The sequence below is a fragment of the Hyphobacterium sp. genome (assembly GCF_965229905.1).
Lineage (GTDB): Bacteria > Pseudomonadota > Alphaproteobacteria > Caulobacterales > Maricaulaceae > Hyphobacterium.
Genome location: NZ_OZ245930.1, coordinates 1,009,960 through 1,065,191 on the forward strand (window position 1 = coordinate 1,009,960; position 55,232 = coordinate 1,065,191).

Annotated in this window: 58 protein-coding genes and 1 other RNA gene (2 of these 59 only partly in view); 24 read left to right on the forward strand and 35 right to left on the reverse strand. The window is 63.1% G+C overall.

The genetic code is table 11. The features are described from left to right. From ACO08C_RS05120 to ACO08C_RS05140, 5 genes are all read right to left on the reverse strand, one after another. A protein-coding gene (locus tag ACO08C_RS05120; protein ID WP_421788059.1) for a serine hydrolase domain-containing protein crosses the window boundary here: on the reverse strand, nt 1-259 show its beginning. 1,265 nt of this gene lie to the left of the window's left edge; only the first 259 of its 1,524 coding nucleotides appear in the window; the start codon lies at nt 257-259; the stop codon falls past the left edge of the window. 81 nt (nt 260-340) lie between these two features. Then, the gene (locus ACO08C_RS05125) at nt 341-1,090 is read right to left on the reverse strand and encodes a helix-turn-helix domain-containing protein (protein ID WP_421788061.1); all 750 of its coding nucleotides are present in this window, start codon (nt 1,088-1,090) and stop codon (nt 341-343) included. Nucleotides 1,091-1,156: 66 nt separating this feature from the next. Then, a complete protein-coding gene (locus ACO08C_RS05130; RefSeq protein WP_421788063.1) occupies nt 1,157-2,560 on the reverse strand; it encodes a radical SAM protein in 1,404 nt (467 codons plus the stop codon). Between the two features lie 9 nt (nt 2,561-2,569). Continuing rightward, nucleotides 2,570-3,187, reverse strand: coding sequence for a hypothetical protein (locus ACO08C_RS05135; protein ID WP_421788065.1), 618 nt, complete (start codon nt 3,185-3,187; stop codon nt 2,570-2,572). A 69-nt stretch (nt 3,188-3,256) separates the two neighbouring features. Further along, nucleotides 3,257-4,546 (reverse strand): adenylosuccinate synthase, encoded by a 1,290-nt coding sequence (locus ACO08C_RS05140; RefSeq protein WP_421788067.1) that lies wholly within the window; start codon nt 4,544-4,546, stop codon nt 3,257-3,259. A 107-nt stretch (nt 4,547-4,653) separates the two neighbouring features. On the opposite strand from ACO08C_RS05140, the gene ACO08C_RS05145 reads away from it, so the two are divergent. Further along, nucleotides 4,654-5,199 (forward strand): hypothetical protein, encoded by a 546-nt coding sequence (locus ACO08C_RS05145; protein WP_421788069.1) that lies wholly within the window; start codon nt 4,654-4,656, stop codon nt 5,197-5,199. A 93-nt stretch (nt 5,200-5,292) separates the two neighbouring features. Here the strand turns inward: ACO08C_RS05145 and ACO08C_RS05150 are convergent, their stop codons facing one another. Further along, nucleotides 5,293-5,865 (reverse strand): hypothetical protein, encoded by a 573-nt coding sequence (locus ACO08C_RS05150; RefSeq protein ID WP_421788070.1) that lies wholly within the window; start codon nt 5,863-5,865, stop codon nt 5,293-5,295. Between the two features lie 72 nt (nt 5,866-5,937). Then, nucleotides 5,938-7,107 (reverse strand): phosphoserine transaminase, encoded by a 1,170-nt coding sequence (locus ACO08C_RS05155; RefSeq protein WP_421788072.1) that lies wholly within the window; start codon nt 7,105-7,107, stop codon nt 5,938-5,940. Between the two features lie 115 nt (nt 7,108-7,222). Here ACO08C_RS05155 and ACO08C_RS05160 point away from each other — a divergent pair, with 115 nt between their 5' ends. Together ACO08C_RS05160 and ACO08C_RS05165 are read left to right on the forward strand one after the other, a co-directional pair. Next, on the forward strand, nt 7,223-8,371 hold the full coding sequence (locus ACO08C_RS05160; protein WP_421788073.1) for an aminotransferase class V-fold PLP-dependent enzyme: 1,149 nt from the start codon (nt 7,223-7,225) through the stop codon (nt 8,369-8,371). After that, nucleotides 8,368-9,249 carry a DMT family transporter gene (locus ACO08C_RS05165; protein WP_421788075.1) on the forward strand — a complete coding sequence of 294 codons (882 nt, stop codon included), beginning with the start codon at nt 8,368-8,370 and terminating at the stop codon, nt 9,247-9,249. The genes ACO08C_RS05160 and ACO08C_RS05165 overlap by 4 nt, the downstream gene beginning before the upstream one ends. Here ACO08C_RS05165 and thiD read toward each other — a convergent pair. Next, a complete protein-coding gene (gene thiD, locus ACO08C_RS05170) occupies nt 9,246-10,046 on the reverse strand; it encodes a bifunctional hydroxymethylpyrimidine kinase/phosphomethylpyrimidine kinase (protein ID WP_421788077.1) in 801 nt (266 codons plus the stop codon). The two genes, ACO08C_RS05165 and thiD, sit on opposite strands and share 4 nt — an antisense overlap. A gap of 308 nt (nt 10,047-10,354) precedes the next feature. On the opposite strand from thiD, the gene ACO08C_RS05175 reads away from it, so the two are divergent. Next, nucleotides 10,355-12,118, forward strand: a complete 1,764-nt coding sequence (locus ACO08C_RS05175) for an ABC transporter ATP-binding protein (protein WP_421788079.1) — start codon at nt 10,355-10,357, stop codon at nt 12,116-12,118. Nucleotides 12,119-12,127: 9 nt separating this feature from the next. On the opposite strand, the gene ACO08C_RS05180 is transcribed toward ACO08C_RS05175, so the two are convergent. Next, nucleotides 12,128-13,348: a DUF2254 domain-containing protein gene (locus ACO08C_RS05180; protein ID WP_421788081.1), complete on the reverse strand. Its 1,221-nt coding sequence runs from the start codon at nt 13,346-13,348 to the stop codon at nt 12,128-12,130. 131 nt (nt 13,349-13,479) lie between these two features. Between ACO08C_RS05180 and ACO08C_RS05185 the strand changes: the two genes are divergently transcribed. The 7 genes from ACO08C_RS05185 to ACO08C_RS05215 all read left to right on the forward strand — a co-directional run bounded on the left by ACO08C_RS05185 (nt 13,480) and on the right by ACO08C_RS05215 (nt 20,393). Further along, on the forward strand, nt 13,480-15,417 hold the full coding sequence (locus ACO08C_RS05185) for a hypothetical protein (RefSeq protein ID WP_421788083.1): 1,938 nt from the start codon (nt 13,480-13,482) through the stop codon (nt 15,415-15,417). A gap of 126 nt (nt 15,418-15,543) precedes the next feature. Beyond that, nucleotides 15,544-16,059, forward strand: a complete 516-nt coding sequence (locus tag ACO08C_RS05190; RefSeq protein ID WP_421788085.1) for a hypothetical protein — start codon at nt 15,544-15,546, stop codon at nt 16,057-16,059. Next, entirely contained in the window at nt 16,056-16,808 is a 753-nt protein-coding gene (locus tag ACO08C_RS05195; protein ID WP_421788087.1) for a hypothetical protein, read from the forward strand. The genes ACO08C_RS05190 and ACO08C_RS05195 overlap by 4 nt, the downstream gene beginning before the upstream one ends. Beyond that, nucleotides 16,805-17,560 (forward strand): hypothetical protein, encoded by a 756-nt coding sequence (locus ACO08C_RS05200; RefSeq protein WP_421788089.1) that lies wholly within the window; start codon nt 16,805-16,807, stop codon nt 17,558-17,560. The genes ACO08C_RS05195 and ACO08C_RS05200 overlap by 4 nt, the downstream gene beginning before the upstream one ends. Next, nucleotides 17,557-17,730: a hypothetical protein gene (locus ACO08C_RS05205; RefSeq protein ID WP_421788091.1), complete on the forward strand. Its 174-nt coding sequence runs from the start codon at nt 17,557-17,559 to the stop codon at nt 17,728-17,730. Before ACO08C_RS05200 ends, ACO08C_RS05205 begins: the two co-directional genes overlap by 4 nt. 66 nt (nt 17,731-17,796) lie before the next feature. Beyond that, nucleotides 17,797-18,546, forward strand: coding sequence for a glycosyltransferase family 2 protein (locus ACO08C_RS05210; protein ID WP_421788093.1), 750 nt, complete (start codon nt 17,797-17,799; stop codon nt 18,544-18,546). Next, nucleotides 18,546-20,393, forward strand: coding sequence for an ArnT family glycosyltransferase (locus tag ACO08C_RS05215; protein ID WP_421788095.1), 1,848 nt, complete (start codon nt 18,546-18,548; stop codon nt 20,391-20,393). The genes ACO08C_RS05210 and ACO08C_RS05215 overlap by 1 nt, the downstream gene beginning before the upstream one ends. Here the strand turns inward: ACO08C_RS05215 and folP are convergent. Beyond that, a complete protein-coding gene (folP, locus tag ACO08C_RS05220) occupies nt 20,377-21,198 on the reverse strand; it encodes a dihydropteroate synthase (RefSeq protein WP_421788096.1) in 822 nt (273 codons plus the stop codon). The two genes, ACO08C_RS05215 and folP, sit on opposite strands and share 17 nt — an antisense overlap. A 49-nt stretch (nt 21,199-21,247) precedes the next feature. Here folP and ACO08C_RS05225 point away from each other — a divergent pair, with 49 nt between their 5' ends. Continuing rightward, the gene (locus ACO08C_RS05225) at nt 21,248-22,090 is read left to right on the forward strand and encodes a helix-turn-helix domain-containing protein (protein ID WP_421788098.1); all 843 of its coding nucleotides are present in this window, start codon (nt 21,248-21,250) and stop codon (nt 22,088-22,090) included. A gap of 31 nt (nt 22,091-22,121) precedes the next feature. Further along, nucleotides 22,122-23,219, forward strand: a complete 1,098-nt coding sequence (locus tag ACO08C_RS05230; RefSeq protein WP_421788100.1) for a hypothetical protein — start codon at nt 22,122-22,124, stop codon at nt 23,217-23,219. A gap of 59 nt (nt 23,220-23,278) precedes the next feature. On the opposite strand, the gene ftsH is transcribed toward ACO08C_RS05230, so the two are convergent. The 10 genes from ftsH to ybgC form a co-directional block, all read right to left on the reverse strand. Further along, nucleotides 23,279-25,207, reverse strand: coding sequence for an ATP-dependent zinc metalloprotease FtsH (ftsH, locus tag ACO08C_RS05235; RefSeq protein ID WP_421788102.1), 1,929 nt, complete (start codon nt 25,205-25,207; stop codon nt 23,279-23,281). A gap of 54 nt (nt 25,208-25,261) precedes the next feature. Next, a complete protein-coding gene (gene tilS, locus ACO08C_RS05240; protein ID WP_421788104.1) occupies nt 25,262-26,593 on the reverse strand; it encodes a tRNA lysidine(34) synthetase TilS in 1,332 nt (443 codons plus the stop codon). Further along, nucleotides 26,584-27,504 (reverse strand): tetratricopeptide repeat protein, encoded by a 921-nt coding sequence (locus ACO08C_RS05245; RefSeq protein ID WP_421788106.1) that lies wholly within the window; start codon nt 27,502-27,504, stop codon nt 26,584-26,586. The genes tilS and ACO08C_RS05245 overlap by 10 nt, the downstream gene beginning before the upstream one ends. Nucleotides 27,505-27,639: 135 nt before the next feature. Beyond that, nucleotides 27,640-28,161 carry a peptidoglycan-associated lipoprotein Pal gene (pal, locus tag ACO08C_RS05250; RefSeq protein WP_421788108.1) on the reverse strand — a complete coding sequence of 174 codons (522 nt, stop codon included), beginning with the start codon at nt 28,159-28,161 and terminating at the stop codon, nt 27,640-27,642. A 173-nt stretch (nt 28,162-28,334) separates the two neighbouring features. Beyond that, entirely contained in the window at nt 28,335-29,687 is a 1,353-nt protein-coding gene (tolB, locus tag ACO08C_RS05255; RefSeq protein ID WP_421788110.1) for a Tol-Pal system beta propeller repeat protein TolB, read from the reverse strand. A gap of 37 nt (nt 29,688-29,724) precedes the next feature. Continuing rightward, nucleotides 29,725-30,507: a hypothetical protein gene (locus ACO08C_RS05260; RefSeq protein WP_421788112.1), complete on the reverse strand. Its 783-nt coding sequence runs from the start codon at nt 30,505-30,507 to the stop codon at nt 29,725-29,727. A gap of 12 nt (nt 30,508-30,519) precedes the next feature. Next, the gene (locus ACO08C_RS05265) at nt 30,520-30,972 is read right to left on the reverse strand and encodes an ExbD/TolR family protein (protein ID WP_421788114.1); all 453 of its coding nucleotides are present in this window, start codon (nt 30,970-30,972) and stop codon (nt 30,520-30,522) included. Between the two features lie 2 nt (nt 30,973-30,974). Further along, nucleotides 30,975-31,703 (reverse strand): protein TolQ, encoded by a 729-nt coding sequence (gene tolQ / locus ACO08C_RS05270; protein ID WP_421788116.1) that lies wholly within the window; start codon nt 31,701-31,703, stop codon nt 30,975-30,977. Nucleotides 31,704-31,816: 113 nt separating this feature from the next. After that, on the reverse strand, nt 31,817-32,701 hold the full coding sequence (locus tag ACO08C_RS05275) for a mechanosensitive ion channel family protein (protein WP_421788118.1): 885 nt from the start codon (nt 32,699-32,701) through the stop codon (nt 31,817-31,819). Between the two features lie 60 nt (nt 32,702-32,761). Further along, a complete protein-coding gene (ybgC, locus tag ACO08C_RS05280) occupies nt 32,762-33,217 on the reverse strand; it encodes a tol-pal system-associated acyl-CoA thioesterase (RefSeq protein ID WP_421788120.1) in 456 nt (151 codons plus the stop codon). Between the two features lie 70 nt (nt 33,218-33,287). On the opposite strand from ybgC, the gene ACO08C_RS05285 reads away from it, so the two are divergent. Further along, complete coding sequence (locus ACO08C_RS05285; RefSeq protein WP_421788122.1) at nt 33,288-34,613, forward strand: sensor histidine kinase; 1,326 nt, start codon at nt 33,288-33,290, stop codon at nt 34,611-34,613. Here ACO08C_RS05285 and ruvB read toward each other — a convergent pair whose 3' ends face one another. Genes ruvB through ruvC form a run of 4 tightly spaced genes read right to left on the reverse strand, consistent with a single transcriptional unit; the run spans nt 34,614 to nt 37,558 of the window. Then, nucleotides 34,614-35,645 (reverse strand): Holliday junction branch migration DNA helicase RuvB, encoded by a 1,032-nt coding sequence (gene ruvB / locus ACO08C_RS05290; RefSeq protein WP_421788124.1) that lies wholly within the window; start codon nt 35,643-35,645, stop codon nt 34,614-34,616. Continuing rightward, a complete protein-coding gene (locus tag ACO08C_RS05295) occupies nt 35,638-36,426 on the reverse strand; it encodes a hypothetical protein (protein WP_421788125.1) in 789 nt (262 codons plus the stop codon). Before ACO08C_RS05295 ends, ruvB begins: the two co-directional genes overlap by 8 nt. Next, on the reverse strand, nt 36,423-37,061 hold the full coding sequence (gene ruvA / locus ACO08C_RS05300; RefSeq protein ID WP_421788127.1) for a Holliday junction branch migration protein RuvA: 639 nt from the start codon (nt 37,059-37,061) through the stop codon (nt 36,423-36,425). The genes ACO08C_RS05295 and ruvA overlap by 4 nt, the downstream gene beginning before the upstream one ends. Then, nucleotides 37,058-37,558 (reverse strand): crossover junction endodeoxyribonuclease RuvC, encoded by a 501-nt coding sequence (gene ruvC / locus ACO08C_RS05305; protein WP_421788129.1) that lies wholly within the window; start codon nt 37,556-37,558, stop codon nt 37,058-37,060. Before ruvC ends, ruvA begins: the two co-directional genes overlap by 4 nt. Before the next feature lie 350 nt (nt 37,559-37,908). Here ruvC and ACO08C_RS05310 point away from each other — a divergent pair, with 350 nt between their 5' ends. The 4 genes from ACO08C_RS05310 (at nt 37,909) to ACO08C_RS05325 (ending at nt 40,818) form a co-directional block, all read left to right on the forward strand. Continuing rightward, nucleotides 37,909-38,226 carry a hypothetical protein gene (locus ACO08C_RS05310; RefSeq protein WP_421788131.1) on the forward strand — a complete coding sequence of 106 codons (318 nt, stop codon included), beginning with the start codon at nt 37,909-37,911 and terminating at the stop codon, nt 38,224-38,226. A 253-nt stretch (nt 38,227-38,479) separates the two neighbouring features. After that, nucleotides 38,480-39,043 carry a hypothetical protein gene (locus ACO08C_RS05315; protein ID WP_421788133.1) on the forward strand — a complete coding sequence of 188 codons (564 nt, stop codon included), beginning with the start codon at nt 38,480-38,482 and terminating at the stop codon, nt 39,041-39,043. A gap of 30 nt (nt 39,044-39,073) precedes the next feature. Further along, complete coding sequence (locus ACO08C_RS05320) at nt 39,074-39,532, forward strand: hypothetical protein (RefSeq protein WP_421788135.1); 459 nt, start codon at nt 39,074-39,076, stop codon at nt 39,530-39,532. A gap of 98 nt (nt 39,533-39,630) precedes the next feature. Then, a complete protein-coding gene (locus tag ACO08C_RS05325; RefSeq protein ID WP_421788137.1) occupies nt 39,631-40,818 on the forward strand; it encodes a cupin domain-containing protein in 1,188 nt (395 codons plus the stop codon). Here the strand turns inward: ACO08C_RS05325 and tkt are convergent. Then, nucleotides 40,815-42,794, reverse strand: coding sequence for a transketolase (gene tkt / locus ACO08C_RS05330; protein WP_421788139.1), 1,980 nt, complete (start codon nt 42,792-42,794; stop codon nt 40,815-40,817). The two genes, ACO08C_RS05325 and tkt, sit on opposite strands and share 4 nt — an antisense overlap. A 152-nt stretch (nt 42,795-42,946) precedes the next feature. Between tkt and ACO08C_RS05335 the strand changes: the two genes are divergently transcribed. Further along, nucleotides 42,947-44,038 (forward strand): SMP-30/gluconolactonase/LRE family protein, encoded by a 1,092-nt coding sequence (locus ACO08C_RS05335; protein WP_421788140.1) that lies wholly within the window; start codon nt 42,947-42,949, stop codon nt 44,036-44,038. Next, nucleotides 44,038-44,862: a class I SAM-dependent methyltransferase gene (locus ACO08C_RS05340; protein WP_421788142.1), complete on the forward strand. Its 825-nt coding sequence runs from the start codon at nt 44,038-44,040 to the stop codon at nt 44,860-44,862. Before ACO08C_RS05335 ends, ACO08C_RS05340 begins: the two co-directional genes overlap by 1 nt. On the opposite strand, the gene ACO08C_RS05345 is transcribed toward ACO08C_RS05340, so the two are convergent. Further along, the gene (locus tag ACO08C_RS05345; RefSeq protein ID WP_421788144.1) at nt 44,855-45,730 is read right to left on the reverse strand and encodes a hypothetical protein; all 876 of its coding nucleotides are present in this window, start codon (nt 45,728-45,730) and stop codon (nt 44,855-44,857) included. The two genes, ACO08C_RS05340 and ACO08C_RS05345, sit on opposite strands and share 8 nt — an antisense overlap. Nucleotides 45,731-45,733: 3 nt before the next feature. Next, the gene (locus ACO08C_RS05350; protein WP_421788145.1) at nt 45,734-46,480 is read right to left on the reverse strand and encodes a YebC/PmpR family DNA-binding transcriptional regulator; all 747 of its coding nucleotides are present in this window, start codon (nt 46,478-46,480) and stop codon (nt 45,734-45,736) included. A gap of 151 nt (nt 46,481-46,631) precedes the next feature. Between ACO08C_RS05350 and fsa the strand changes: the two genes are divergently transcribed. The 3 genes from fsa to ACO08C_RS05365 all read left to right on the forward strand — a co-directional run bounded on the left by fsa (nt 46,632) and on the right by ACO08C_RS05365 (nt 48,844). Beyond that, the gene (gene fsa / locus ACO08C_RS05355) at nt 46,632-47,285 is read left to right on the forward strand and encodes a fructose-6-phosphate aldolase (protein ID WP_421788147.1); all 654 of its coding nucleotides are present in this window, start codon (nt 46,632-46,634) and stop codon (nt 47,283-47,285) included. Nucleotides 47,286-47,414: 129 nt separating this feature from the next. Continuing rightward, nucleotides 47,415-47,624, forward strand: coding sequence for a helix-turn-helix domain-containing protein (locus tag ACO08C_RS05360; RefSeq protein WP_421788149.1), 210 nt, complete (start codon nt 47,415-47,417; stop codon nt 47,622-47,624). Further along, on the forward strand, nt 47,621-48,844 hold the full coding sequence (locus ACO08C_RS05365; RefSeq protein ID WP_421788151.1) for a type II toxin-antitoxin system HipA family toxin: 1,224 nt from the start codon (nt 47,621-47,623) through the stop codon (nt 48,842-48,844). The genes ACO08C_RS05360 and ACO08C_RS05365 overlap by 4 nt, the downstream gene beginning before the upstream one ends. Here ACO08C_RS05365 and ACO08C_RS05370 read toward each other — a convergent pair. Then, on the reverse strand, nt 48,841-49,659 hold the full coding sequence (locus ACO08C_RS05370) for a TIGR00282 family metallophosphoesterase (RefSeq protein WP_421788153.1): 819 nt from the start codon (nt 49,657-49,659) through the stop codon (nt 48,841-48,843). The genes ACO08C_RS05365 and ACO08C_RS05370 overlap by 4 nt on opposite strands. 141 nt (nt 49,660-49,800) lie before the next feature. On the opposite strand from ACO08C_RS05370, the gene ACO08C_RS05375 reads away from it, so the two are divergent. Further along, nucleotides 49,801-50,538 (forward strand): FkbM family methyltransferase, encoded by a 738-nt coding sequence (locus ACO08C_RS05375; protein ID WP_421788155.1) that lies wholly within the window; start codon nt 49,801-49,803, stop codon nt 50,536-50,538. A 21-nt stretch (nt 50,539-50,559) separates the two neighbouring features. Here ACO08C_RS05375 and ACO08C_RS05380 read toward each other — a convergent pair whose 3' ends face one another. From ACO08C_RS05380 to ACO08C_RS05410, 7 genes are all read right to left on the reverse strand, one after another. After that, a complete protein-coding gene (locus ACO08C_RS05380) occupies nt 50,560-51,132 on the reverse strand; it encodes a 5-formyltetrahydrofolate cyclo-ligase (RefSeq protein ID WP_421788157.1) in 573 nt (190 codons plus the stop codon). A gap of 2 nt (nt 51,133-51,134) precedes the next feature. After that, nucleotides 51,135-51,295, reverse strand: a non-coding RNA gene (gene ssrS / locus ACO08C_RS05385) — 6S RNA. A gap of 34 nt (nt 51,296-51,329) precedes the next feature. Beyond that, entirely contained in the window at nt 51,330-51,683 is a 354-nt protein-coding gene (locus ACO08C_RS05390) for a cell division protein ZapA (protein WP_421788159.1), read from the reverse strand. Next, entirely contained in the window at nt 51,676-51,960 is a 285-nt protein-coding gene (locus ACO08C_RS05395; protein ID WP_421788160.1) for a DUF4164 family protein, read from the reverse strand. The genes ACO08C_RS05390 and ACO08C_RS05395 overlap by 8 nt, the downstream gene beginning before the upstream one ends. A gap of 60 nt (nt 51,961-52,020) precedes the next feature. Beyond that, entirely contained in the window at nt 52,021-53,085 is a 1,065-nt protein-coding gene (locus ACO08C_RS05400) for a mannose-1-phosphate guanylyltransferase (RefSeq protein ID WP_421788162.1), read from the reverse strand. After that, a complete protein-coding gene (locus ACO08C_RS05405; protein WP_421788163.1) occupies nt 53,082-54,257 on the reverse strand; it encodes an AGE family epimerase/isomerase in 1,176 nt (391 codons plus the stop codon). The genes ACO08C_RS05400 and ACO08C_RS05405 overlap by 4 nt, the downstream gene beginning before the upstream one ends. 116 nt (nt 54,258-54,373) lie before the next feature. Beyond that, on the reverse strand, nt 54,374-55,232 hold the 3' portion of the coding sequence (locus tag ACO08C_RS05410) for an NAD-dependent epimerase/dehydratase family protein (RefSeq protein WP_421788165.1). Its footprint extends 119 nt past the window's final position; only the last 859 of its 978 coding nucleotides appear in the window; the start codon falls outside the window, past its right edge; its stop codon occupies nt 54,374-54,376.

Genomic DNA, 55,232 nt, shown 5'->3' on the forward strand with positions numbered 1-55,232 from the left:
CTTTGGTCTGCGACGCGATATAGATCGGCGTGTCTTGCGTCAGCGGTGCGCCCGTATTGGCGTTGCGAACCCCCTCAATCCGGTTGATCAGGATGTCGTCCGCGGTCACCACGGTCACGGCAAAGCCCGGTCCCACGGCACCAGAGAAGCGGTCGAGATAGGCTTCCATCCGCTCGGTGGCGGACGGAATATCCTGCGCGAGCGCGATTGGGGCGGACATGCAGGACAGCGCTGCGGCAAGGGCGAAAACTGGTTTCACGTCAAAAACTCCCGGCGAATGTGAATTCCTATCGGGTGAAACTAGCTGCGGATCGGACCGCCGGATTGAACGGATTTAACCTCAGGCGGCGAGGAGGCGGCTGAGCCGTGCGGGCGTGATCCCCGTCTCGCGCCGCATGGTCCGGATGAAATGGCTCTGGTCGGCAAAGCCGGCGCAGACTGCCGCATGGGCGGCGGGCTCACCGGCGACCAGGGCTTTTACCGCCCGGCTCATCCGGCAGCGCAAGGCAAAAACGCTCGGCGGCGTTCCGTACCATTTCCGGAATCCACGTGAGAGATGGGCCCGGTGAATACCGATCGTCCGCGCCGCCGCATCAAGATCGACGCTGTCACCGCTCAACAGCCGGTCGCGCAATTCCCGCGCCCAGGGCGGCGGGTGACGGTCCAGCGCTTGGCGGTCGGCCATCAAGGCCACAAGATCGCGGGCGCATTGGCCGATGATGTCCCGTTCACCGGAGGACAGGACGATACGGCGCGCCAGGTCCAGCTCGGCCGGGGTTGCGGCCTGCCAGTGCCAGCCGGGACAGTTTCGAAGACCGTTCTCGGCGATATTGACTGACAGGATCAGCGCGCCGGTCTCGTCATACCGGTTTTCGTGCTCGAAACCGGCCGGCTTGAAGCCGATTTGTGCCGTCTGGTTGTCGGCAGAGCGCGCATCGCCGGTTTCGCGGAACGATCCGGACATCAGCACCGACACCTGACCGAGCTCGTGGCGGTGGGCGGACATGATTTCACCCGGCGCGTACCAGCAAAGCCGGACACTCATGTCCGGCGCGTCGAGAAGAATTCGCTTGCGATCCGACAATGGCATGCCCTCTGTTCAGCATTGTGATGCCGTCAAAGGGCATGCCGGATGATTAAATGTTGGACAGTTGGATCAGACGACTTGCCGCGGCGGCGCCGCCGCTTCGCCCGGATCTATAGCATCGATGCTGTCGCGCAGATGTACGAGGCGGAGAACATCCGGAAGATTGTAGCGTAAGGGCGTGCAATGGCCGGGGCCGTCGACGGGGCGCTTGTCAGCCTCCCATGGACATCCGCCCTTGCAGAGCGGCTGAACATCGCAGGTCGCACACTCCGCGTGCGTGAACGGGTCATAGTCTTTCCAGAAGCGGTCGCGCTCCTCGCGGACGGCATTCTGCGCGAGACTTCCGTCCTGATTCAGGCGCGCATAAGCCTCACCCTCCGGCAAGGCTGTCTCGTTCCAGCAGCGGAACACCAGCCCGCCCGGCGAGATCACGGCGCCGCCGGGCGCATCCGCCACGCACAAGCTGCCCGCATACCGCCGTGGCAGGTCCAGCGAAGGGCGCACACCGCGCCGGATCATGAGGTTGAGGAGCTGGACTTCTGCAGCGGCGAACTCCTTGCGGGAGAGCATGGTGTCGTCGAGATCACCGCATTCATCGGTATAGTCCACGACATGGCCGAAATAGGGATGGACGAAACCGGCCAGCCCCTCCTTGACCACCAGGTCGATCAACTCCGGGATCCGATTGACGTTTTCACGGTCGAGATTGATCCGCAGGCTGACGGTGATGCGTCCATCGATCCGTTTCAGATTGTCCAGAATCTTGCCGAAGGTCGGCTTGCCGGCGCTGGTGAAACGTCGGCCATCATGGATGTCGGCGGGGCCATCCAATGTGATCTGCGCCCCCGTGAAACCGGGCCGAGACGCGAAATAGGCGATCTTCTCTTCGTTGAGCAATGATCCGTTGGTGATGATGAACTGGGTATAGTCCGATCCTCTTTCATCGCAGAGGGCCTGGAGCTCTTCGTCAAGCGATCGGAGTTGCTTGAATGCGGCCAGTGGCTCGCCCCCGAACCAGGTCACGCTAAGCGGCGCACCCGGCTCAAGCCGGTCGGCCACATAGGCCAGCAGCGCCGCGCTGTCCTCGTCAGAGAGGTGGCGTTTCGGATGTTCCTCGAAGCAATAGGAGCAGACGAAATTACAGCTGACCGTCGGCGCGATGGTCAGGCTGAGCCCTTTCTCCGATGTTCGCGTTTCAAAATATCCCTCGCGGATCTTCGCGCGTTCGTCGCGATCGGCCGCGACCAGAAAACCGGCTTCCGCCAGGCGCTGCAACTCCTCGGCTTCGCCACATTCAGGCTGATCGAGAAGCCGGGCAATGCCTTCAAATTCCTCGGTCTCAACCGCAGCAAACGCGCCCGATACGCTGTTGTACATGAGGACGATGCCGTCGAACGCCGACGGCACGAAGATGTTGAACTGCGACGCGGCTAGCTGCCGGCCGTCAATTCGGGAAGCCGCTCCGTCTGGCATGCGGCGCGCCTATCGCACTTGAATGACGTTCAGCTCAACGAAGAGGAATTCCATGTTCTGCTGCATCATTTGCAGAACCTGCCATTGCTGGCGCGCCTGGGCCGGAATGTCCGCATTGCTGGTCAGCGCCGCTACCGTATTTTGCGTACAGCTATGAGAACCGCAGCTCTGCACACCGCAGGTTTGGACACCGCACGTATTCGAACCGCAGGTATTGGACGTGCAATCGTTGCTGGCACAACTGAACCGGCTGGGTTCGCCATCCGGGCCGACGGCGATATCCATCCGCACAACGCCGCGAAAGGCCTCGTCCATGCGGCTTGCGACATCATCGACCAGCGCGATTGTGTCTTCCATCTGGGTGTTCGAAACCAGGCTGTCCCGGCGCAAGAGCGCTGAAGCGTGCTGGCTAAGGGCGGACGGCCCGCCGCGCCTGACAACGGCAAAACCATGCGAAGTCGTGGCGCCTGCTTGCGCCGCGGCCGGCAGCACGCTCGTGGGCCGCACCGGCCGGCGAACGACCGGTCGCGTGTCTTGCGCTCCGGCCACAGATGTTGCGCCCGAAATGCCAAACGCCGCCGCCGCCTTAAGGAATAGCCGGCGGCCGGTGGTGTCCCGTTTTGCCATGATGCCATCTCCCCTGTTGCCCGGGAGATTAGCAGGCGATAGCTGTTTTGGCGATTCGAAGCCGGTTGATCAGGCCCGGAACGGGTCGGTGACGAGGATGACATCCTCGCGCTCCGGGCTGGTCGACAGCATGGCCACCGGCACGCCGATCAGTTCCTCGACACGGCGGACATATTTGACCGCGGCCGCCGGCAGCTGTCCCCATTCGCGGGCGCCAAAGGTCGAATCCGACCAGCCTTCAATGGTTTCGTAAACCGGCTTGGCGCGGGCCTGCAGGCCGCGTTCCGGCGGCAGCCGGTCATAGCGCTCGCCATCGATCTCGTAGGCGGTACAGATCTTCAACTCGTCAAAACCGTCGAGCACGTCGAGCTTGGTCAGGACGATGCCGTCGATCCCGGCCAGCAGGACCGCCTGGCGCACCAGGACCGCGTCGAACCAGCCACACCGGCGCTGACGGCCGGTCACGACACCGAATTCATGCCCCTTCTCGCCGAGCTTGCGGCCAACATCGTCGTGCAATTCGGTCGGGAACGGGCCCTCGCCAACGCGGGTCGTGTAGGCCTTGACGATCCCCAGCCCGTAGCCGGCCGCCTTGGGTCCGACGCCGGTTCCGGCGGCGGCCTGTCCCGCAACCGTGTTCGAGGACGTGACGTAAGGGTAGGTGCCGTGATCGACGTCGAGCATGGCACCCTGGGCGCCTTCGAACAGGATTTTCTGATCATCGGCAATCGCCTGGTCCAGGACGCGCCACACCGGCGCCATGAAGGGCAGGATGACCGGTGCGATCTCCGTCAACTCGGCAATCAGCGATTCGGCATCCGCCTCCGGCTGGTTCAGGCCGCGCCGAATGGAATTGTGATGGTGCAACAGGTCTTTGACCTTGGCGCGGAGCGCGTCCGGATCCGCCAGATCGCAGACGCGGATCGCGCGGCGGCCGACCTTGTCTTCATAGGCCGGGCCGATGCCGCGGCGGGTGGTGCCGATGGCCATGCCGTCATCGCGATTCTCACGCAGCGCATCCAGCTCGCGATGAACCGGCAAGATGAGGCTGGCCGTTTCGGAAACCTTCACCAGGTCCGGCGTGATGGCGACGCCCTGATCCTCCAGGCGCTTCTTCTCGTCACGGAACGCCCAGGGATCGACGACGACGCCATTGCCGATGACCGACAACTTGCCGCGGACAACGCCCGACGGGAACAGGGACAGCTTGTAGGTCTTGTCGCCGACGACCAACGTGTGACCGGCATTGTGTCCGCCCTGGAAGCGCGCGACGACGTCGGCCCGGTGCGAGAGCCAGTCGACAATCTTGCCCTTGCCTTCATCGCCCCATTGCGCGCCGACCACGGTCACATTGGCCATCGAATTCTCCACAAAGATTAATCTGTCTCACAGGAAAGTGAGACGCCTAGCGCGGTCTATCAGCCTAGTCTCGGCCCGGAAAGCATTCATGACGGGAGGGGCCACGCATGAAGCCGTTTCTTGCTGCCAGCCTGTTCGCCCTTGCCGCGACACCCGCCTCTGTGAGCGCCCAGACCGGCATTCCGCCGGGCTGCGACGGGCTTGAACATCGCGGGGATTTCGACTTCTGGGTCGGCGAGTGGGACGTATTTGCGGCCAACGGGCAGCTTGCGGGCACCAATTCGATCCAGAAAACGCAGAGCGGCTGCCTGATCGAGGAAAGGTGGAGCGGGTCGCAGGGATCGAGCGGCGTTTCGCTGAATTATTATGACCCGTTGACACAGGCATGGCGCCAAGTGTGGATGAGCGCAAGCGTCTATATTGATTATAGCGGGGGATTGAACGACGATGGCGCGATGGAGCTTGAGGGGGAAATATTTTACCACTCGCAAGGCAATCGTCTTCCCTTTCGTGGTATCTGGACACCCAATGCTGACGGCAGCGTGACGCAGCATTTCACGCAGTATGACGCCGTCAGCGATCGTTGGAATACCTGGTTCACCGGCCATTACGTTCGCCGGGAAACCGAATCGAATACGCATTCCGGGGAATAGGACTCCCGGTCCCTTTGTCTGTCCTCCCGGAATGCGTCGCGCCGCTGGTCCACCCCCGGACCAGCGGCGCACTCATTTCAGTCGTGATTAAGCCTAGCGGGCGCCGAAACGGTATCCGAACCGGATACCGGCATTGTCGAGCGCCTGGTTGCGCCCGCTGCCCAGGATCTGGCCGTGCGAGATGTGCTCGTAATAGGCCGCCACGGTCATGCTCGGCGACAGTTCGAGATTTAGCGCGAGCGTGGTGTGGAAAAGGATGTGTTCGCCCATCAGCGAGCGTGTTGTCGCCAGTCGGATGCGGTTTGGATCGCTCGGCGGCGCATTGCGGTCGATATCCGTGACGCCGTCATTATAGGACAGGCCGAAGGCAGGCTGGAACGAGACCGATTCGGTAATCGGGAAGTCCCATTCCAGACCGGCACCGCCAAAATTTGTCAGGCCATTCGTATTAAAGGATCCGTAGAGATAAGGGCGCGGCGTCAACAGAAATGACAGCGATTCGATTTCCGGACCGACCAGGCCGACTGTGATATTCGGCCCGTCTTCAACGTGATCCGACAGGTCATGAGCGGTGACACCCAGCCGGAATTCCCAAGCATGGTCGTCCGCCAGGGCCGGCGCCGCCACCATTGCCGCGATCGCAATCACCAGAACACTGAATTTCATATTGCTTCCCCTCAAGATCGCTGCATTGCAGCGTTGCTGCCACCCTAGTGCGCGTGGCGCGGCGCGGAAAGCCTAGAGTTCCGCCTTGGCATTGGCATAAGCCCAGTCCAGCCACGGACCGAGCGCCGCGATGTCGTCGGCTTCCATTGTCGGCCCACACCAGATGCGCAGGCCGGCCGGTGCCGAGGGGTGCGGATTAACGTCGAGCGCGGCATTCTCGCGTTCCAGCAGCGCACACATGCGCCGGGTGAGCGCCCACTGCGTGTCCTGGTCCCGCTCCGCGATCCCGGGTTCGGCGAATTTGAGGGTCACCGAAACCGGTGAGCGCTTGCGCTCATCCGTGCACAGAAAATCGATCCAGGCGGTCTTGCCGACCCATTCCGACAGCGCCGCGAAATTGCGGTCGACGCGGGCCAACAGGCCGGGCAGCCCGCCCTCCCTGGCGGCCCATTTGAGCGCCAGCAGATAGTCCTCGAAACACAACATCGAGGGCGTGTTCAGCGTCTTGCCTTCGAATATCTCCTCAAGCACGCCTGTGCCCTCGGCATTGTGAAGCTGCAGGATGCGCGGCACCGGCCATTCGGGCTTGTGAGACGCCAGCCGTTCGAGCGCGCGCGGGCCGAGCACGATCATGCCGTGCTGCGCCTCGCCGCCCAGCGATTTCTGCCAGGAATAGGTCAGCACATCGATCTTCGACCAGTCGAGTTCCATGGCGAAGGCGGCGGATGTGGCATCGACGATCGTCAGGCCTTCGCGATCGCCGGCAATCCAGTCGGTGTCGGGAATGCGGGCCCCGGCGGCCGTTGCATTCCAGGTGAATATCAGATCGCGATCCGGTTTCGCCACCGTGAAATCCGGCGTCTCACCGCCGCTGGCGATGAAGGTGCGCAGATCGCCGAGCCTGAGCTGTTCTTCGGCATCCTTGGCCCAGCGCCCACCGAAGGCATCCCAGGCGAAAACATCGACGCCGCGCGGGCCGAGCATTGACCACATGGCGGCTTCCATCGCGCCGGTATCCGACCCCGGCACCATGGCGATGCGATAATCCGCCGGGCATTCGAGAAGCGCGGCGGTGCGTTCATAGGCTTCCACCATGCGCTGCTTGGACGCGGGAGTTCTATGACTGCGGCCGACCAGCGCCGTGCCGAGCTTGTCCGGCGACCAGCCAGGGTGCTTCTTGGTGGGACCGCAGGAAAAACGCGGATCGAAGGGGCGAAGATGCGGTTTGGCGATCTCGGTCATGGCGGTCTCCGGCGGATTTGTCCCGGACTAGCGCTGCCGCCGGAGGTCGGTCAATTCGCAAACTGTTTCAGGAATGCCGTATCGGTGATTTGACCCGCGCCGCCGCGCGCGTCACATGAGCGCCATGACGTCGACCGGATACCGCTCGCTGTTCGAAATCCCCGATGATTTCGCCTATCTGAATTGCGCCTATATGGGCCCCTTGCCGCGCGTCGCCGCCGAAGCCGGCCGGCGATCTTACGATCAGCGGCAGACGCCCTGGGAGATCGGCGTCCAGGAACAGTTTTTCGATGCGCCCGAAGCGTTGCGTGCCGAGGCTTCCGGCTTCTTCGGTGCCACACCTGACGACATCGCATTGGTGCCAGCGGCGAGCTATGGCCTGGCGACAGCTGCGGCCAATCTGCGTATTGAGCCGGGCCAGGAAATCCTGACGCTGGCCGAACAGTTTCCGTCGAACGTCTATGTCTGGCGCCGCAAGGCTGAATCTGAAGGCGGAAAGGTGCGCGCGGTGACGCGCTCGGCCAATCAGAGCTGGACCGAAGCGGTCATGGAGGCGCTGGGCCCGCAAACCGCGATTGTCGCCATACCGGAAGTTCACTGGTCGGATGGCGGGCGGCTGGACCTACCGGCCATTTCGGCCGAATTGCGCCAGCATGGCGGCCAGCTGGTGCTGGACCTGACGCAATCGCTTGGCACGGCGCCGTTCGATCTCGCCGCGATCCAGCCGGATTTCGCGGTCGCCGCCGGCTATAAATGGTTGCTGACACCCTATACGGTCGGGTTTCTCTATATCGCGCCGGCACACCAGTCCGGACGGCCGCTGGAAGAGGGCTGGATCGTACGGGAAGGCGCGGAGGATTTCGCGAAGCTCGTCGATTATGCCGACACGCATGCGCCCGGCGCGCGGCGCTTCGATATGGGCGAGCGTTCGGCCTTCCAGCTGGTGCCGGCGGCGCTGGAGTCGCTGAAATGGCTGCGCTCGCTCGGCTTCGAGGCCCTGCGAGGCGAATTGGCTGAACGCACCGCTGCCGCAGAGGAGGCGGCCCGCCCGCTCGGCCTCTACAGCGATACGCCGGACCGCGCGGCGCACTATCTCTGCCTCGTTCTGCCGGACGGAACCCCGGCCGATCTGGCGCAACGGCTTCAACGCCACAATGTATCGGTTTCGCAGCGCGGGAGGCGGCTGCGCGTGACGCCGCATCTTTACAACTCGACACAGGATATCGACCGATTTGCCGCGGCATTGCGGGCCGAACTGGCATGAGCGAGCCGCAAAACCCGACACTTCAGGACTGGCTCCTTCTGACCGCGCTGGCGCTGTTGTGGGGGACGGCCTTCCTGTTCATCCGCTTTTCGCTCGACAGCCAGCCGCCAGTCGCCGTATCTACGGTGCGCTTGGCGTTGGGGGCGATCGCGCTTCTGGCCTGGGCGCATTTCCGCGGGCGCAAAATGCCGCCGCTGACCGATGTGAGATGGGTGCATTTCGCGCTGCTCGGCTTTTTCGGCAATGCCCTGCCCTTTTTTCTGATCCCGCTCGGCCAGACCGAGATCAGTTCGGCGCTGGCCGGAATCCTCGTCGCGGCGATGCCGCTGGCAACCGTCATCCTGGCCTATTTCTTTGCCGGTGAACGCATGACGCGTTGGAAACTGATCGGTTTTCTCACGGGTTTCGCGGGTGTCATCGTGCTGATCGGACCGGCGGCGCTGTCCAATCTCGGCGGCGCCGACACGCTGTTTCAGCTGATCGTGCTCGCCGCCGGCCTATCCTACGCCGTCAACGCTGTATTGACGCGCCGCGCGCCGAAGACGCCCGCCTCGGTCATCGCCGCCGGCACGCTGACCTGCGCGGCGCTGATGAGCCTGCCCTTCGGCCTCTGGGCGGCGTGGCAGAATGATCTGCCGGCCACCGCGCTCGGATGGGGTTCGCTGATCTGGCTGGGGATTGGACCGACGGCCGTGGCCACCGTCATTTTCATGCAGATCATTGCGCGGGCCGGCGCGGGCTTCCTGTCGCTGGTCAATTATATCGTGCCGGTGATTGCGCTCCTGACCGGGTTGGCCTTCGGCGAAAGCGTCAGCTGGAACGCCTATCTGGGTCTGGCGATCATCCTGGCCGGCATTGCGCTGGCGCGGCGGCGCTAGCGGCGAAAAATCCAAGCGTGATCGACCGGGCCGTGGCCCGATCCGAAATCCGGTGCGCGGCGGATCGCTTCGGCGAGATAGGCGCCGGCGCGCTCCACCGCGGCGGCCAGGTCGAGACCCTGCGCCACGCCCGTGGCGATCCCCGAGGCGAGTGTGCAGCCGGTGCCATGCGTGTTGCGCGTTTCGATGCGCGGGCTTTCGAACACTGTCGTCGTCTTTGCGGTGACGAGCACGTCGGTGATGACATCGCCCTCGAGGTGGCCGCCCTTGACCAGTGCGGCCCGGGCGCCCGCATCTACCAACGCACGCGCGGCGGCGGCTTGTTGCTGGGCATTCGTCACGGGCTGCCCCGTCAGCTTTTCGGCTTCCGGCGCGTTGGGCGTTACCAAAGCCGCCCGCGGCAATAGCGCCGTGCGGATCGCCTCGACCGCCTCGCCGGCGACCAGCACATCACCCGAAGTCGCCACCATGACTGGATCCAGCACCAGCGGGATGTCGGGATAGTCAGCGCACAGAGCGGCAACCGCCTCGACCAGGTCCGCGCCGCCGAGCATGCCGGTCTTGATCGCATCGGCACCGATATCGTCGAGCACAGCCCGTGCCTGGGCGATAACCACATCCAGCGGCACGACATGCACATCGCTGACGCCAAGGGTGTTCTGCACCGTTATGGCGGTCACCGCTGTCGCGGCATATCCGCCGAGCGCCGTTACTGTCTTGATGTCGGCCTGAATGCCCGCACCGCCGCCGGAATCGGAGCCGGCGATAATCAGTACACGCCCTATCTGCCCTGTCATTTTGCCCCCGATACCCGGATACTCTGTGTGGCTTAGATGTCGCGCTCTCTCCTGAAAGGCGAGTTTCACGACAACTCCCTCTAGTCCACAATGCGCGACACGTGTATGAGCCGCCTCCCCGAATGAATTGGAGCGCGTTTCGGACCCATGCACAAGATTCCATCCTAGACGGCGGCTGATCGATCGCCTCTTCCCGGACTGACCTTCCTTGCCTCGCAAGGCAGACGACCGGCTCCCCCGCGATCACCGATCCTCTTTGATACAACCGAATCTTGTTCGAGGCGGGCGCCCGGCGCCCGAACTGTCCGATGACCCAGACCCGTTCCCGCGCCCCGCGCGTTCTGTCCAATCTTTGCGTTGTTCGCTTCCTGTTCAAGCAGTGGCGGCGGCGCCCCCTGTTTTTTGTCGCCCTCGTCGGATTCACGCTGATGGCGACCATCGCAGATGTGTTTCTGCCGATCGCAGCCGGTGCGCTGATTGATGCGCTGAATACCGGCGGCGGCGGGCATTGGGCCGCCTATGCGCTGTTCATCGGCCTCGCCGTGACCGTCAATGTGCTGCGCCAGATCGCGGTGCGGTTCGAGATTCGCTTTTCGTCCGCCAACATGGCCGAGATGGTGTCCGACGCCTTCGCCAAGGTGCAGCGCTTTTCGCTGGACTGGCATGCCAACACTTTCGCCGGCTCTGTCGTGCGCAAGGTGACGCGTGGCATGTGGGCGTATGACACGATCACGGCCACGACCTGGTTCGGCCTGATTCCGTCGATCACCGTGATGTACGGGCTCGGCGTCTACATGCTGCTGCAATGGCCTGTGGTGGGCTTGTTCTCGATCGGCGTGACGACCCTCTTCGTCGCGGCCACGGTGTGGGCGGCGAACAGCTATATCCGCCCCCAGAACATCCGCTCAAATGCTATCGACTCCGAGCTCGGCGGCGCGGTGGCGGATGCCATTGGCGGGATCGCGACGGTGAAGAGCTTCGGGGCGGAAACGCGCGAGGATGCACGGTTCTCCGATCTCGCCTGGCGCTGGCGTGCGGAGACCAAGAAAACCTGGCTGCGTTTCGTCAATACCTGGCTGATCCAGATGGTCGCGATCATCGTCCTGCAGGCCGGGCTAACCGGGCTGCTCGTGCAGATGTGGATCGCCGGGCGCGCAACACCGGGCGATGTCGTGTTCGCAATCACTGCCTTTCTAATGATGGCCGGCTATATGCGCCGCTTCGGTGAAGAGGTGCAGAATGTCCAGCGCGGGCTGGACGAAATCCAGGACATGGCGCGCTATGATGCGCTGGACGTTCAAATCCCCGACACTGAAGACGCGCCGGACTTTATGCCGACGCAGGGCGAAATCGTGTTCGACCGGGTGGGGTTCGCCTATGAGAACCAGGCCAAACGGCTGTATGATAATTTCTCGCTGCGCATTGCGCCCGGCGAGCAGGTTGCGCTTGTCGGGCCGACCGGCTCCGGCAAGTCGACCTTCGTCAAGCTGGTCCAGCGTCTGTACGACGTTCAGGATGGGGCGGTGCGGATCGATGGTCAGGACGTGCGCGACGTCACGCAGGCCAGCCTGCGGCAGGCGATTGCGCTCGTCCCGCAGGATCCGGCGCTGTTCCACCGCTCGATCGGCGAGAACATCGCCTATGGGCGGCCGGGCGCAAGCCGTAACGAGATCGTCGAGGCGGCCAAGCGCGCCAATGCGCACGATTTCATCGAACGGCTGCCCAAGGGCTATGAGACGCCGGTGGGCGAACGCGGGGTGAAGCTGTCGGGCGGCGAGCGCCAGCGCGTGGCGATTGCGCGGGCCATACTCGCGGACACGCCGATCCTGATCTTCGACGAGGCAACCTCCAGCCTCGACAATGAAACGGAGCGCGACGTGCAGGCGGCGATGGAAGGGGCGATGGAAGGGCGCACGACAATCGTCATCGCGCACCGCCTGTCGACGATCCGCAATGCCGACCGGATTCTGGTCTTTGATCGCGGGCGGATCGTCGAACAGGGCACGCATGACGAGCTGGCGGCACAAGATGACGGGCTTTATGCCCGCCTGGCCGCGCTGGCGGCGGCATAAGGTCTTGACCTAGAAGGGGCAGGCCGCCTTCAGCGCCTTCAGATCGGTATCATTGCCCAGCGCCGCTTTCGCACGCTCTATCGCGTGTGCACTGATCGCTTGGGCGGGTTCGCCGAAAGCCGCCTCGTCGGCGCTGACCAGCATGCCGAGCGCCTTCTGAAGACGGATGCCGACCTCGACCTTGTCGGCTCCGTCGCGGGCGATCGGGCGGAACGCATCGACCAGCAGGTCGTGCGGATCGAGTGGCGCCATGAAGACGCGGTCAGCGGGATTGTCCGCCGTTTCGTCAAAACGGCCAGACAGCCCGCAGAGCAGCCGGGTCATGGCGGCGATGGCCGACAAGGCCGTGCCCGGATCGTTGACCGAAGGCGACAGGGCACGCGAGGCGATCTCGGCTAGGGTGATGAGGCCGAAGGCCGGGTCCTCTTCAAGCGTCCGGCGCGGATGAATGATGATCTGGCCGAGCACCTTCTCATCGATCTCCTTGCTTCCCAGGACGAATGCCGCCGGGGCGCCCGGCCCGACAAGGCTGCCGGGACGGGCCGGCAGGTAGATTTTCACACCCTCATCCTCCGCCAGTGTCTGAAGCGCCGGAATATCGATGGTCTGGACATGGCCGGTCTCGTGCGGCTCCACGGCGTGGGCGGTCTTGGGTATGTCCGGGAGATGGCTGGCGCCGAAATTGGCGCATTCGCTTTCCCGCTTCACGGATTTGCGGGTGGCGGCCTCGATCACGGTGATCGCCTCCTCGACCCCGCCAAAGCCGGACAGGCGGTTGATCCAGCGGATCAGCATCACCACGACGTGGACGACGAGCAGCAGGGTGAGGACGAACAGGACCAGCAGGCCGGATTCGCCGTACAGGCCGGAATTGATGCCGATCAAGCCCAGGAGGCTGAACAGAAAGGCGCCGACGAATGTCGAGATCGCGCTCTGTGCGGTGCGGTCCTGCGTCATCAATGGGCGGGCGCGCGGTGTTGCAGAGTTCGCGGCGGCCTGGAAGGCGGAGAACATGGTCGCCATCGAGAAGATCGCGACGGCCAACATGCTGGACGCGAGGATGTTCAGCGTCGCCGCCAGCGCGTCGATCTCCACCAGTTCGACCCAGTCGGACGGCAAGCGTTGGCCGATGACGGGCGTGATGACGACCGCCATGACGGCCGCGACCGCATAAACTGCGGGCAGAAACCAGATTGACTGCCAGATCCGGCGGAGGTGGAAGCTCAGCATGATGTCCCCATGCTAGCGCAACGCATCACGGGCCTGACGGGTTCCGAAATCAGGAGCCGCAAGGTTTGGCGTCGCACCCTAGGGCCAATGTGCAAGCTGTGCTAAGCGCGTGTGGGGGAGGCATTGCGGACATGACAGCTTTTCTAGCCGAACTCCGCCGACGCCAGATTTTTCGGGTCGCGGCGGCCTATCTCGTTGCCGGCTGGATTATCATGCAGGTTATCGCCACGATCGGCGATGCCGCCGGCCTGCCGGACACGGCTGACAGCCTGGCCCTGATCATCCTTATCGCGGGATTCCCCGTCGTCGTTTTTATCGCGTGGGCATTCGAGCTGACCCCAGAGGGGTTGAAGCGGACGCGCCGAGCCGTCGCCGGTGCCGCGGTGCGCCCTTTCGGATCAACCGACCTCGTTCTGATCGGCCTCCTGGTGGCGGTCATCGGTATCGCCGGTTACCAGGTCCTGACACGGCCCGGCGCCTCGCAGGATGTTGGGGACAGTGCCGCAATCGTGGAGTCCGCCGGACGCGACAGGACCAGTGACGCGGCGGAGGCCGGCGTATCCGATGCTTCGATCGCGGTTCTGCCTTTCGCCGATTTCTCCCCGGACGGCGACCAGCAGTATTTCTCGGACGGAATCGCCGAGGAGTTGCTGAATGAGCTCGCGCAATTCCCCGATTTGCGGGTCGCGGCGCGCACATCGGCCTTTGCCTTCCGTGGCGATGACATCAATCTGCAGGAGGCAGGCGCGGCATTGGGTGTGGCGCATATCCTCGAAGGATCGGTTCGGCGATCCGAGGACCGGCTGCGGATCACGGCCCAGCTGATCCGCGTCAGCGACGGATATCATCTGTGGTCCGACACCTATGAGCGCACTTTCGCCGATTTGTTCGACGTCCAGGACGAAATCGTCGGCGAACTGGCCCGCGTGCTGCAGGTGCGCCTCGGGGTTGGTGGTGCCGCCGGACGGGCTGGTGAAGGGACGGCCGATCCGCAAGCCTATGAGCAATATCTGCGGGGCTTGTCCTACTGGGCCGGCCGCGATGACATCACCAACCGGACGCGGGCGGTCGAGGCCTTCGAAACGGCCCATGAGATCGATCCGGAATTCGCCGACGCCTGGGCCGCGCACGGCGTCTCGATCACGATATCCGGCGTCCCGGCCCACGGGCTGGATCCGGAGACACTCGTGGCCGAAGCGGGCCGGATTTTCGATCGGGCGCTGGCCCTGGATCCGGACAATCCGCGTGCCCATGCGGGGCTCGGCTGGATGCATGTCTACCGGCAGCCGGATATTGACACCGCGCTGTTTCATGCGAACCGCGCCGTCGAGATCGCTCCGAATGCGGGTTATGCGCATTATGCGCTCGGTGTGGTGCAACGCTGGGCGGGCGATTATGTCGCCGCAGACCGGCATTTCTTGCGAGCGTCCTCGCTTGACCCGCTGAATGCCACCCTGTCCCGCGTTTTCGCTGAGGCCCGCGCGGCCGATGGCGATGTTGCCGGCGTCGAACGCATTGTCGACCAATGCGCGACCTGCATTCCGCAAATGCGGCCATTGCTGACCTATACCGCGATCGTGCAATCGGGAAGCGAAGCCGAGGCGCTGGCCGCCCTGGAAGACGCGATTGCAGCCCTGAGGGAACTGAATGCCGGTCTTCCCGAGGCGCAGTGGAATGAACAGGCCGGGCAAATCCGGGCAATGGCCGATTATGTGCTGGGCCGGCCGGTCGATCCGGACGGACGTGCCAGTGTGCTGGAGATCCTGCAACAAGCCGCCGCCGCCGAGGTGGCCAGCGTGGATCTGGTGGCTTTGGCGGCCATGATGGGCGAGATCGATCTCGCCATCGATTTCCTGTTCGACGCCTACGGTTCGGCGGCCATGACAGACTTCGAACAGTATCTGCGGCCCGGACGATTGACGTTCGCCGACAGCCTGCGCCGGGATCCGAGATATCATGAATTCTGGGCTCTGCCGGGGATGGCTGAACTGGCCACTATGCGCGAGTCGCGTGGCGAGACCGCTGGCCTGCCATTGCCGACAGAGTCCGCGCTAGGCGGGACGGACTAGCGCGCTTTCCCCGGTAACGACCGGTTTCCATTCCCCTTTCCCTTTTGGCGTGTGCGCTGCTAGCGTCCGATCCAGGGGAGGTAAGAGGGACATGACATCGCTTGCCCGGTGCCGTTGGTCAGCGCCATGACGCTCAACGATCTCTATCTGGTCTCGCAGATCATTGCCGGGCTGGCGGTCATCGCGACCCTCGCCGCGCTGATCCTCTCGATCCGGCAGAATACACGCATCCAACGCGCGGCAGCGGTTCAGTCCCTGACGGAAGCGATCACCGCGCTGAACATTCCTGCAATAGAATCGTCTTCGCTGGGCGAAGCCCTGGCCGCCGTCGGGCGCGACTGGTGGAGCGCCAAGCGCGAACAACGCGTGACCGCCCACTATTTCCTGTTCTCCTATTTCAAACTGGTCGAGCAAGCCTGGTATCAGAACCGGTCGGGCGTCCTCGAGGACTCGCAGTGGGATGGATGGTCTCGCGTGGTGACAACCTTCTACCACAGCCCGGGAATCCGCGATTGCTGGTGGCCGCATCGGCGCCTGGCGTACTCCGCACCGTTCTGCGAATTCATCGAAAGCAGTCCGAAGGCCGAAGCCGTCGGTGACCTCGGCGATATTTTCGGTCCTCACGAGGAACACGCCCCGTGATCCTCGCCCGCCTCTCCCGCGCCATCCGCGAACAGAACTGGTTCGCCGTGGTGCTCGAATTCGTCATCGTCATCGCCGGTGTGGTGATCGCTTTCCAGATCACGGCGTGGGCCGAACGGCAGGCGAGCCTTCAGCGCAGCCACGCCATACTCGAACGCCTGCATACCGACATCGAGAATGTCAGCCGCGAACGGTGGGACTGGGCCGCCATTCGCGCGGGAAACCGGGAATTGCTGTTATCGGCCAGCGTGAAATTGTTCGGTGGCGAAGTCGGCGACCTGACCTTGGCCGAATGCAACGCCATTGCCCAATCACACGTTTTCAATTCCCCATCCCTAGCCCTGCCGATCCTGACCGAGCTGGAATCCACCGGCGAGCTCGATCTGATACGCAGCGAGGCTATCCGACGGGCCATTACCCAGCATTTTCTGGCCAATACCTGGTCACGGGAAATCGATACCGCCATCAATCATGAGATCTTCAATCTCTCGGCGCGGCATCCGCTGCTCATGCGGTTTGTGCTCAGCGGGGATTTGCAGAACTGGGATCCGATCTTCGACAACTCCGCGCGATGCGATTCGGATGGGATGCGCGCGGATCCCGCCTTCCTGAACGAGCTGGCAGATAATATTTCCAAGTCGAATTACTTCCTCCAAGCCGTGCTCGACGGCCCAAATTCGAGTTTCGACGCCTTGCACGTCGCCGTCGATGCCGAGCTCGGCATTGACCATTCAGAGGATGCGCCATGATCCTCGCCCGCCTCTCCCGCGCCATCCGCGAACAGAACTGGTTCGCCGTGGTGCTCGAATTCGTCATCGTCGTGGCCGGTGTATTGCTGGCCTTCCAGATCACGGCGTGGAATGCGGATCGTATCGAGCATCAGCGCGCGGAGCGTTCACTCATCGACCTGCGCGATGATTTTGCCGCGATCGACGACACCGCCAGCGAGCTGGCCGCCTTTTATCAAGGTGTCATCCACGATCTGGAAATCCTGGTGCGCGCTGTCGATGCCGGCGAGATCGCGCCGGGCGAGATGGATGCGGTCCGCAGAGCGCTGGCCTATGGCGATGTGTTCGCCGATCCGCCCCCGCCATCGGGCACATTCCGGGATCTCCAGGGCTCGGGAAGCCTCGCCCTCGTTGAAAACCAACAGCTTCGGCTGCGCCTGATCGAATACGAGCAAAGCCTCGGAAACATCAGCGATTCAGACGCCAACATTAATGTCATGCTGATCCCGTTCAGCGCCGCCTTCAAACGCCATATCCGCTTCGATCCGCAATACCATTTGCCCGACACGCCCGATCTGGCCTTTTACGACGTCGCTCTGCCGGACGTTATCGATATCGATGTCGACGCGATCCTCACCGATCCGGAGTTCGAGGTCGCCGCGCAGCAACATCTGCGTCTCCAGATCGGCCGCTTCGTCAATCTGCGCGTCAGTCAGAGCAAGATCGCCCAAATCCGGACCATGATCGATGAAGCGCTGGAGAATACTCCATGATCCTCGCCCGCCTTTCCAAAGCCATTCGCGAGCAGAACTGGTTCGCGGTGGTCCTGGAATTCGTCATCGTCATCGCCGGTGTGGTGATCGGCTTCCAGATCATGGCCCGGCCCGCAAACCGCTGCAGGACGACACGATGTGGTCATTCTGTGATCGCCTCGCAGAGGTGACAGCTTGCGGTATCCCCGTGCGGGAAAACAGGCTATCCAGTCGCCGGTTATTCGAAACGGGCGGGCATGCAGTCAGGTACGCTTTCCATCGTCATTCCGGTGCACAATGAAGCCGGAAATATCGACGCGGTCATTGCCGAGGCGGTGGAGGTGTTTTCCGCCGCCTTCGAAGGCTTCCGGATCATCGCCGTCGAGGATGGGTCAACCGACGCGACCTGGGAGAAGCTGGCCGCACTCGATGGCCAATATCCGCAATTGACCGCGATCCAGCATCCGGAACGCGCGGGCAAAAGCGCAGCCTTGCGCACCGGATTCCTGGCCGCCGATACGCTCTGGGTGGCGACCATGGATGGCGACGGTCAGGACGATCCGCGCTCTGTCGCCGACATGGCTGCCAAGATTGATCTGACGTCTCTGAACGCGCCGGCGCTGGTCTGCGGGTGCCGGACGAACCGGACCGACGGCGCCAACCGCAAATGGGCATCCCGTTTAGGGAATGGCATCCGCCGGACGATGTTGCGCGACGACTGCCCGGACACCGCCTGCGGGCTGAAACTGACCCCCCGCGATCTATTCCTGGCCCTGCCCTTCTTCGACTCGCTGCACCGATATCTTCCACCGCTGACCCGTCATCTCGGCTTTGAGCAAATCTATGTCGACGTGGTGAACCGGGCGCGGATTTCGGGCGAAACGAAATACACAAATCTTGGCCGCGCCGTGGCCGGTTTCTTCGATCTGATGGGGGTGAACTGGCTGATGCGCCGCACGCATATCCCGGCCCGGCACCTCTTGTTTACGCCAAGGGATAATGACTGATGCAGGCGCTTTCGGACTGGATTGAAGGCGGCGAGACCCGCTGGGGCCTGACGACCCGCGCCTGGCTGGCGCTGGCCATTGTGGCGCTCCTGGCATTGGCGCCGGGCTTGACCTCGATGCCGGTGATGGACCGGGACGAGGCGCGATATGCGCAAGCCGCGTCGCAAATGCTGGAGACCGGGGATTTCGTGGACATCCGGTTCCAGGAAGACCCAAGGCATGTGAAGCCTGCCGGCATTTACTGGATGCAGGTCATGACCGCGCTGCCCTTCGGCGGTGCGGATGCGGATATCTGGGCGTTCCGGCTGCCCTCGCTGATCGGGCTCCTGATTGCCGTGTTCGGCACAGCCTGGCTGGGCGCAAGATTGTTCGGACCACAGGCAGGGCTAGCTGCCGGATTGCTGCTGGCCATTGCGGTGATGAGCCAGGTCGAGGCGCGGACCGCGAAAACCGACGCCATGCTTCTGGCTTCGGGCGTTCTGGCGCAGATCGGGCTGCTCTTGATGCTGCTCAAGGCGGAAGCGGGCGAAGGTCTGAAATTCGTCGGCTGGCCGCTTCTTTTCTGGGCCGCCAGCGGTGCGGCGATCATGATCAAAGGGCCGATCATTGCCATGGTCTCGGCGCTCACCCTGGTCGGCTATTTCGTTTTCAAGCTGAATGCCCGCTGGTTGTTCGGCATTGTCGGCGCGGCCTTCCTGATCGAGGTATTGAAGCTCGCCGGGCTGGGTTTCCTGCCCGGCGGGATTGCGGTCCTGATGGGTGGTCTTGCCGGCGCCTTCGTCTTCGAGCTCGTGCGCAATCCGGGCACCCGCTCGGCCATGGCGAAGCTGCACTGGCTCAAAGGTTTGGCCGTGCTGGCCGCGATCGCCCTGCCGTGGCTGATCGCGATCAATCTCGCGACCGATTGGGCTTTCCTTCAGGAATCGGTGGGCCACGCCCTGTTCGGCAAGGTCGGCGAGGCGGATGACAGCCATGGCGGGCCCTTCCTCTATCACACGCTGTTATCACCGGCGATGTTCTGGCCGGGTTCGGCGCTGTTGGGGCTGGCGACCCTTGCCGCGTGGAAAGGCCGCGAGCGGCCGGAAATCCGCCTGCTGATCGTCTGGGCGTTGCTGACCTGGATCGTGTTCGAATTCGTCCAGACCAAGCTGCCGCATTATGTGCTTCCGGCCTTTCCGGCGCTGGCGGTATTGGCCGGTCTGGGGCTGAAACAGATTGGTGAATTGCTGACCGGCCGCGGCGCCAAGGCACTGAACGCTCTCTGGATCGGGTTGGCCGTGATCGCCGGGCTGGCCATCGCCGCCATACCGACCTATGGCGCGCTGGAACTCGGCGAAACCCGCCCTGTATGGCCGTTTATTGCCACGGGTGCGGGCCTCGTCACCGTGCTGTCGCTCGGCTGGTTTGCATGGAAGCCCGGCCTCGCGCGCCTATTCGCCGTCGCCGGGCTGGCGGCGCTACAATATGTGTTGGCTTTCGGTGTCGCCATACCGTCCGTTGATGCCGCCTGGCCGTCCAACCGGGTGCACCGCATCGTCGCGCAGCTGGAGGGCTGTGACGCCTTTCCGGCGGCCACCGCCGGCTATCGCGAACCGTCCAACGTCTTCTATCTGGGCACCGAGGTGGCGCTGACCGATGGTGACGGGGCGGCCGCACATCTGCTTGCCAATCCCGATTGCGGGATTGCGGTTATCGACGCGGTTGAGCGGGAGGCCTTCCTGTCCGGCCTGGCCGATGCCGATATCCGCCTTCTCGGCGTGGTTGAGGGCATGAATCTCGTGAAGGGCGATCCGCTCACGCTGGACATCGTGACCCTTGCGGACTCGCAAGTTACCCGTCCGGACTGACCGCTGCCCTCACCTTCAAGGCCTGCACCGTTTCGCGGACATCGTGAACGCGCACGCATGCTGCACCTTTTTGTGCAGCATGGACTGCAGCATAAATCGAACCGCCCAGACGTTTGTCCGCCGGCGCTTCACCGTCGATAGAGGCGATGAAACGCTTGCGCGACGCGCCCACAAGAACAGGGAATCCGAGCTTTACGAACACCGAGATGCTGCGCAGCAATTCAAGATTATGCTGCAGTGTTTTTCCAAATCCGATACCGGGATCGAGCCAGATCTGTTTGCGCTCAACGCCCGCTGAAATTGCCGCTTCGGCGCGGCGCGACAGCCACGTTGCCACGTCGCGCACGACATCTTCATATTGCGGATTTTGCTGCATGGTTTGCGGTTCGCCCTGCATGTGCATCAGGATGACCGGGCAGCCCGTTCTTGCTGCGACCTGCGCCGCACCGGGCGCGCGCAGCGCGTTCACGTCATTCCAGATCGACGCGCCAGCGGCGAGCGCGGCCTCAGCGATAGCGGGCTTCATCGTGTCGATCGAAATCGCGACACCGGTGTGCCGGCGAATCCCGCGAATGACCGGCAGCACGCGGTTGAGCTCCTCGGCCTCGTCAACCGGATCGGCCCCGGGCCGCGTCGATTCTCCTCCGATATCGAGAATATCCGCTCCGTCGCGCGCGAGCTGCAATCCGTGATCGATCGCGGCATCGGAGTCCCCGAGCCGGCCGCCGTCGGAAAAGCTGTCGGGCGTCACATTGACGATGCCCATCACGAGCGGGCGGTCCGGAGGCACAGGCGGAAAACTCATCGCGGAAACTTGATCGCACGACTCGCGGCTTCTCGACTAGGCTTTCTCCATGAGCGAGTTCGCCAATTTCTCCTCGCCACCGGGCCGCGTGCTCGGCGGATTCCGGGAATGGAAGCCCGCCGGCGCGTTGGGCGCGAGCTGCGAGGCGGTGTGGCTCTACGAGGCCGGAGACGCGCCGGTCGATCACCGCTTGCTGCCGGATGGCAAGCCTTCCCTGGTGATCCGAATCCGGCGTGACTCCGGATATGACGCGACAGATAGCCAGCTGATCGTTTCCGGCGGCCTGTCGCATGCCACTTGGTACAGGCCGCGCGCCCATGAGTGCCAGATCGGCCTGAGACTGTTTCCCGAAGCCGCCCTGCTGGCGGGGTTCTTCAACCCGCGGGATTACGCGGATGGCTGCGCGCGCGCACCGCTTGCGCTGACGCGACAGCTTGATCGCATCGTGAACGAGGCACCGTCGATGCCTCTGGCGGTGACGGCGGATCGCATGATCAAATCCCTCGCCCACCGGCTTGTCGAGCAACGTGACAGCCTCGAACGGTTTACGGCGGGCAGCATTCGCAGGAGTGCCGGACGCGTGCCGATCTGCCGGCTGGCCGAACAGGCGGGAACCTCCGAGCGGCAGCTGCGGCGGCGCTTTATCAATACGATGGGCCTGTCACCCAAACGCTATAGCCGCGTGCTGCGCTATCTTCGCGCCGTGCTGATGGCCGAAGACCTTTTACATCCCGACTGGGCCGGGATCGCGGCAGACTGCGGTTATTCGGATCAAAGCCATCTGATCCGCGATGCAAAAGCCCTGACAAGCATCAGCCCTGCGGCCCTGTGGAGCGAACGCCGCGCCGAGTCCGAAATGTCCAATACGCCCCTGGCGAGCGCCGCTATCTGACGATCACGTCAGATAGAAAGGAATTTCGTCAATGCGCTTGCTCATTCTGGCTGCCCTGACTGCTGCGGCCACAGCGCCTGCCTTTTCGCAAACCGAAGACACGCTGGAGTTCTCCGGTCTGGACTGGTCGGTTTCCGGTTCGCCTATGCCCGGCACTTATCAGGGCCGCGAGGCGCTTCGCCTCCACCGCTCGCAGATCGCTCTGGCCGATGCGCCGTCCGACCGTTTCATGGTCGAATACGACCTCGCGATGGAGTCCGGCAATGGCTTTTCCGGCATCCTGTTCCGCGTGCAGGAGAATAATGGCGAGCTGGTCTATCTCCGCCATCACTTGTCGGGACAACCCGATGCGCTGCAATATACGCCTGTCGTCAACGGTCTGACCGGCTGGCAGATATATGCATCGGAGGGGTTTTGGGGCACGGCCCGCTTTCCGGTCGGCGACTGGATCCGGGTGCGCCTGATTGTCGACGGTCAGCAAGCCCGGCTGAGCCTGGATGGACAGCCGGTGCTCGATATCCCCGAACTCATCGGCGAAACGGATTCGGGCGAGCTGATCCTTCGCGGATTTGGACAGACCGGGTCATGGATTGCCAATCTGGAGATTTCGACCCTGAGCGATGACGGTCTGCCGAACATGGAGGCCGCTCCGGCGCCCGAGATTGACGGCTATTTAATTGATCGCTGGCGGGTCTCCGGAGCTTTCGATGAAGCGCTTGTCGCCAATGAAACCCGGCTGCCGGAGGGTTTGCCGGAGGATCGGACATCGCTCGCAGCGGAACATCACGGGATTGCCAATCTGGCCCGCGTCGCAACGCTAGCCGAAGGCGCGGATACCGTTCTGGCCGAGGCCGACATCCAGTCCGATGACGACCGGGTTGTGATCCTGCGGTTCGGCTATTCCGACCGGGTACGGGTGTTCCTGAATGGCGAGCTTCTGTTTGCGGGGTCGAACAATTGGCGCAGCCGGGATTATCGCTATCTCGGAACGATTTCGCGGGATTATGCCGTGCCGTTGCGGCTGCGCGCCGGTACGAACCGGCTCACACTGGCGGTCAGCGAAAACTTTGGGGGCTGGGGCGTGACCGGTGTGCTTGAGAATTCTGCCGGGTTAAACACAACCCCATAATCCGGGTCCGATGCGGCAGAAAAAAGGGGCGCCGAAAGGCGCCCCTTGTCTTTGGCGGGTCAAGCGCCCTGTGGCGCGGGCCCACCCTTGGGTCGGGTGGTCGCCGTATCGCCGGCCTCGTCCTCGTCGGTGACAGGGACCGAACCTGTCGGTGTGTCGTCTTTTGACGGCGGCTCGTCCGATGCACGGTCCGGCGGATTGCCCTTGAGGAGCTCAACGATTTCCGCGCCGGTCAGCGTCTCGTATTCGAGCAAGCCTTCCGAAAGGACTTCCCAATCCTTCCGCTTCTCGGCCAGGATGCGGCGTGCCTCGTCCATACCGCCCTGGACCAGCGTTTTGACCTCTTCCTCGATCTTGCGGGCGGTCTCGCTGGAGACGGATTTGGACTGGATCAGCTGCTGGCCGAGGAAAACCTCACCCTGATCGTCGCCATAATCGACGGGGCCGAGATCCTCGGAAAAGCCCCAACGGGTGACCATGGCGCGTGCCAGGCGCGTGGCTTGCTGGATGTCGGAGGCGGCTCCTGACGTCACTTTTTCCTTGCCGAATTTGAGCTCTTCGGCGACGCGGCCACCCATCATGATGGCGAGGCGCGAGGTCATTTCCTCATGCGTCATCGACAGCTTGTCGTTTTCCGGGAGCTGCATGACCATGCCCAAGGCGCGGCCGCGCGGGATGATCGTCGCCTTGTGGACCGGATCGGCCGCCGGCACGTTGAGCGCGACGATGGCGTGACCGGCCTCGTGGTAGGCGGTGAGCTGCTTTTCCTTGTCCGACATGACCATGGAGCGGCGTTCCGGCCCCATCATCACCTTGTCCTTGGCGTCCTCGAATTCCTGCATCGAAACGAGGCGCTTGTTGCGGCGCGCGGCCAGCAGCGCGGCCTCGTTCACCAGATTGGCGAGATCGGCACCGGAAAAGCCCGGCGTGCCGCGCGCGATGACCTTCGCGTCGACATCGTCGGCCAGCGGCACATTGCGCATGTGGACTTTAAGAATCTTCTCGCGGCCGATGATGTCCGGATTGGGCACCACGACCTGACGGTCGAAACGGCCCGGACGCAAGAGCGCCGGGTCGAGCACGTCGGGGCGGTTAGTCGCGGCGATCAGGATAATGCCCTCATTCGCCTCGAATCCGTCCATTTCGACCAGCAGCTGGTTGAGCGTCTGCTCGCGCTCGTCATTGCCGCCGCCGAGACCCGCACCACGCGAACGTCCGACCGCGTCGATCTCGTCGATGAAGATGATGCAGGGCGCGTTTTTCTTGGCCTGTTCGAACATGTCGCGGACGCGGCTGGCGCCGACGCCGACAAACATCTCGACGAAGTCGGAACCGGAAATCGTGAAGAAGGGCACATTGGCTTCGCCGGCCACGGCGCGCGCGGTGAGCGTCTTACCGGTTCCCGGCGGGCCGATCAGCAGCGCGCCTTTCGGGATCTTGCCGCCGAGGCGCTGGAATTTCGAGGGATCCTTCAGGTATTCGACGATTTCCTGGAGCTCTTCCTTGGCCTCGTCGATACCGGCGACATCGTCAAAGGTGACGCGGCCCTGCTTTTCGGTGAGCAGGCGCGCTTTCGACTTGCCGAAACCCATGGCGCCGCCACGGCCACCGCCCTGCATCTGGCGCATGAAATAGATCCAGACGCCGATCAGCAGCAGGAAAGGAAAGATGTTCAAGAGCCAGCTGAACACGTTGAAACCGCTGGGCGCGGGCTCGACCTGGAACTCGACATCATTGTCGCGGAGGATTTGGTAGAGCTGGTTGTCCTCAACCGGATAGATCGCGCGAACCGGGTTAGCCCCTTCGCTGCGGATCTGGTCGCCGTCGATGGTGACGCGGTTGATCTGGTCGTTCTCCACCAGCTGGATGAAACGCGAATATTCGATCGCTTCCGAGCCGGCGGTCTCGCGGGTCGGCTGGAGCAGATTGAAGAGCGCCACCAGGAGGAGGATCATGATGGCCCAGATCATCAGGTTACGAAGGTTCATTGGTCTTTCCGTCGTTAAACGCCGTTTCCCCCCTGATATGGGGTATAAACGCCCTTAATGCGAGCCTTGCGCCGATTGGTCGCGCAGTTGTGTATGAAACCATGCCGGCGGCCGATCCCCAAACAGATTGCGGGCAACGAGCTCATCGGCAAGCCAGCGAACGCCGGAAATTTCCGGGCAAAAACCGGCAACCCCCTGAAATTCGCCCTGTTTGACAATTGCTGGCAAGCTGGCGCGGGCGGCCGGCGGGATGGCATCCATGCTGGGCACTTCCGCACCTTCAGCGGAGGCGGCCGCGAAGGGCAGGATGTCGAGCGCCGCATCACTGACTTCAAAACGCCCGTCCCAGATCGTGATTCCGGACATTCTGACCGAGTTCGCGCGGTTTCGCGTCTTGTCAGCCCGCCCGGTGACATGTCCCGGATCGCGGAACAGAACCGCTTTCCCCTTTCGATGCGACAATGCGGCTCCGCCTGCCGTAACCGCATCACCGGCTTTGAGCGCCGCGCTCAGCTTGCGCGCCGCACGTGCGTCCGGCGCCGGATCGCCGCTCACTGCCGCGCGTAACGCGTCCATGGCTGTGACCGGAATGGCCGCACCGCCGGGCAGCATCACACCGCCCCAGCCGTGAAAGCGCGCATGCTGCATCAGCCAGCGGCCTGCCGCCGCGGCATCGCGGCGTTGCCGGCCTTGTAGCTGGGTGGCCATAGCCGCAAGGCGCGCCGGATCAAATCCTTGCGATTCCAGTTTCGACAGGACGGCGCGATCGCGCACGCGGCTGTAAGCTGGGTTGATATTGGACGGATCATCGATCCAGCGCTCGCCGGCTTCTGTCAGCCATTGCCTTAGCGCCCGGCGGCGCACATTCAGCAGGGGTCTGACCAAAAAGATTCCTCGACCCGCTGGCCAGAGCGGCATGGGGTCGATCGGCGACATGGCCGTCAGACCCTCGGCCCCAGCCCCGGCCAGCAACCGCCGCCAGACCGTTTCGGCCTGATCGTCCAGCGTATGACCCAGCAGGACCGCCTGGGCACCGGCTTCACCGGCCAGCCGGGCGAAGGTTTCGAGACGGAATTGCCGCGCCGCCGCCTGGAGCCCTGTATCCGATTTGGATGCCCGCCAACGCTCAATGACAGGCGTCCAGCCCAGCGCTTGGGCGCGGCCGGCCGCAAAGGCGGCTTCGTCGGTACTTTCCATGCGAAGACCATGATCGATGATGACGGGGCGAAGATCCGATCCGGTCTCGCGGGCCCAATCGGTTGCAAAATGCAGGAGGGCAAGGCTGTCGCCGCCGCCGGAGACGCCGATCAGAACCGTTTGGCCTGCCCAGCCGGCAAGGCCGTCATTAAAGGAGACGCGTTCGATCGGACGCGGTTTCAGCGGCAACCCGCGCGCAGAGATTCCCGTTCGGCACGGGCAGTGGCATTCGGTCCTGCGGAAGGAAATTCTCGCGAGAAACGCGCGAGTGTTGAACAGGCCTCCTGAATACGGCCCAAAGCGGCCAGCGACGATGCCAGCCTCACCAGCGCGTCGGGCGCGACCGATCCGTTCCGCTCCTCGCGAAGCGACGCGATATAGGCTTCTGCCGCCGAGGAATATTCGCCCCGCACATAATGAGTTTCGCCGAGCCAGAACCAGGCTTCGTCGATCAGTTCATCCTCCGGGAAATCGGCGATGAAACGCGAGAAGTCTTCCTGCGCGCCGTCAAAATCGCCGTCCAGAAGCTTGGAGCGGGCCTGGCCGTAGGCCTGGTTCGCGCTGATCGGCGGGGCACGGTCCTCGGCGGTCGCGAGGCGCTGCCCCAAAGGCCGGGTGGCGGCAGCCCGGTCGGCGGCGAAGGGATCGTCGCTGTCGGTTACGGCGAGACGCGCACCGGTGAGATTACGCGGGCCGCCGGATGATGAGGATGCAGGCATTTCGGCTTCGTCATCCCCGTCCGCCATGGTGTCCGGGATCGGATTGCCGTCCTCGTCGAATTGCGGTTCGGCGGGCCGCCGCAAACGTTCGATCTGACGGCGCAGGCTTTCCAGCTCGCGATCCTGGGCTTCGACGCGTTGGCCGAGCTGCCGGTTTTCAAACTGCAGCCGCTCGACCTGCCCGTTTGCTTCCTGAACCTGATATTCGAGGTCCGCCAGGCGCGACAGGAGTTGATCCATCTGCGAAATGCGCTGGGCTTCGGCCTCGGCGAACTGCGCTTCGACCGCATCGAGGCGGCGCGCAAGCTCCCGGCGCGACTGCGCATCCACCGGCGCAGCGAGCATCACGATCACAAAAACGGCAATGCAGGAGCGGATCATGGTCTGGTCATCCCTTCAGTCGGCCACAGGGCGCGGGATACGTGATCGAGACGGCAAAAATACGGCGCCGGGATGAATACGGACAACGCCCGCAGAGCCAGGTCTGCGGGCGTGGTTCCGGTCTCAGCCCCTTGCTTAGCCCGTTGCGCCACCCGTGATCATCGTGGTCGCATTGCGGTTCAGCGACCAGCAACGCTCGGACGATTCACGGCAGGTCGGACGTTCCTTGCCATAGGACACGGTCTGGATCCGCGACGGCGAAACGCCGAGGCTGACCAGATAATCCCGGGCCGCGTTCGCCCGGCGGGCGCCCAGGGCGAGGTTGTATTCGCGCGTGCCGCGCTCGTCGCAATTGCCGGCAATCATGACGGTTACGCCCGGATAGGCGTTCAGCCAGTCGGCCTGACGGCGCAGCGTCTCGCGGCCGGCCGCGGTCAGCGTCGAGCGGTCGAGATCGTAGAAAACGCGGTCACCGGCCGTGGCCACGAAATGCTCGGTCGTGCCCGGCACTGGGCCCGGGTTGGCGGGCGGTGTGTCCGTCCGCGTGGTGCGCGGCGGTTCTGTCGGCCCGGTATTGGTATCGGTTGTCGGCGGCGTCGATGCGCAGGCCGCCAGCAAAGCTGACAGGCCGGCAACCATTACGAACTTGATTTTCATAGGTGTTCTTCCCTTCTTCACCGGGTCCATGCCAGCCCCCGGAGCCTCCACCAGTTACGCGCGATTACGCCTTTTTCGAGACAAATCCCGATCAGGATCGCAAAATTCCTGTGACCGGTTTCGTCATTCGCGGCCCTCGCGGCACGCAGTTCGATACGCTAGCGCCAAAATCCCTACTCGATCAAGGGTGACCAGGCCGGGTCGGAGGACTGGCCATTGATCGGCATGCGGCGAAGATTGAAACCGGCGAGATCGACGCTCCAAATTTCGTACTCGGTGCCTTCGCGGCCCCGCTCGCCGCGTGTGAACAGGATCACACGGCCGTTCGGCGACCAGGCCGGCGTGTCGACGTAGTAGCCTTGATAGAGGATCCGCTCCTCGCCCGATCCGTCCGCGGCGACGACGCCCAGCGAGAACTGGCCATTGTGCTGTTTGACGAAGGCGATCAGATCGCCGCGCGGCGACCAGACGGGAGCCGTATAGCGGCCTTCGCCGAAGGAAATCCGCGAAACATTGCCGCCATTGGCGTCCATGACATAGAGCTGCGATCCGCCGCTGCGGCTCGAGGAGAACACGATCCGCTCGCCGTCCGGCGCGAAGCTGGGTTCGACATCGTCGGCCGGATGCTCGGTCAAGCGGCGCAGGCTGCGCGAACGCAGGTCAAACAAATGAATGTCGTGGCCCGCCTGGAGCTCGATCGACACGGCGAGCTGTTCGCCATCGGGTGAGAAGCGCGCGGACAGGGATTGGCCGTCCGGATCGATCCGAGCGAGCCCCGTTCCGCCCGAAGCAAACAGCGCTTCCTGGCGCCCGCTTTCCAGGTCGTAGACATAGGTTGTCGCCTGCCCGTCGAGGAAGGAGACATAGGTGATCTGCTGCGCACTGGGCGAATAGTTCGGCAGCAAAGCCCAGTAGGACCGGTTGGTGAGGAAGGACGGGTTGGCGCCATCCTGATCCATGTAAGCGAGGCGCCGCAGCGGTTCACCGCGCGGGCCGATGCTCTCGGACACATAGACAATCCGGGTATCGAAATAACCGCTCTCACCGGTGAGGCGTTCATAGACAGCGTCGGCAACCCGGTGAGCGACGCGACGCCAGTTTTCCGGCGCCGTCACAAACTGAAGACCGACGAGCTGCTCCTGCAGGCGCGTATCCCAGAGCCGGAACCCGACCAGCAAGCGGCCGTCACCCTGCCGCGTAAGCTGCCCGATCAACAGCGCGTCGGCATTGATGACGCGCCAGTCCTGAAAGCGCGGACGCAGATTGAAGTCCTGAATCTCTTCGATGAAGGCCGCCTCATCGACGGTCGTGAACAGTCCCGAGCTCTCAAGGTCAGCGGCGACCACACCGGCAATGTCGGCGCCCCGGCCCTCGGTTCCGCCCTCGTCGATGAAGGCCGGAATGGCAATCGGCATGGGATCGAGATGGCCGCGCGAAATGTCGACTTGCAGGGGTTCCTGCGCCAGAGCCGAGGCCGGCACGAGGACAAGCAGTAACGCCAGAAAACGGGGGATGAGCGGGGTCATGATTATTCAGCACTCCGGTAGGTGTGGCAGCAGATTATCATCTAGTCTCCTGCCGGAAAGTGACATCTATGCGGCGCCAAATGGAATAATGTTCGGCGGGCAGCCGGAACGGGGCGCAGTCGATGATCGCGGCCAGGGCGCGGTCGCGGGCGACATTCCAGAAACGGTCGCCGGCGAGATCGATCGCATGGCGGTTCAGCGGTTCCGGGCGGCCATCGAGGCTGCCATCACGATTGAGCCGCACCCGGACGACGACGATGAGGCGTTCCGGGTTCGGCGCGTCGATCGAGCTGCGATAGCAGCGTTGCGCCTGGGTGCGTATGGAATCAGCCAACGTAATGCCGATGGCCTCACTGGATTGGGCGCCGCGGGATTGGTTGCGGGAGGGCGAGGCGGTTCGCTCTTCGTCGACGACATTGGCCAAATCCCCCAGCAGATCGTCCAGGGTATCGCGCGTGCGGGACGGCGTCGGCCGTTGCGTAGGCTCGGCCGGCGCTTCCGGTTCGGTTTCGGGGAGGGGCGCCGGCTCGGCTTGCGGCTGGGCTTCGACTTCCGGCGCCGGAGTGTCTTCCACTTCGGGTTCCGGCGTCACATCGGGCTCGCTGACCTCCGGGTCCGGCGGCGTTTCGTCTTCGACTGGTTCCTCGTCTTCTTCCTCTTCAGGGAGGTTGGTGACCGGTACGATATCGTCGATCAGTTCCAGCGGCACGATTTGGCTGGTCGTGAATTGCCGAGTGGCTTGCGGAAAATAGATGAGCCCGGCCGCCACGATCCCGGCGTGGACGGCCAATGACAGAAGAATAACGAGAGCTGTGCGCATACCAGCCAGCCGTTACTCGTCCTGATCGTATTCGGTCGTGCTGCTGGCGATCGGGCTGTGGACGAGGCCGAGATTGGTATAGCCGGCATTCGACACGCGTGCCATCACGCGCGCGACCGTGCCGTAGCTGGCATTCTCATCGCCGCGGATGAAAATCCGGCCCTCAAAGCCGGCCCCGGAAATCGCCCGCAGGCGCGGCACCAATTGCTCGATGGTCACTTCTGTTTCCTGGAGGAATATCTCGCCATTGGACCCGACGGTGATGGTCAAGGGCTCGGAATCCGACGCCATGCTTTGTGCGTCCGTTTCCGGCAAATCAACTTCGACGCCGACGGTCAGAAGCGGCGCGGTGATCATGAAAACGATCAGCAGCACCAGCATCACGTCGACAAAAGGTGTGACGTTGATTTCAGCTTGCGGCTTCCAGCGGCCGCGCCTGGCGCCAGGGGTGACGGATCCCGCCATGATCAGCCCTCGCCCCGGTCAGCGAGCGCGGACAATTCATCGGCGAACGCCTCGAGTTTCGCGGCATACCCCGACAGGTTGGCCGACAGGGCGTTGAAGAAGATCACGGCCGGCACCGCGGCGAGCAAGCCCAGCGCCGTGGCGAACAGGGCTTCAGCGATCCCCGGTGCCACGACCGCCAGATTGGTGTCCTGCGACGCGGCAATGGCGCGGAACGAATTCATGATGCCCCAGACCGTCCCGAACAGGCCGATGAAGGGGGCGGCCGACGAGATCGTCGCCAACATGCCGAGCCCGCCTTCCAGCTTGGACAATTCGCGCGCGGATTCCGCGTTGGCCGCCTTGCTGACGCGGTCTCCTGCATTGCGGCCCTTCCATTCCCGCAAGCCCGCAGCAAACACGCGGGAAAACGGGTCGCGGGGCCGCTTGCCATAATCGTGGGCAAGCGCGTCCAGATCGCGGCCGGACCAGAAATCGTCCTCGAATGACTTGCCGCGGGAGCGGGCGGATCGGAGTGCCAGCCATTTGTCGGCGGCGATGGCCCAAGACGCGATCGACATGATGACCAGCACGGCCATGACCGCCTTCACCACCCAGTCAGCGCGCAGGAACAGATCGACGAAGCCGAATTCCTGGGCGGCGGGCGCAATTTCGATGATCCCGGTTTCCATCAACTTTCCTTTCATGCCGGCCGACAGGCCAAGGGTTTCGCCGAGAAGCGTTAATCCCACGCTTCCAAAAGGACCGGAATGCACACGTCAAGCCAATGCACGCGAAACGGGACTTAAATATCCGTCAGATTGCGGCGGATTTTGGGACCAGTATTGAATTAAGAATGCCCGGTTCAGGCTGCTTTCGAGCTGTCCTTGCCCGACCCCTGCATCTCGACCGGCAGCGGCTCCGCGAATGTCAGAGTGCGGTATGGGAAAGGAATCTCGATGCCCGCCTCATCCAATGCCGCCTTGATGGCGATGACCATGTTCGAGCGGGTCTGATGCATGGTTCGCGGGGCGGAATCGGCCCACCAGCGCACGCGGAAATCGATCGAAGACGCGCCGAATTCCGTCGCGTAAACCTCAACGCCTTTCCCGGCGTCGATCCCGTCCACGCCGGCAGCGGTTTTCTCGATAAGGTCACGGCACTCGCCCGCATTCTCGCCATAGGCGACGCCGACGATCAGCTCGTAACGGCGCAGTTCGCGGTCGGTCAGGATTTCGACCGGATTCTTGAACAGGTAGGAGTTTGGTACCAGGACAAGCTCGCCGGACATCTCGCGGATATAGGTGTCGCGGATTGTGATCTCCTCGACCTTTCCGGATGTGTCCTCAACCTCGATCACATCGCCGATCCGCATCGGTTTACGGATCATGATCATGATCCCGGCCATGAAATTCTCGAAGATATCCTTGAACGCCAAGCCAATAGCGATGCCGGCGATGCCGAGCGCGCCGATCAGCTCGGCCGGAGTCAGGGACGGGAACAGAATCGTCGCGGCTATGAGGATGCCGAGGATCCAGACCAGAATGCCTGTCAGCGTCTGGACCAGATCCGACAGAGCGCGGCGGGTGCGTGCCTTGCGCGCCGCCAGCCTGGCCATCCGCGAAAACAAACGCGCCAGAAGGCCTGTGACCGCGACCACGATCAGCGCCAGCAGGAGTTGCGGAATCATCTGTACAAAACCCACCCAGATGGTCTGCAACTGGCTGAACAGCGGATCGAAAAATTTCATACGGCCAAACTCCTTTGCGTTTTCAACGGATTTGGCCGCAGAAAGTTCCCGGAGCCGCGGTTATTCGCGTGGCCTGACGACGGGCGTCCACACCTCCACCATCCATCGCGGCGGCCGCCGTGGCCGTCCGGCGGGATCGATAATGACCGCCTCGACCTTGGCTTCACACAAGGTTTCCTCACCGCGGCGGATGGACTGGTCCATGCGCAGGCGCGGTCCCTTGTTCGGGCGGTAAACCGTCTCGACGGTCAGGGTTTCGTCCACCTTGGCCGGACGCAACCAATGAATATCCATATTGCGCACCGCAAAAGCCACCGGGTCCTCGCTCTCGATGAGTTCGGAGTGATGCACACCGAGGGCGCGCAGGCTCTCCGTCCGGCCGCGCTCGAAGAAATGCAGGTAGCGCGCATGATAGACGATGCCGGAAAAGTCCGTGTCCTCGTAATAGACGCGCACCGGCAGGCGGTGTGTGCCGTCATCTCCCCATTCGCCGCATTCGGGGCTTTTCAAGGTCATGCCAATTAACTCCGTCGTAGGAGGCGATTTCTAGACTGTCAGAGACTGGCAGGAGGTTGGGTGTCAATCCATGCACGCGTCTCAGTTATTCCGTATTTTCTGGCCGCGTGCGCACGATGGTGACGTCCTGCGGACGACGCGCGAGCGGTTGCTGACTTCACTGTCGACGATTGTCGGCGTCTTGGCTGTCGGCACAGCCGCCCTGTCCTATTCGGGCATGGTCGATGATTATCCTGTGCAGACCTATGTCGGCCTGTTCGGGCCCATGTTGTTTCTGCTGGCGCCCGTTGCGCTACACCTCACCGGCCGCCTGCAGCTGATTGCGGGCATCCTCCTGACGCTTGTTTTCGCGCAGATTATGCTGCCGGCCCTCACCATTGGTGGCGCTGCCAATCCCGTTATCCTGTATCTGACCGGCCTGCCCGTTCTCACGACATTCCTCATCAATTACCGGGCCGGGCTGGTAGTCGCCGCGCTGGTCATTGTGTCGATCGCGGTCATGTATTTCCTGCGAGAGATGCTGCCGGGCCTTCCCGGCGGGTTCGATGAGGCGCGGGCGGCCCATTGGAACACGATCACGCTGTGTATCCTGATCACCGCAATCTCCGCCTTTGCCGCGATTTTCCAATCGGAAATGCACAAAGCCAACCGGCGGCTTGATACGGCCCGCCAGGCTGCCAATGCCGGCAATGCCGCGAAGTCGCAATTCCTGGCGAATATGAGTCACGAGATCCGGACGCCGATGAATGGCATACTCGGCATGGTCGCCTTGCTCCGCGCATCGAAGCTCGACGATATGCAGGCTTCACAGCTCGAGATTATCGAGCGGTCGAGCGAGATGCTGCTGGCGCTTCTCAATGACGTGCTCGACATGTCGAAAATCGAATCCGGCGAGATTTCGATCGAGAGCGTGCCTTTTGAGTTGCGCAAAGTCGTCGACAATGCGCGCGACCTGCACGGGCTGCTGGCGGAGGCAAAGGGGCTGGCGCTACGGATAGATTTGCCGCCGGACCTGGATACGGCCTTCATCGGCGATCCGCTCCGCCTAAGCCAGATCCTGAACAATCTTTTGTCCAACGCGATCAAGTTCACGCGCGAGGGCTATATCGAGCTCGCGGTGAGCGAGCGGCGCGGCCAGGTTGTGTTCGCGGTCAAGGACAGCGGAATCGGGATCGCCCCGGACCAGGCCGAACGGTTGTTCCTGCCCTTCACACAGGCCGACAGCTCAACGACACGCAAATATGGCGGATCGGGTCTCGGGCTGACAATCTCGCGGCGCCTGTGCCGGCTGATGGGCGGCGATCTGACTTTGACGAGCGCGCCCGGTCAGGGCGCGCTTTTTGAAGCGCGTTTGCCGTTGCGGCGGGCCCGCAAGTCCGATGCGGCCGCGGCCTGATCACTTCTCGCTGTCGAAAAGACCGGACTGGGCGGTCTGCGGAATGTCGAGACCGAGATGCGTCCAGGCGCGCGCTGCGGCAAGGCGGCCGCGCGGCGTGCGCTGAATGAAACCTTGCTGGATGAGGAAGGGCTCGACCACGTCCTCCAACGCATCGCGGGCTTCGGCCAACGCCGCCGCCAGCGTGTCGAGTCCCACCGGACCGCCGCCGAAATGGCCGGTCAGGGCATTGAGATAGCGCCGGTCGAGGCTGTCGAGACCAATCTCGTCCACTTCAAGGCGTTTGAGCGCCAGATCGGCCGCTTTTGCGTCGATGTCGCTCGAACCGTCGGCCTCGACGAAGTCCCGGACACGCCGCAAGAGCCGCGAGGCCACCCGCGGCGTCCCCCGGGCGCGCCGCGCGATTTCGCGCGCGCCGTCCTCCGTCATGCCAAGGCCGAGTTTTTGTGCCGCCCGGGCGACAATTCCGGCCAGTTCTTCCGTATCGTAAAACTCCAGCCTGACAGGCACCCCGAAACGGTCACGTAAGGGTGTTGCGAGCAGCCCGGCACGGGTCGTCGCTCCGACCAGCGTGAAGGGTGGCAGATCGATCCGTACCGTCCGTGCCGACGGTCCCTCGCCGATGACAAGGTCGAGGCAATAATCCTCCATGGCCGGATAGAGAATCTCCTCGACCGCCGGGGCGAGCCGGTGGATCTCATCGATGAACAAGACGTCGCGCGGTTCCAGATTGGTGAGAATCGCCGCGAGATCGCCGGCCTTGGCGATCACCGGACCGGATGTCGCGCGGAAGCTGACACCCAATTCCCGCGACACGATCTGTGCCAGCGTGGTCTTGCCGAGACCCGGCGGCCCGGACAAGAGGACATGGTCGAGCGCTTCCTCGCGGCGGCGGGCGGCCTCGACGAAAACCTTCAGATTGGCGATGGCCGCCGGCTGGCCGACGAACTCCGCAAAGGACAGCGGCCGGAGGGCCTTGTCGCGCGAATCGTCCGGGCGCGCTTCGGGGGAAACGTCGCGGGCGTCAGTCATGCGCCGGGATCACCACCTCGCTGCCTTCGCCAAACAGGTATTCGCGATCGCCCAGAGCGGCGCGGATGGTCTGCGCCGTGGCCGCGGCCGGAATGTGAAAGGCAATCGCGCGCGCCTCGGGGCGGGAATCCAGAAAGGCCACGCCTTGCGGCATCTGCGCGAACCAGTAGGGATACAGGATAACGTCGAACTCCGTGCCGGCCCAAACCGAGAAATCCGCACGACGCGGATCCGTATCGCCGAGATGCAGAACCGAGACCTCGCCGACGCGGACATGCCAGGTAATGTTGTCGATGCCCTGGCGGTGAAACACCCAGGCGCCTTCAATGTTCTCGAATAGCGGGTGCGCCCAGGGGCCGGACTCCTGAGCCGTCAATTCCAGCGGGAAGAGCCGGTTGAGGGCATTATCCGACAGCTCTGTTTCGCCATTCCGGATGGCGTCCGTGACTTGCGCCGGCGCAGCGACGGTGACCATGTCCTGGGCCATCAGGAAGGCGGCGGCGCCATCAGGATCGGAATGATCGCCATGGATGTGGGTAAACAACAGGGCGCTAACCCCGTCGTAGGGATCGGTGCCGGCGATAATGGCTGCCCGCGCGTCATCCGACGGCAGGGCATAGGTACCGTCATAGGAATTCCAGTTGAGCGCGTCGATCAGAACGCCGGTTTCCCCGTCGCTGATATGAACTCCCTCATTGGCGATGAAGCGGATGGTCACGTCCTGCGCGGAAACGGGCGAAGCGCAGACCAGATAGAGAAGCAGCGCGGTCAGAAGCCTCATTTGGACAATTCCTTCAAGGCCAAGCGTATCAGGTCCCCGGTTACTGCCTCAGGTTGGGCCCGGTTGGCTGCCGCGACGGCCCGGCGGGCATCGGTCTCGGCATAACCCAGATTGAGAAGCGCCGAAACTGCATCCTCTCGCACGGCGTTACTGCCGGCAGTCTCGTCTCCGCTTTTCGCCGATGCGATGCCCGCCGACGCTGCGACATTGAAGCCCGGCGTGAAGGCACGACCGATTGGCGGCGGCTTGTCCTTGAGCTCCAGCGCCAAGCGTCCGGCCAGCTTGGGACCGACACCCTTGGCCTGGCCGAAAGCCGAAGAATCGCCCAGCGCTGCGGCACTCTCCAATTCGTTCGCGCCAAGAGCATCCAGCAACGCCAGGGCTGCCTTGGCGCCGACGCCCTGAATGAGCTGCAGCCGGGCAAACCAGGCGCGCTCGCGTTCCGACAGGAAGCCCCATAACTTGAAGGAATCCTCGCGAACCTGCGTTTCGATATGGATTTCGACGTCTTCGCCCTGTTGCAGGCGGGCCAGCGCCTGGCCGCCCATTCCGACCAGATAGCCAACACCGTTGACGTCGATCACCGCTTCGCTCTCGCCGATAGCATCCACCCGTCCGCGCAGCTTGCCGATCATGCCGCACTCCCCAGCTTGCGGGTGCCCCGATGATGGGCATGGCAAATCGCCACCGCCAAGGCGTCGGCGGCATCCGCCTGGGCCTGGCAACCGGGTAGCAGGATGGCGATCATGGCGGCGATCTGCTTTTTGTCGGCCGCTCCCGTCCCCACCACGGATTTCTTGACCAGCCGGGCCGCATACTCGGCGACAGGAAGTCCGGCACGCGCCGGCGCCAACAAGGCTGCGGCCCGGGCGTGACCGAGTTTGAGCGCGCTCGCGGCATTGCTCGCCATAAAGGTTTCTTCGGCGGCGGCCTCATGCGGCGCATGTTCGGCGATGATGACCTCAAGACCAGAATGAATGGCCATCAGCCGTTCCGACAGGGGCGCTTCAACCGGCGGTGATATCCGCCCTTCGGCGATCCGCGAAAGCCGGGTGCCGGACACGGTGACGATCCCCCACCCGGTATGACGCAGGCCGGGATCGATGCCGAGTATCCGAATCGCTTCGCTCATGTCCGAAAGCTAGCGCGTAATGCCCGCGAACGCCCACCCGGAGCGTCAGATAACGCATCACCTGCGGACAGGCACACCACTAACCGAATTGCGAATAATTATTACAAACAATAACTCGAGTTGAGAATAATTATCACAAACATCAGATCGGATGCTTTGCCCCATTATATTCGACAATTTTTGAGAACGATAATCATAAGCTCAAATATTGGTCAGATTCTATTTGACGGTCTGAAGTGATGCATTTTAGAGTCATCCGGTACGTACCCGTGTGGGGGACGCGTTTACGATTAGTAATCAGGGGAGGCCTCCTCATGGCCAAAAAAGGTAAGCTTAGCCGGCGTTCATTCATGACCCGCGTTGTCGGGGGCGTTGCTGTGACCGGAGCGGTCGGAGCGGTCGCCGGTGCGGCTATCATTCGCGGTCGGACAGACGCCGACAGCGGGAGCCAATCCGATCCGGCCGGCAATGGCCGCACGGGCATCACAGACAGCGATGGCGGCGCCTACGCCGATCAGGCTGGACGTGGCACCGGCTACACCGGCATCACCGACTCGGACTCGGGCGGATGCGCCGACAATGCCGGACACGGCCGGGGCAATTCCGGCTATACGGACAGCGACACCAGCGGTTGCTCGGATCCGGCCGGTCGCGGCCGCGGCGGCTAGTCAGCACCGCTTTATCACTCAAGAATACCGGCTGTCTTCGCGGCAGCCGGTGTTTTTGTTTGCAAACTGCTTTTGATTTCTATTCTCAAAATAAATAAGAATGATTCGCAGTATTTGGCCTGTTTTTCGATTTTCTCGCGTGAATCTTTTGATTTAGGGCCTGTTTCCCTTTGACCCTGTCGGACCCTCCCGCATAACATCGCCCGGTGTGGGACCCGGTGAAAGCCGGACGCAGACGACAGGGGAGGCCCCAATGGCCAAGAAAGGCAAACTAAGCCGCCGATCTTTTCTGACACGCGTGGCCGGGGGCGGGTTGGCCGCCGGAGCCGCTGCGGCGATCACGGGCGGCGCAGCCGCCCAGAATTATACCGGACGTACGGATTCGGATCTCGGCTCCTATGCCGACCGCGCCGGATACGGCCGGACAGGCGTTACCGATAGCGATGGCGGCGCAAATGCCGACCGCGCCGGATACGGCCGGGGACGGCGAACGGGTATCACGGACAGCGACAGCGGCACCTATGCCGATCCCGCCGGCAACGGCCGCGGCCGGAGAACAGGTATCACCGATAGCGACAGCGGCACTTATGCCGACCCGGCCGGCAATGGCCGTGGACGCTCCGGCATCACCGACAGCGACAGTGGCACCTACGCCGATCCCGCCGGCAACGGACGGGGCGGACGCCGCAGCGGCATAACCGACAGCGACACCGGCACCTATGCCGATCCGGTCGGAAACGGCCGCGGCCGGCGCCGCTGCACCGATAGCGACACCGGAAGCTACGCCGACCCTATCGGCCGTGGTGATCGCTGCTAGGCAACAACGCCAGAAAGGCAGGCAATTCTCATGGCAAAGAAAACCAAGCTCTCTCGGCGGTCCTTCCTGACCCGCGTGGCTGGCGCAGGGGTCGCAACCGGCGCGGCCGGCCTCGTTACCGGCTGCACGACAACCGGTGCCTATACCGGGCTGACCGATGCTGACACCGGCGTTTACGCCGATCCGGCCGGTTATGGACGCGGTCGCGGACGCACGGGCATTACCGACGCCGATACCGGTTCCTACGCGGATGCGGCCGGCTATGGCCGGGGTGGCGGGCGCACCGGCATTACCGACCGTGATACCGGCTCCTATGCCGACCCCGTCGGCAATGGCCGAGGCGGACGCCGGTCGGGCATCACGGATCGCGATACCGGCGCGTATGCCGATCCGGCCGGAAATGGGCGCGGCGGACGCCATCGGCGCAACTGTACCGACAGCGATACCGGCGCGTACGCCGATCCGGTCGGTCAGGGCCGCCGCTGCTAGGCGCGGCAACGCGACGCTGCCGCGACGGCTAGACTTCTATTGAGCAACTGATTTGATCGGTCAGGCGCAGGTTCCGCATGCGCGGATCGGGGGAATGAATGAGCGAGTTTCCGTGGGGCGACAACGTCGTCGACTACATTATCGGCCCCGAGAAGGCGGACGATTTCTTCAACGCCCATTTCGAACAGAAAGCGCTGATCGTTCCGCGCCAGGAGTCGGGGCGATACCGCGATCTCCTGTCCATCGACCGGATAGATCATCTGCTCGCCAGCCATGATTTCAACGGCGACAGCGTCGACATGGCGCGGGCTGAACCGCAAATCACCCGCGACCAGTTTATCCTGCCAAACGGATTTGCCGATCGCGGCAGCATCGCCAGTCTCTATCAGGAAGGCGCCACGCTCATCCTGCCGCAACTGCATCAGTCGGAGCTGGTGCTGAAGACGTTTTGCCGTGCGCTGGAAGCCGAGCTGAGCTGCCATGTGCAAACGAACATCTACATGACGCCGCCGAACAATCAGGGCTTCCGCACGCATTATGACGATCACGATGTGTTCGTGCTGCAGGTCGAGGGCGAAAAGCTGTGGCGGATCTACGACCAGACGGTCGATAAGCCCTATCGCGGCGAAGGCTTCAATATCGATCGCGATCAGCCGGGCGAGCTGGTCGAGGAGTTTGTCCTGAAAGCCGGGGATGCGGCCTATGTGCCGCGCGGCTTGATGCACGATGCGCAGACCCAGGGGACAAGCGACAGCCTGCACATCACGGTCGGCCTGATCGTCAAGACCTGGGCGGATCTGATGCTGGAAGCGGTGTCCGAGGTGGCGCTTCGCCATCCCGAATTCCGGCAGGCTTTGCCACCGCGCTATGCGCATTCCGATTTCGACCGCAAAAGCGCGGAAGCGCACTTCAAGGCGCTCATTGCGAAGATCGGGGAAGAAGCCAATCTGGACAATGCGTTCGACCTGTTCGTCGACAATTTCATCCGCTCGCGCCCGCCTTATTCCGAAGGCACGCTGACCGGCCGCGGCGCGACCACCGAACCCGGCGCGAAATTCCGCCTGCGGCCCTATATTCCCTGGCGACTGGCCGAGGATGGTGACCGTCTGGTGCTTATTACGGCTGGCGGCGAGTTGATCTTCCCGGCGGCAGCGGAGGCCGGGCTGGACGCCGTCCTTGATGGAAAAGTGTTCGACCTCTCCGCTTTCGAGGCCGCGGGCGAAGAAGATGCCCAGAAAGCGCTGGACCGGCTGTTCGGCTTCGGCGTCGTGGAGCGCGTCAGCTAGACGCGTTCGGCGACGATTTCGGCGATCCGCTTGGGCGTGATGCCGAAGTGTTCGTAAAGCGCTTCGGCCGGCGCTGACGCGCCAAACCCGCTCATCCCGACAAAGGCGCCGTCGCGGCCGATCACGGCGTCCCAACCCTGGCGAACCCCGGCTTCAACCGCGATCCGCGGCAATCCGTCGGGCAGCACCTCATCCTGGTAGGCGCGGTCTTCCTCGAGGAAGAGGTCGAGGCATGGCGCCGAGACAATGCGGACGGGAATGTCCTTGCGGGCGAGAAGTCCAGCGGCCTCGACTGCAAGTCCGGTCTCCGAGCCGGTCGCGATGATGACCGCCTTGGCGTCATCCGCATCCCGCAAGACATAAGCTCCGCGTGCCGAGAGATTTTCGCTTGCATCGTCGGTGCGCAAGAAGGGCAGTTTCTGACGGGACAAGGCCAGTACCGCCGGTCCGGTGTCGTGAGTGAGCGCCGCCTCCCAGCATTCCGCCGTTTCCAGGGCATCGGCCGGACGAAATACGCGCACATTCGGCATCGCCCGCAGCGAGGCCAGGTGTTCGACCGGTTGGTGGGTCGGGCCGTCCTCGCCCAGGCCGATCGAATCGTGCGTGAACACATAGGTGACGGGCTGGTTCATCAGCGCCGCCAGCCGGATCGCCGGTCGGCAATAATCCGCAAATACAAGGAAGGTGCCGATATAGGGCCGGACGCCTCCGTGCAGCGACAGGCCATTGGCACACGCCGCCATGCCATGTTCGCGGACGCCATAATGGATGTACTGGCCGGAATAGGATCCGGCCTGGATGATTCCCTGGTTGGGCGTTCTGGTATTGTTGGATCCGGTGAGATCGGCCGAGCCGCCGACCAGCTCGCGCATGGCCGGTACGATCTGTTCGAGCACTTTTCCGGAGGCCGCGCGGCTGGCGAGATCCGGCTTCTCGGCTGCGAGTTCCTTGCGCCAGGCCTCCAGTGCGGTCGCGGCCGGCGCCGTGAAACGCGCGGTAAAGGCCCGTTCGAATTCTTCCTGACGCGATGATGTTTCAAGCCGGGTTTGCCATTCGGCCCGGGCCTGGGCGCCGCGCCCGGTCGCCGCGGTCCAGTCGGCGCGGATGGTATCGGGAACATCGAAGGCACCGTGTTCCCAGCCGATCGCCTTTTTGGCGGCCGCCAGCTCGTCGCCACCCAAGGGAGCGCCGTGGCTCGACGCCTTGCCCGCCTTGGTCGGTGCGCCAAAACCGATCACCGTCTTGCAGGCGATCAGTACGGGCCGGTCGGCCGATTTCGCCCGCTCGAGCGCGGCGTCCACGGCTTCCATGTCGTGACCGTCGACCGCATCGGTCGCCCAGCCGGCGGATTCAAAGCGCTTGAGCACGTCTGTGGTCTCGGCCAAGGCCGTGTCGCCGTCGATCTGGATCGAATTATCGTCCCACAGAACAACAAGCCGTTTGAGACCGAGATGGCCGGCCAGCGAGATCGCCTCATGGCTGATGCCTTCCTGAAGATCGCCGTCGGAGGCGATCACCCAGGTGCGGTGGTCGGCCAAATCGTCACCGAAGCGTGCATTGAGAATGCGCTCGGCGAGCGCCATGCCGACCGCGGTCGAGAGGCCTTGCCCCAGCGGCCCGGTCGTCGTCTCGACACCGGTTGTATGGCCAAATTCCGGGTGACCCGGCGTTTTCGAACCGAGCTGACGGAAATTGCGGATTTCATCGAGCGTGACGTCGGCATAGCCGGTCAGATGCAGCAGCGCGTAGATCAGCATCGAGCCGTGACCGGCCGACAAGACGAAGCGGTCCCGGTCCGGCCAGAGCGGGTGATCCGGATCGAATTTGAGATGACGCGCCCAAAGCACGGTTGCCGCATCGGCCATGCCCATGGGCATGCCCGGGTGGCCGGACTTCGCCTGCTCGACCGCATCCATCGCCAGGGCCCGGACCGCATTGGCCATGGGCTTCAGAGTGTTGAGGTCAAGCGCGGTCATGGCGGGCCATCCGGTGTTTGTTGCAAGGCGGAGCGTATAGCGGGATTCGCCGCCCCCCGTAGCGCGAAGCGAGCGGATTTCCCACAGTAAAATGCGGCCTTCCCGCAGCGATGGCCTTCGCGCTAGTCTGGGCGCACCAGTGGAGGGGTGCCATGCGGACGGTCCTGATCATTCTCGGCGTTATGGCGGCGTTGATGCTTGTCTGGTGGGCTTGGCCGGCGCAAGTCGATCCGGCCTATTGGGACGAGCCGGAACCCCCGGAACTGACGGGTGTTCTGGAGCCGCGCGGGCGCCTCGCCGAGGCGGAACTGATCCACCACCCGCTGCTGCACACCTCCGAGGATGTCGCCATCGGGCCGGATGGTGCCATTTACACCGGTCAGCATGACGGTTCGCTGATCCGGCTGCGGCGCAGCGCGAATGGCTGGGATGGTGAAACCGTTGCGCAGGTGACCGACAATCGCGCGGTATTGGGCCTGCAATGGGATGCGTCCGGCCGGTTGATCGCCGCAGCGATCGACGGCGTTTACCGTATCGATGTCGATAGCGGAGAGGTCACACGCCTTTCGACCGGCGAAATCGAGCATCCTTTGGCGTTCGCCGACGATCTGGATATCGGTCCGGACGGCACGATCTATTTCACCGAGGCCAGCTGGAAATGGGGCGCCGGCGAGGGTCAGCCCTCCTACATTCACGATATGGTCGAAAACCGCCCCTATGGCATCTTCTACGCGCTCGACCCGGAGACCGGCGAGATGAAGGTTTTAGCCGACGGCCTCTTTTTCGCGAACGGCGTGGCGATGGCGGCGGACAACCGGTCGGTCTTCGTGCTGGAAACCTATCGCTACCGCTTGTCGCGCTACTGGATCGAGGGCGAACGGGCGGGCGAGTTCGAGATCGTGGCGGAGAATTTGCCGGGTATTCCCGACGGTCTGATGGGCGATGGCAGCGGCCGCCTGTATATCGCGATGGATACGCAGCGCGTGCCGCTCATGCGGTTCCTGCATCGCAACCCGTTTATCGCCGAGATGATCACCAAGCTGCCGGAATGGGTCTGGGTGCGGGCGGGACCGACTCGCGGCTTTATCCTGGTGACGGACGAGGACGGCCATTATCTCGACAGTTTCCATGACCCGGATGGCCGCCTCGGCTTCATCGCCAATGTCGTCCCGGACGCAAATGGCGATTTGTGGATCGGATCGCTGACCGAACCGGTGATCGGCCGCTTCACGCCGCCGGAATAATGCGGGACCTTGCCAACCGCCTGTTGCCGCGAGCCTTCGTGCGCAGCTTGCGGCGCCCGGTCCGTCTCGCCGCCAGCGTGCTTGGCTGGACCGAAGCGGCGGATTCCGCTCTTGCGGATCTGTCTGGCGAGGGTGACTGGGCGGCCGCCGGGGACGCCATCACCCTGTGGGCGCGCGCGCTGTGTCATGTCACGCCGGATGCAAATGTGCTGGAGATCGGTTGCGGCCCCGGCCGGATGGCGGAAGGCCTGTTGAACTGGCTCGACGAGACCGGCCGGTATACCGGCTTCGATCCCTCGCGGAAGGCCATTGACGCTGCACAGAGCCGGCTTGGCGTTGATCCTCGTTCTCGGTTCGAACACGCCGATCTGCTCAACGCGGAATACAATCCAAAGGGATCACGGCAAGCCGGCGCGTATCGATTTCCCGCCCGTGACGGCGGCGTCGACTTTGTCTTTGCGACATCGGTGTTCACCCACATGCGGCTGGCCGGTATCCGTCATTACATGGTCCAAGCCGCGCGGGTCCTAAAACCCGGCGGCGCCTTCCTCTTCACGGTGTTTCTGCTGGACGAAAAATCACGCGTGGCGATGGCCACGGGCCGGGCGAGCTTTAGGTTTCACGATCCGATTGACGACATGTCCGCCACGATCGATCCGAAGACTCCCGAGCGCGCGATCGCTCACGAAAGGACCGAGATCTTGGCGGCGCTCAACGATGCAGGATTAGCTGTCGAGGACCGGATTCATGAGGGCACCTGGCGCGGGACCGACCATGCCATGGCCTTTCAGGACCTGATCGTGGCGAGAAAGCCGCCTAGCTAATCTCGACCAGCAGGGCGCAGGCATCGTCCGTGGTTTTAAGACGGCCCATGGCCGCGTCCTCGCCCGGGTTTTGTTCTCGTCCGCGCAGTTCGGCCGCCAGTTTCGGCAGTCCGTCATCCTCGGATGCGGCAGCGATCAGGCTCGCCGCATCATGAGCGGCATAGGGCTCGATGAGCCGGAAGAAGCCGTCCGACATGAGCAGGACGTTCGCATTGCCGCGCATCTTGATGCGGGTGGTTTCGGCATGCTGCGCCGCTTCGGGGTGCAAGGAGAACACCCAGTGCGCGCCGGGCGTGTTCATCCGATTGCGCACGGCGCGCGCTTGCGCAAACCCGGCCTCCCGGTTGGCGCTGCGCAAGGTCTCGCCCCAGCGGCGGTATTCATCGCGAATCGCTTCGATATCGCCTACAATCTCGCATCGCCCGCCGGTTTCGACGATCGCCATGCAGTCGCCCAATGTTGCGAATTCCAACGTGTTTTCCTGGCGCCGCATCCAGATTCCGCCGGCGCTCGGCAGGTTGTGCCGCGGCTGACCGTCGATGGGCAAGGCTGATTCTTCGGCAGCAATCGCCGCCATATCGCGGATAACCCGCTCGAGATAGACCGCCGTTGTCTCACCCGTTTCGGGTGGACGCGTGAAGCGCTCCGACAAGCGGTCGGCATACCAGGCGGCGTCGCTTTCCCAGCCGAGAGACTGACTCTGACCGGATTTCAGTGAATCCGGAAACAGCCGCATCGTCCCGATGTCGGTCGCGCCGTCGACGACCCAGGCCGTCCCAGCGCTTTCGTCGAAGCCATAGCGGTCATCGCCGGTTCCCGATCCGGACGGCCAGTTGATCGCATCGATGAAAGTCAGCCCGCCGGGCATGGCCTAGTCCGGGAAGTCGGCATTGGTGTAGACATTCTGGACGTCGTCGAGATCGTCCAGCACTTCGAGGAGTTTGATGACGCCCTCGGATTTGTCATCCTCGACCGGCGTCAGCGTCTGCGGTTTCCAGATGATGTTGACCGATTTCGGCTCACCCAGGGTTTCCTGAAGATTTCCGGCGACTTCCGCCAGATCGTCTCTCGCGCAGAAGACAATGCGCTCGCCGGGCTCGTCCTCGTCTGGATCCCCGTCCTCGTGAGTCACGTCCTCCGCGCCGGCCTCAATGGCCGCCTCGAACATGGCCTCGTCATCCGCCACGGTATCCGGGTAGCGGATTTCGCCGACCTGATCGAACATGAAAGCCACCGCGCCGGTCTCGCCGAGATTTCCGCCATTCTTTGAGAAGGCAGTGCGCACTTCGGATGCAGCGCGATTGCGATTGTCGGTCGAGACTTCGACGATGATGCCGATGCCGCCCGGACCGAACCCCTCATAGCGGATTTCCTCATAGGCCTCGACATCATTGCCCGACGCCTTGTCGATGGCGCGTTGGATGTTGTCTTTGGGCATGGACTGGCCCTTGGCGTTGGCGACGGCCAGGCGCAGGCGCGGATTCATGTCCGGGTCGGGTCCGCCGATCTTGGCGGCGATGGTGATTTCCTTGGACAGTTTCGAAAACAGCTTGCCGCGCGCCTTGTCCTGACGTCCCTTGCGGTGCTGGATGTTCGCCCATTTTGAGTGTCCGGCCATGTGTGGTCGTCTCCCATTGCGGCCCGTTTTCAGCGGGGTAGATTCTTCGACGCTGCTCTTAGCCCATAAGCGGCTGCGCCTCCAAGCCGTGTCGTCACGTTTCCTTCACCGCGTGAGGATAGGACCGGACCTATTGCAGGAGATTGCCGCCATGATGCTGTTTCTGGATACCGCCGAACTGGAAGAGATTGCCGCCCGTGCCGATACCGGGCTGGTCGATGGGGTGACGACCAACCCGTCGCTGATCGCCAAGAGCGGGGCTAACATCAAGGAGCGGATCGCCGACATCTGCGGCGTCATTCCCGGCCCGATCAGTGCCGAAGTTGTCGCGACGGAGACCGACGGCATGATCGCCGAAGGCCAGACGCTGGCCGCTATCGCCGAAAATGTGGTGGTCAAGCTGCCGCTGACGGTGGATGGGCTGAAAGCCTGCCGCGCGCTGACAGATCAGGGGATCGCCACCAATGTGACGCTGTGCTTCTCGATCAACCAGGCGCTGCTGGCGGCAAAGGCCGGGGCGACCTTCGTGTCGCCCTTCATCGGCCGGCTGGACGATCTCGGCGAAGACGGGATCGGACTGATCGAGGATATCCGCTATCTCTATGACGAGCACGGCTTTGCCACGCGCATTCTCGCCGCATCGATCCGGTCGGCCGAGCATGTCGAAGGCAGCGCGATGGCCGGTGCCGATGCCTGCACGCTGCCGCCGAGAATCTTCGATGCGCTGGCCCAGCATGAGCTTACGGATAAGGGCCTCGAAGCCTTCCTGAACGACTGGAAATCTGCCGGTCAGGACGCGATCTAGTCACCCGAGTATCGCTGATCGGCGATACTCGGGTAATGCAAGGCACTCCATTTCTGTTTATCGTCAATCGGCGATATTTCTTGATTTCAAACGGAGAATGTGGCATTTATCGCCAATCGGAGATAAATGATGCCCAATCTGACACCAGAATCTCTTGGACAAGCGATCCGAAAGGCCCGGCGCGCACAGGGTCTGAGCCAGACACAGGTTGCTGAAGCCCTTGGATTTTCGCAGCAATGGATCAGCGAGATCGAATCCGGAAAGCCCAATGCGCGCATCGGTGCCGTGCTTGACGTTGCCGATGCTGTGGGGTTGGAGATCACGGCTAACCCGCGATGATTCCGGTCTATTTCGAACAAAAACTCGTTGGCGTGATAGAGGGTGAAGGCGCAACTCTGCAGTTCCGCTATGCAGAACCATGGGTGAACTCAGCCGAGTCTTTTCCAATCTCGGCGAGATTCCCAATTCTCACAGAGCCTTTCGATGCGTCAGATAGCACCAACTGGTTTGCCAACCTGCTACCGGAGGAAGATCAGCTTGTCGCCTTTGCCCGGCTGAACCAGGCGCACCCGGCCGATCTGTATTCCCTGCTGCAGAGGGCGGGCCGGGAAACAGCGGGCGCCCTGTCGATCGGCGGGCCGGAAGCCATTGGCCGCTACGACGCGCGAAACGCGGCGCAACTCGAAAACGATATCGAGCAATTGCCAGCTCGGCCTCTGCTAGCGGGCGGAGATGAGGTGTCCCTGTCCCTGGCTGGCGCCCAATCGAAAATGGTTCTGGCGCGCCTGAATGGCGAACTCCATCTGCCGCTGAACGGCGCGGCTTCCACACACATTCTCAAACCGGCCAACCGCCTATACGCATCCATCGCAAATGAAGCTCTTTGCATGCGTCTCGCCCAGGCCATTGGACTGGACGTCGCGCATGTCGAGACCGGGCGCGCAGGACAACACGCCTATATTTTGATCGAACGCTATGACCGCGCTCGCGGAGAGGGACTCTCGATCAAACGTCTTCACCAGGAAGATGCAGCACAGGCCTTGGGCTTGTCGCCGCTCCAGAAATATGAAGCCAGGGGCGGGGCGACGCTGCGGGATTTATTCGATCTGATCGACAATTTCAGCCAACAGCGCGTCCGCGACCGGCTGGAGCTAAGAGATCGTGTGATTTTCAATGCCTGCATTGGCAACACGGACGCCCATGCCAAGAATTTCAGCTTCATGATCTCGAACGGCTACAGGCTGGCACCCGCCTACGATCTGCTATCCGCTGCACCCTATAATGAAATCACGGAAAACATGGCGATGAAAATTGGAGGTGGCCGCAATTTCCGCCATCTCAGCGGGAAGCACTGGCTGGCGTTCGCCGCAGAATGCAGACTTGCGGCCTCGCCGCTGCTCCGGCGCGTCCAGGAGATCGCAAATCTCATCCTGACCCATATCGATGCCTGTAGCGAAAACCTTGCCCGGGAACCGGGAGCTTCCAATGAAGAGGTCGGCTATGTGAAGGGGTTCATCATTGATCAGGCCAACGGAATGAAAGCCAAACTGACAGCCTAGAGTGCCGGTTCCGCCTGGCCGAGTATGCCGCCGATCCGCACCGGCTGGAGTTTGACGGCCAGGCCGGACCTGTCATCGGTCTCGACCACGACCCCGCACAGCGTGCCTTCGCCGTCGGCCGGCTGGAAACGCGCCGCGCGCATCCGCGTCGTAAAGCGGCGCATCGGCTCGTCTTTCTCCATGCCGATAATGGAATCATAGTCACCGGTCATGCCCAGATCGGTGATGTAAGCGGTGCCGTTCGGCAGGATGCGGTGATCGGCCGTCGGAACATGAGTGTGTGTGCCGGCGACCAGGCTCGCACGTCCGTCGCAGAACGTGCCCATCGCCATTTTTTCGCTGGTGGCTTCGCCGTGGAAATCGATAAGAGCTGCATCGCAAACCTCGCCCAGCGGCGCAGCCGACAGCTCCCTTTCGACCGCGACGAAAGGATCGTCGAGCGGATCCATGAACAACCGGCCCATGACGTTCATGACAAAGACCATGGCGCCGTTCTGAGCCGGAAACACGCCGGCGCCGCGGCCCGGCGCGGTGCCGGGCGGGTAATTGGCCGGACGCAAAAGGCGGGGTTCGCGCTCGATATAGGTCAGTGCTTCGGACTGGTCCCAGGCATGATTGCCGAGGGTGAGGACATCTGCGCCGGCCTCGAACAACTCTCCGGCCGTCCGTTCCGTGATTCCGAAGCCGCCCGCCGCGTTCTCGGCGTTGATCGCCACGAAATCGAGGCCCAGCTCACCCCTCAACCGCGGCAAATGTTCGGCCACGGCCCGCCGTCCGGACTTTCCGACGATATCTCCAAAAAAAGCGATGCGCATCAATCAGCCTTCTGTCCGACGGCCGGTTCCTGCCAGCCAGCGAAAATCCCGCGCTACATCCGACATATTTGCCAATCGGTCCACCACGGATAAGAGTGCGCGTGACCATAGGGCCTCGCCGCACCGCATCCAGAGCCGTAGATGAGATTTCCTTCGCGCCATCAGAGCCTGTCGCTGCTGATCAAGGCCGGACTGCCGGTCGGAACGGTGATTGATGTTGGTGTCCACGCCGGCACGCCGGATCTGATGGAGCTGTTTCCCGACAAGCGGCACATTCTGATCGAACCGGAAGCCGCCCATGCAGCGGCGATCGCGGAGAACTATCGAGGACTCGATCATCAGCTGCATCCCACCGCTGCATCGAATGTGGATGGCGAGACCCGCATCATCAGCGAGCGCAAGGACAGCCCGTCCGAGATCACGCATTCGCATGTCGATCCGGCAAGCGCTGGTGAAATCGTGCGCTGTCAGCGGCTGGACACGCTGCTGGCTTCGAACCCGGCGCCCAAACCTTTTCTCCTGAAGATCGACACGGACGGGCATGAGCGCGAAGTGTTGGAGGGCGCGGCCGAAACGCTTAGCCATTGCGCCGTCGCCGTCGTGGAGATCGCACCGCATGAACTGACCGCTATCGTCGGCTTGCTCGAGCAGGCCGGATTTCAACTCCATGATATCGTTGATCTTTGCTACTATCACGACACGCTGTCCCAGTTCGATGGCGTATTCGTGAACCGCAAGCTCTTCGATGCCGGATCGCTTTCGCCCTGGCAGACGCAGGCGTTTCGCTGGGCCGATTGGAAAGCGCTGGTCTCGCCGGCGGACCGGGTGCGGCAGCTCGGCCGCCACGTCGCGCGGCTTCGGCACAAGCTGTTTCGCTAGCGCCTTTTAATTCGGCTGCCCTTAGCCGAATCTATGGGCGGCTTCTTCTGTGATCAGCCAATCCAGCCTTTGGTCGTGGGCCTGCACGGGCAATTTCACGACGCGCTGGGCTTCATAGCCAAGACCGATGGCGATCACTTCACCGCCGCCGCGGAGCGCGTTGAGTGTGCGGTCATAATAGCCCCCGCCATAGCCAAGCCGATAGCCGCGATGGTCGATGGCCAGCAAGGGAACCAGAAGAATCGCGGGTACCAATTGAGGCGCCTCGGCGTGCGGCGTGGCAATGCCGTGCGCACCCGTTTCCAACTCATCGCCCGGCAACCATTGGTGAAAGGCGAGCGGTGCGCCGGGACCGGCCACGCGCGGCAGCGCCAGACGTGCCTGTTCGCAATGAAAGGTTTCCATCAGGCGGATCGGATCGATCTCGCTGTTGACGGCATGGTAGCCAGCCACGACCGACCCCACGCCGGGCCAGATCTCGTCGGGAAAATGCCGGACCAGCGCAGCGGCGGCATCGGGGTGCTGTTCATGGGCGGCACGGCGCCGGTCCAGCGCCTTAGTGCGTGCCCGTTTCTTTCGCCAGTTCGTAAACATGCAGCGGCCCCACGATCACCGTCGGACTTTGTAAATTCCCATCGAACCCACAAACGTAGGTGGGCGCCGCGTATCGGGGACCACGATCCCCATCAGAGGCAGCTCCCATGATGAGATGTAAGGTCGCGGGGAATTAAAGTCCTGACGCATGCCGCAGAGACCGCCGGGATCGTATTTGGACCTCCGCGCGATCATCCTCAAGGGCTCTCGTCTGTTGCGAGCGCCTCAAGGCGTTCCGAAATACCGTTCAGCGCCTCGATCAGCCCGTCCGATCCGCTTTCGTCCGCCGGTGGGCGTGGTGATTCGCTCTTCAACCGGTTGAGATGGCTTTCCAGCGCTTCCAGGCGATTCTGGGCGGTTTTCAACTCATCGACCACGACGAGCGAGGCCATCAGGAGCAAGCGCAGGTCGCCGATCTGGCCGACTTGCTTGGACAGGTCGGTGACATGAGAATCGAGATGCCGCGCCAGTTCGCGCAAATAGCTTTCCTGACCATCCTCGCAGCCGATGGTGAAGGCGCGGCCATTGAGCGTGACGGAGACCTTACCCATCGGCGTTTTCCGCTGCGGTTTTGGCGGACTTCGCGGCGGCGCGTAATTCTTCGATCGCTTCGCCCAACGCTTTCGAGGCGTCCTCCGCGGCTTCGGCCATTGCGGCTTCGCTCGCGCGGGCGCGGTCAAGCTCGTCCGCCAAACGGGCGCGATCGCTGTCCGCGTCGCCGGACTCCCGTGCGGCGGCCTGAAGACGGTTCACCCGGGATTCGACCTGCGTGATGGCGCGGTCGAGCCGGGCGATCGCCGCCGCCATGGGATCTTTGTTAGTGGACATGCTGCTGCCAAAATCAGCTCAAATACGGAAAACTTCAAGTAGGACTCGAAGTGGGCGACATTAAAGCAGGTCGTCGCGCTTGCGGTCTTTCGCCGCCGCCAGGATCCGCTTGACCTCGTGCGCCCGGTCTCGGGGCGCCAGAAACACCGCATCGCGCGTTGCGACCACGACAAGATTCTCGACCCCGATGGCCGTGACCGTCACGTCCTCGCCGCGCAGATAGCTGCCGGCGGTTTCCAGCGCGATCACGTCCCCTGACAGCACATTGCCCTGCGCATCGGCGTCGAGCGCGTCGGCCAAGGATGACCAGGTCCCGACATCCGACCAGTGAAATCGGGCGGGCATGACCGCGGCGTGCTTTGTGCGTTCCATAACCGCAATGTCGAGCGGGATGGACGGGCTGAGTGCGAATGCGTCTGCATCGATCCGGTTGTCCGCACCGAGCGCCGCCTGAACGGCGTTCAGCACTTCCGGTTCGTAGCGCCCGAGCTCCGCCAGGAGAGTGTCGGCACGGAACAGGAATATACCGGCATTCCAGAACCGGTCGCCGGCCTCGAGATAGGCCGCGGCTTTGGCGGCATCCGGTTTTTCCTCGAACGCCGCGACGGCGAACCCCTCACCGACCGGTGCACCTTTCCGGATATAGCCATAGCCGGTTTCGGGCCGGGTCGGCAGGATGCCGAAGACGACAATCTTCCCATCCGTGGCCAGCGGGGCTGCCGCGGCGACAGTTTCGCGGAATTTCTCGACCGGCGCGATGTGATGGTCCGACGACACGAGCAGCACCAGGGCTTCGGAGCCGTCCGCTTTCTGGGCCAGTAATGCCGCCAAGGCCGCCGCGGGCGCTGTGTTTCGTCCGACCGGCTCAAACACCGCGGCGGCCGCGCCGATCCCGGCACTCGCCAATCCCCTGCGGACCGGTGTCTCGATTGCTTCACCGGCCACAATCAGCGGGTCGGCAAATGACACACCCTCGCCCGCCCCGCGGCAACGCAGCAATGTGTCCTCGAAAATCGTGCGTTCCGACAGGAGCGCGTGAAACGGTTTGGGCTTGGATTGGCGCGATAGCGGCCACAGGCGCTCACCCGATCCGCCACAGAGAATGGCCGGGCGGACTTTGATCATCCTGCCACCTCCCGAAATGGCCGCGCCTTGCGATTGAATACGCGGTCGGATTCAATCGCGGCGACCAGAAGGTGATAAAGTGTCGAAGCGGTGATGTGATCAACCGAGGGATTGCCCGCCGCGTCATACGCATCGATCCAGCAGCCCGCCGGTGCGGGTTTCAGGAATTTCGAGAAAAGTTGATGCAGCGCATCCTGCGCACTGCCCCAGCCGCCCGAACGTTCGCGCTCGCCCTGCACCAGAGCGGCCTTGAGATGTTCGGTTTGCTGCCAGGTGCGCGCAGAACCGTCGAGAATGACACCGTCATCACGCACGGCCGCGACGATGAGCCCGCTGACCGGCGAGCGGCCATAGGCCTTGGCGAAAGCGTACAGCCCCGCGGATTCGGGACCTGGCTCAAGGGCCGAAAGCTCGGCGTACCGGTCGAGCAGCCAGACCCATTCGAACTGATGGCCGGGTTCGGTCCTCCGGCCTTCCGGGCCGGCCAGCGGAGACCAGTCGTCCTCGAAGACTTCCCGAAGCCCGCCGGAGGGAAACAGCCAGTGATCGCGCATCAGCCGGAGAATGCCTCCGGCGCGCGCCAGGTGCGCCTGCCCGCCAAAGGCTTCATGCAGGGCCAGGCTAGCCTCGAACATGTGCATGTGCGGATTCTGGCGGCGGGGCTGACGGTCCGGGTCGGCTTCGCGCCAGCCGCCGGACGTATGGCCCAGCGTCTCGCCGATGAAGGCGAGGGTCTCCATGGCCAGCGCCTTGACCTGCGCATCGCCCGTGATCCGGTAAACATGCGATAGCGCCAAGAGCGCGAAAGCATGCTCATACAGATCGCGGCGGGCGTCGGCGACGCGCCCGCCAGCCTCCAGCTTCATCGCCCAGCCTGGCCTGCCATCAGCGTTCCAGGCCTTGTCGACGAGGTAGTCCAATCCTTTGAGCGCCAGCGCCTTGCCGTCGACCCAACCCAGTTCATGGGCGTGCGAAAAGGCATAGATTTGCCGCGCTTGCGATCGCACCCGGCGAATGGCGTCGCGATCGGGCGTCGCGTCCAAATCCAGCCGCTCATGGAATCCGCCCCGCGCGCTATCCCAGCCTTTCTCGGCCCACACCGGGAGTGCGGCATCGCGCATCCAGTCGCAGAACCGTTCGGCCGTCGTCATCACTGATTTTCGCGTCGCCATCAAAAATCCAAATCTGTCGATCACCGGCCCGGAATACCCGCTCGATAGTCGACCCGAAAACATAAAATTCGATTTAGCCCGCGGCACCCAGCATTTGCGGCGCTGGCGGCGGCTGACTATTTTCCGAAATAATCCCGATACCATTCAACAAAGCGCGGGATGCCGGTTTCAATATCAGTTGTAGGCTCATACCCGTAATCGCGCGAAATGCGGGTCAGATCGGCGTGCGTCCGATAAACATCGCCCTTTTGCATGGGCCGGTAAACGCATTCGGCCTGACGTCCGCAGGCCGATGCGATGACATTTATGAACCGCTTGATCGGCACCGGCCGCGAGCCGCCGATATTGTAGAGCCGGTGGCCGAATGCCGTATCCTTTTCCTCGACGATTTTGACCACGACGTCGATCACGTCGTCGATATAGGTGAAATCCCGTTCCAGCTCGCCATTGTTGAAGACCTTGATCGGCTGCGAGTCGAGAATTGCCTTTGTGAACAGCCAATAGGCCATGTCCGGCCGGCCCCAGGGTCCGTAGACCGTGAAGAATCGAAGCCCGGTCTGGGGGATGTTGTAGAGGCGCGCATAGCTCTCGCTGAGCAATTCGTCTGCCCGTTTTGTCGCCGCGTACAGCGATACCGGTTTGTCGGCGGGATCGGCTTCGGAGAACGGTATGGCCGCGTCATTGCCGTAGACCGAACTCGACGAGGCGTAGACGACATGACGTAACGAGCTCGACCGGCGCGCGGCTTCCAGCACGGACAGATGCCCCCTGATATTGGAGTCGATGTAGGAAAACGGGTGATCGATCGAATACCGGACACCTGCCTGGGCAGCGAGATGCAGGACGTGCGTGGGAGCGTACCGGCCGAAAATCGTTTCGACTTTCGCCGGATCGGCGATGTCGGCTTTTTCGAAGGCAAAGCCGGCCGGGCTCCCGATCTGTTCCAACCGGTCGGTCTTGAGCTTCAGGTCGTAA

Coding starts and splice junctions, on each gene's coding strand:
- ACO08C_RS05360 (WP_421788149.1), top strand. CDS start 47,415: ATGCCCAATCTGACACCAGAATCTCTTGGACAAGCGATCCGAAAGGCC.
- ACO08C_RS05260 (WP_421788112.1), bottom strand. CDS start 30,507: ATGCGCACAGCTCTCGTTATTCTTCTGTCATTGGCCGTCCACGCCGGG.
- fsa (WP_421788147.1), top strand. CDS start 46,632: ATGATGCTGTTTCTGGATACCGCCGAACTGGAAGAGATTGCCGCCCGT.
- ACO08C_RS05205 (WP_421788091.1), top strand. CDS start 17,557: ATGATCCTCGCCCGCCTTTCCAAAGCCATTCGCGAGCAGAACTGGTTC.
- ACO08C_RS05375 (WP_421788155.1), top strand. CDS start 49,801: ATGAGATTTCCTTCGCGCCATCAGAGCCTGTCGCTGCTGATCAAGGCC.
- thiD (WP_421788077.1), bottom strand. CDS start 10,046: ATGACAGGGCAGATAGGGCGTGTACTGATTATCGCCGGCTCCGATTCC.
- ACO08C_RS05395 (WP_421788160.1), bottom strand. CDS start 51,960: ATGTCCACTAACAAAGATCCCATGGCGGCGGCGATCGCCCGGCTCGAC.
- ACO08C_RS05185 (WP_421788083.1), top strand. CDS start 13,480: ATGACAGCTTTTCTAGCCGAACTCCGCCGACGCCAGATTTTTCGGGTC.
- pal (WP_421788108.1), bottom strand. CDS start 28,161: ATGAAAATCAAGTTCGTAATGGTTGCCGGCCTGTCAGCTTTGCTGGCG.
- ACO08C_RS05365 (WP_421788151.1), top strand. CDS start 47,621: ATGATTCCGGTCTATTTCGAACAAAAACTCGTTGGCGTGATAGAGGGT.
- ACO08C_RS05400 (WP_421788162.1), bottom strand. CDS start 53,085: ATGATCAAAGTCCGCCCGGCCATTCTCTGTGGCGGATCGGGTGAGCGC.
- tolB (WP_421788110.1), bottom strand. CDS start 29,687: ATGACCCCGCTCATCCCCCGTTTTCTGGCGTTACTGCTTGTCCTCGTG.
- ACO08C_RS05130 (WP_421788063.1), bottom strand. CDS start 2,560: ATGCCAGACGGAGCGGCTTCCCGAATTGACGGCCGGCAGCTAGCCGCG.
- ACO08C_RS05315 (WP_421788133.1), top strand. CDS start 38,480: ATGGCCAAGAAAGGCAAACTAAGCCGCCGATCTTTTCTGACACGCGTG.
- ACO08C_RS05175 (WP_421788079.1), top strand. CDS start 10,355: ATGACCCAGACCCGTTCCCGCGCCCCGCGCGTTCTGTCCAATCTTTGC.
- tkt (WP_421788139.1), bottom strand. CDS start 42,794: ATGACCGCGCTTGACCTCAACACTCTGAAGCCCATGGCCAATGCGGTC.
- ACO08C_RS05285 (WP_421788122.1), top strand. CDS start 33,288: ATGCACGCGTCTCAGTTATTCCGTATTTTCTGGCCGCGTGCGCACGAT.
- ruvC (WP_421788129.1), bottom strand. CDS start 37,558: ATGAGCGAAGCGATTCGGATACTCGGCATCGATCCCGGCCTGCGTCAT.
- ACO08C_RS05190 (WP_421788085.1), top strand. CDS start 15,544: ATGACGCTCAACGATCTCTATCTGGTCTCGCAGATCATTGCCGGGCTG.
- folP (WP_421788096.1), bottom strand. CDS start 21,198: ATGAGTTTTCCGCCTGTGCCTCCGGACCGCCCGCTCGTGATGGGCATC.
- ACO08C_RS05200 (WP_421788089.1), top strand. CDS start 16,805: ATGATCCTCGCCCGCCTCTCCCGCGCCATCCGCGAACAGAACTGGTTC.
- ACO08C_RS05155 (WP_421788072.1), bottom strand. CDS start 7,107: ATGACCGAGATCGCCAAACCGCATCTTCGCCCCTTCGATCCGCGTTTT.
- ACO08C_RS05390 (WP_421788159.1), bottom strand. CDS start 51,683: ATGGGTAAGGTCTCCGTCACGCTCAATGGCCGCGCCTTCACCATCGGC.
- ACO08C_RS05350 (WP_421788145.1), bottom strand. CDS start 46,480: ATGGCCGGACACTCAAAATGGGCGAACATCCAGCACCGCAAGGGACGT.
- ACO08C_RS05265 (WP_421788114.1), bottom strand. CDS start 30,972: ATGGCGGGATCCGTCACCCCTGGCGCCAGGCGCGGCCGCTGGAAGCCG.
- ACO08C_RS05405 (WP_421788163.1), bottom strand. CDS start 54,257: ATGGCGACGCGAAAATCAGTGATGACGACGGCCGAACGGTTCTGCGAC.
- ACO08C_RS05230 (WP_421788100.1), top strand. CDS start 22,122: ATGCGCTTGCTCATTCTGGCTGCCCTGACTGCTGCGGCCACAGCGCCT.
- ACO08C_RS05215 (WP_421788095.1), top strand. CDS start 18,546: ATGCAGGCGCTTTCGGACTGGATTGAAGGCGGCGAGACCCGCTGGGGC.
- ACO08C_RS05145 (WP_421788069.1), top strand. CDS start 4,654: ATGAAGCCGTTTCTTGCTGCCAGCCTGTTCGCCCTTGCCGCGACACCC.
- ftsH (WP_421788102.1), bottom strand. CDS start 25,207: ATGAACCTTCGTAACCTGATGATCTGGGCCATCATGATCCTCCTCCTG.
- ACO08C_RS05380 (WP_421788157.1), bottom strand. CDS start 51,132: ATGTTTACGAACTGGCGAAAGAAACGGGCACGCACTAAGGCGCTGGAC.
- ACO08C_RS05245 (WP_421788106.1), bottom strand. CDS start 27,504: ATGATCCGCTCCTGCATTGCCGTTTTTGTGATCGTGATGCTCGCTGCG.
- ruvB (WP_421788124.1), bottom strand. CDS start 35,645: ATGACTGACGCCCGCGACGTTTCCCCCGAAGCGCGCCCGGACGATTCG.
- ACO08C_RS05320 (WP_421788135.1), top strand. CDS start 39,074: ATGGCAAAGAAAACCAAGCTCTCTCGGCGGTCCTTCCTGACCCGCGTG.
- ACO08C_RS05275 (WP_421788118.1), bottom strand. CDS start 32,701: ATGAAATTTTTCGATCCGCTGTTCAGCCAGTTGCAGACCATCTGGGTG.
- ACO08C_RS05345 (WP_421788144.1), bottom strand. CDS start 45,730: ATGCCCGGCGGGCTGACTTTCATCGATGCGATCAACTGGCCGTCCGGA.
- ACO08C_RS05370 (WP_421788153.1), bottom strand. CDS start 49,659: ATGCGCATCGCTTTTTTTGGAGATATCGTCGGAAAGTCCGGACGGCGG.
- ACO08C_RS05335 (WP_421788140.1), top strand. CDS start 42,947: ATGCGGACGGTCCTGATCATTCTCGGCGTTATGGCGGCGTTGATGCTT.
- ACO08C_RS05180 (WP_421788081.1), bottom strand. CDS start 13,348: ATGCTGAGCTTCCACCTCCGCCGGATCTGGCAGTCAATCTGGTTTCTG.
- ACO08C_RS05325 (WP_421788137.1), top strand. CDS start 39,631: ATGAGCGAGTTTCCGTGGGGCGACAACGTCGTCGACTACATTATCGGC.
- ACO08C_RS05135 (WP_421788065.1), bottom strand. CDS start 3,187: ATGGCAAAACGGGACACCACCGGCCGCCGGCTATTCCTTAAGGCGGCG.
- ybgC (WP_421788120.1), bottom strand. CDS start 33,217: ATGACCTTGAAAAGCCCCGAATGCGGCGAATGGGGAGATGACGGCACA.
- ACO08C_RS05125 (WP_421788061.1), bottom strand. CDS start 1,090: ATGCCATTGTCGGATCGCAAGCGAATTCTTCTCGACGCGCCGGACATG.
- ACO08C_RS05295 (WP_421788125.1), bottom strand. CDS start 36,426: ATGAGGCTTCTGACCGCGCTGCTTCTCTATCTGGTCTGCGCTTCGCCC.
- ACO08C_RS05160 (WP_421788073.1), top strand. CDS start 7,223: ATGAGCGCCATGACGTCGACCGGATACCGCTCGCTGTTCGAAATCCCC.
- ACO08C_RS05150 (WP_421788070.1), bottom strand. CDS start 5,865: ATGAAATTCAGTGTTCTGGTGATTGCGATCGCGGCAATGGTGGCGGCG.
- ruvA (WP_421788127.1), bottom strand. CDS start 37,061: ATGATCGGCAAGCTGCGCGGACGGGTGGATGCTATCGGCGAGAGCGAA.
- ACO08C_RS05165 (WP_421788075.1), top strand. CDS start 8,368: ATGAGCGAGCCGCAAAACCCGACACTTCAGGACTGGCTCCTTCTGACC.
- ACO08C_RS05225 (WP_421788098.1), top strand. CDS start 21,248: ATGAGCGAGTTCGCCAATTTCTCCTCGCCACCGGGCCGCGTGCTCGGC.
- ACO08C_RS05340 (WP_421788142.1), top strand. CDS start 44,038: ATGCGGGACCTTGCCAACCGCCTGTTGCCGCGAGCCTTCGTGCGCAGC.
- ACO08C_RS05210 (WP_421788093.1), top strand. CDS start 17,797: ATGCAGTCAGGTACGCTTTCCATCGTCATTCCGGTGCACAATGAAGCC.
- ACO08C_RS05310 (WP_421788131.1), top strand. CDS start 37,909: ATGACCCGCGTTGTCGGGGGCGTTGCTGTGACCGGAGCGGTCGGAGCG.
- ACO08C_RS05140 (WP_421788067.1), bottom strand. CDS start 4,546: ATGGCCAATGTGACCGTGGTCGGCGCGCAATGGGGCGATGAAGGCAAG.